Source organism: Ruegeria sp. CF4, from assembly GCF_056537345.1.
The window spans coordinates 1-56035 of the sequence record NZ_JBQFRJ010000012.1 but is presented as its reverse complement, the minus strand read 5'-3'; the positions used below and the strand labels follow the sequence as shown (position 1 = coordinate 56035).

The window sequence follows — 56035 nt, the reverse complement described above, 5'->3', positions numbered from 1 at the left end:
TCCCGGTAAACGCCATCTAAAGGAGATACCACCATGGCAATGAAAATTCGTCTCGCCCGCGGCGGCTCGAAAAAGCGTCCCTTCTATCGCATTGTTGCGGCTGACAGCCGTATGCCGCGCGATGGCCGTTTCATCGAAAAGCTGGGCACCTACAATCCGCTGCTGCCGAAAGACAGCGAAGAGCGCGTGAAAATGAACATGGAGCGCATCCAGTACTGGCTGGATCAGGGCGCTCAACCCACCGACCGTATCGCACGCATGCTGGAAGCAGCTGGCGCACGCGACAAGGCCGAGCGCAACAACCCCAACAAGGGTACCCCGGGCAAGAAAGCTCAGGAGCGCGCGGAAGAGAAAGCTGCTAAGGCTGCTGAGGCTGCCGAAGCTGCAGCTGCCCCGGCCGAAGAAGCTGCTGCAGAAGAATAAGCAGGCGGACGCGTGCAGGATCAGGCTTTTACCGACGATTTTCGCACGCAGTTCGATCTGTTGATGCGGCTCCGGCGTGATGTGCGCCGGTTCCGCACCGATGCGGTAGACGAGGCAGTGCTGACGCGCTGCCTCGACGCGTTTCGGCTGGCCCCCTCGGTGGGGCTGAGCGAACCCTGGCGCGTGATCCGCGTCAAAAGTGACGCCGCGCGGGACGCGGCATTGAAGAATTTCCAAAGCGCGAATGCTGAGGCGTTGGAGGGCTATTCCGGCGAAAAGGCTCGGCTCTACAGCCAGTTGAAACTGTCGGGCATGCAAGAGGCCCCGGTGCAACTGGCGGTATTCTGCGACGATGCCACCGACAAGGGGCAAGGACTGGGCGCGGGCACCATGCCCGAGATGCGGCGTTATTCCGTTGTTTCGGCCATCACCCTGTTCTGGCTCGCACTGCGCGCCGAAGGGCTGGGGCTGGGCTGGGTGTCGATCCTTGAACCCGACCGCATGGCCCGAGATCTGAATGTGCCCGAAACCTGGCGTCTGATCGGCTACTTCTGCGTGGGCGTGCCCGAGACCGTATCGGACACGCCGGAACTGGAACAGGTCGGCTGGGAAGACCGCACCGACACCCTGCCCGTCGAGGTACGCTAGACATGTTCGGATTGTTACGGCTTCCCATCCTGCTGATGATCGCCTTTATTGTGGGCGTGTTCTTTGAACGCTCGAACCAGCGCGAGGCCTGCGAAGGGGTCGGGCAATGGCGGGGCGGACTATGTGTAACGGAAGGCTCAAATGAGTGATCTGATCTGCGTCGGCAGCATTGCGGGATCCTATGGCGTGCGCGGCGAGGTGCGGCTGAAAAGCTTCTGCGCTGTGCCCGAAGATATCGAGGCTTATTCGCCGTTGACCGACGAAGAGGGAAAAGAACGCTATCCGGTCGTTCTGACCCGCCCGATCAAGAACGGTTTCTCCGCCCGGCTGGGTGGGGTCGAGACCAAGGAGGAGGCGGATGCGCTCAACGGCCTGCGTCTTTACGCGCGGCGTGATCAGCTGCCGTCTCTGCCGGATGATGAGTTCTATCACACCGACCTGATCGGGCTGGAGGTCTATGATACCGGCGGCACCCTGCTGGGGCGGGTCAAGTCCGTTCAGAACCACGGTGCCGCGGATTTGCTGGAGTTGCACGGCCCTGGCCTGAAAGCCACGGTCCTGCTGCCCTTCACGCTGGAGGCAGTGCCCACGGTTGATCTGGACAGGGGCCGTATCATCGCCGATCCGCCCGAAGGCCTGCTGTAATGCGCCGCGTGCTGCTGCATCTGGGTCTGCACAAGACCGGGACGACGGCGGCACAATCCTTTCTGTTTGAGAACCGAGCGCTGATCTGGCCGCATCATGCACTGGTCCTGCCCTATCGCACGCGGAATTCCGGCTTGTCCGAGGCTGCAACGCGCTACTCGCTCTATGGCACGCCCGGCGCGCTGAGCGATTTCAGCGATCAGATGCGGCAGTTTCTGAAATCGCTGACTTTCGGCCACAAGCGCGGGCTGGTGCTGAGCGAAGAGAATTTCTCGGGCCTGCGACCCAGCCGCAATCTGGCCGTCGGGTATGAGGCAGCGCCGGAGCTGGCCACCTGTCTGATCGATCTGGTCCGCGAACGGTTCGCACAGGAAGAGCTTCAGATCACGCTCTACCTGTCACTGCGCCAGCGTGAGAGCTGGCTACGTAGCCTCTGGGCTCATGACCTGCATCGCACGCGCATGGTTCTGGATTTCGACACGTTCCGCGATCGCATGGCACCTGTCGCGTCCCCGCTATCCGTCGCGGAAGAGATCAGGGGCCGGTTGCCCTCGGTTCAGGTGCGCAGCCAATGGCTTGAGGATCTGCGCACGCGTCCCTTTGGCCCCGGAACACCCTTTGCCGATTTTCTGGACCTGCCCGCAGCAGAGGCCGCGCAACTGGTTGGCCCAACCCGCGCGAATACCGGCTTGCCCGAAGACGTGCTGGCACGGATGCTGGAAATGAACCGATCCGCTCTGGACGATACGGCGCTGATCGATCAAAAGGCGGCTTTGGTTGAACGCGTTCAAACGGATCTGATCGGCACATCATGACAGACACGCCCGCAAAATCTCATGGCCGCAAAGCCATCCGCCCGACCCTGAAGCCGCGCGAACTGATGAACCCCAGCCCAGACCTGCATGGGGTGTGGAAAGCCAAGATCATCACGCTGTTCCCATCTGCCTTTCCCGGCGTTCTGGGTGAAAGCCTGACGGGCAAGGCGCTGCAGGAAGGATTGTGGCAGCTGGAAACCGTCGATCTGCGTCAGTTCGGCGTCGGCAAGCACCGCAATGTCGATGACACCCCCGCGGGCGGAGGCGCGGGCATGGTCTTGCGGGCCGATGTACTGGGCGAGGCCATCGAGCACACGATGGCGGGTATCCAGGGTAACTGGCCGCTGATCTACCTCAGCCCACGTGGCCGCCGGATGGACCAGCGGATGATGCAGAACCTGGCGCGCTGCGATGGCATGACGCTGCTTTGCGGTCGGTTCGAGGGCGTCGATGAGCGCGTGCTGGAACACTACGGCGTGCAGGAAGTCAGCTTGGGCGATTTTGTCATGACCGGGGGCGAGATCGCCGCGCAGGCCCTGATCGACGCCACGGTACGGCTGATCCCCGGCGTTCTAGGCAATCAGGCGTCAGCAGAGGAGGAAAGTTTTTCCTCGGGCCTGCTGGAGCATCCGCAATACACCCGTCCCGCCGAATGGAAAGGCCGCGCGATACCGGATATCCTGATGTCCGGCCACCATGGCCGTATCGCCGAATGGCGCCACGACATGTCCGAACAGATCACCCGCGAGCGGCGGCCTGATTTGTGGGAGAACTATCGCAAGACGCAGAACGAAACGTCCGATTGACGAACAAAGTGTGGCCCGCAGGTCGCAGCTTTGGGGTTTCTTTGAACACATCTTATGGCTGATGTAATTGAAAAATACTCATCTAAAAGATGTTGCTTAAAGCAATTCCCAACCCACGTATCACGGATTGTTAGATGAAAAAAGTCATTTGTCTGGCTGTGCTTGGCGTTTCGGCCTGCACAACCAAACCTTTTGAAATGTCGGTACCCACGCAGGCGGGGCATAACCTGCATTCGGCCCGGGTAGCGGTTGAGTATTGTGCCTCAGAAGCGGATATCGGCGGCAATGCTGCTGTGATTGGTGCATATCCGGCCTTCATTCTGATGTCATCGGTTTTGGTCGGTTCAGTTACCGCCTATACCGGTCGGCATGAATTGCGCCGTCAGGGTGAAATTGATCAGGTCGATCGCTGCATGACCGAACGTGGGTTCGCGCGCCGCGACCTGACTGCTGGTGAGCGTTTCTGGCTGCGAGATTCGGTCGGAGAGGAGCGTGCGCGTCGGCTTGACCACCTTGTGAGTGGTGGCACAATCGAAACCTATGGCGTGCCGACAACTTAAGGTGTCCCCGCCTTCCACCGCGCCCAGATTTCAGGCGCGCCGTTGAAGGTGTTGATGTCCACCTTGCCCTGCACACCCGGCACCAGCCCGGTGCCGGTGTACTGCCAGAACCGCCAGATTGCGCGCGGATAGACGTTGCGGGGATGGCCCGCGACCGAGCGCAACCAGAACTCGGTTTTGGGCAGGCGACCGATATCGGTGTCTTGATAGAAATCCACGGTCGTATAGACGATCGGGCGGCGGCCATAGTGACGTTCGAGGATATCGAGGAACTTTTGCGCCTCGGACCGCACCGTGCGGCCATCGGGGCGCAGGGTGCAGGTTTTGGAATGAGGCGTCCACTCCATATCGAGGACATGCGGCAGGTCGGCCCCTCTGGGCACGTTGCGGATGAACCACCGGGCTTGTTCCGCCGCGGGACGGCAGAAATAGTAATAGTGATAGGCGCCCCACGGCACACCTGCCGCCTGTGCCCCGCGCCGATGCTCTTCAAACATCGGATCGGTGAAGTCCCCGCCTTCAGTCGCCTTGATAAACACAAAGCTGACGCCCGAAGCACGGGCGGTGCGCCAGTCGATCGGACCCTGCCAGCGCGACACGTCCAGACCATGCACCGGATAATGCCCCGGGTGCCGCCCTTCCCAGGGGTGCGGGTCGGCATCCCCGAACGCAGGGAAGATCACAGCAGGAGGCGTCGCGTCCGCAAAGGCCTGAGGCTCGACGGTCTGGGGGGCGGGACCGCGGCGACCGCAGGAGAGAACGGCAAGGGCTATGGCGGCCAGCAGGAGGGCATTGCGCATCATCTGGAATATCTCAAATCTGCTCTTGTAATTGCCTCCAGAATGCCTGATCGGGCGGACAAGGCAACGACACTTTTGCGCGACGGCAAAAACCCACCGCCACAGAGCGTGAATTATAGCAGTTTAGGCTTGATCCCTGCCCTCAAAGCCCGTAAAGCAGCGCAATCCGGTGTGGCTTTGCGCGACTCCGGTGTTTTGGTTTGCATCATGGCGTGACGCCCGGCTTTCTTCAGCCAAGGCGCGTCAGGGCGGACCGGACCAAAGGAACATTCGATCTGATCTCTGGCGGGCTGTACGCAGGACCCGGTGAAGACCAAGAGCTCTCAGGCCGTGCCCAAACTTCGTGGACCAACCACGAGCAGATAGGAGTTAATGCGATGGACCTGATCGCACAGCTTGAGGCGGAACAAATTGCCGCCCTGGGGAAAGACATCCCCGACTTCAAAGCCGGTGACACCATCCGTGTCGGCTATAAGGTGACCGAAGGGTCGCGTACCCGTGTGCAGAACTACGAAGGCGTCTGCATCGCGCGCAAGAACGGCGAAGGCATCGCCGGATCGTTCACCGTCCGCAAGATTTCGTTTGGCGAAGGCGTGGAGCGTGTGTTCCCGCTGTATTCGACCAACATCGACAGCATCACCGTTGTCCGCCGTGGCCGCGTCCGTCGCGCCAAACTGTACTACCTGCGCACCCGTCGTGGTAAATCCGCACGTATCGCAGAGGTCACCAACTACAAGCCCAAGGCTGGCGCCGAGGCGTAAGGAGCGGAAAGATGAAAAAAGACATCCATCCCGATTATCACGTCATCGACGTCAAACTGACCGATGGCACCGTGGTTCAGATGAAATCCACCTGGGGCGCCGAGGGCGACCAGCTGGCTTTGGAAATCGACCCCTCCGTGCACCCCGCATGGACCGGGGGCGGCGCGCGTCTGATGGACGCCGGCGGCCGTGTGTCGAAGTTCAAGAAGAAATACGAAGGTCTGGGTTTCTAAGCCTAAGCCGTTTGACATGCGAAAGGCCGTCCCTTTGGGCGGCCTTTTTGTTTTAGCCTGCCGCGTTTTACATCAGGCTCAGAAATCAAACCCGGTCTGTACAGGGGGTGTGTACGGCTCGATCATATCCTCGCCCTCGGCACCGCGCTTGATGGGTTTTACGGTGTGATATTCAAACCGGCCCTCGTAATGTGTGCCCAACGATTGCTGCGCCTCTTGCGCCGTCGTAACGCCGGAAAGCCAGTTTTCGATCTCATCCGGGGTCAGGATCACCGGCATTCGGTTGTGAATATGCGCGATCTGCGGGCTGGGTGTGCGGGTCAGGATCGTGCAGCTGTGGCTGCCGTCAACGGTTCGATAGAACCCGGCAAAGAACATCGCTGGGGCGTTGCGCTGAACCGTGATGTAGACCGGGCAATCATGGCCTTGATCCTTGGGCCATTCATAATAGCCCAGCGCTGGGATAAGGCAGCGCCCCTTGTTCCAATATTCCTGCCAGAAGCTAACATTTTCGATCTTCGAATTGATCATCGGCTTCTTGCTGCGCGGGTCCTTGATCTGCCAGCGCGCCGTGGCCAACTCAGCCCTCTCACCGTCCCAACGGACAATACCAACCCGATTGGTGGGAGACACATTGTACCCGCCCGAAGGCAGTTGTTCGGGCAGATGAGGCGAGACCTTGCCGTAGAGAAAATATTCGATAATCGCCAGCATTTCCCGCTGCGTCAGATGACCGGCTGCAAATTTTCCACACATGGCAAAAGCCTAGGCCGATTGGTCGGTCGTCACAAGGGAACCATTGGGCCGTCAGTCCCTGGTCAGATCCACCGCGCTGTGAACAGGTGGGACGGGTCCCTTCAGCAACATCAGCGCAAGCAGCATCGCCACGAATGCCGCGATTGCAGCGACCAGCATTGCGCTGTCAAAGGCGTTATCCTGAAGATCGCGCAATGCTTTGGCCAGCTGTGCGCCGCTATCCGGGTCCAGCCCCGTGATCAGTTGCTGAACCTGACTGGGAGTGCCATGCGTCAGAGCATGGGCTAGGTCGGCACGTTGGGTGGACCCTGCGGGCAATGCATCGATGACCTCGGACAGCCCTCGGCGGATGGTGATGGATTCGGCCAGTCCTCCGACAACCGCGCCCAGGGTCGCTCCGAAATACAGGAATGCGTTGATCACGCCTGATCCCTGGCCGACATGTTCTTCGGGCAGCAGGCGCAGACCGAGGCGGGGCAGCAGCGAAAAGCCGATCCCCAGACCGATCCCGACGATGACCAGTTTCCACCATATCCCCGAATAGCTGGTGGTGTTCGTGGTCGTCATCAACAGCAGAAATCCACAGGCCATGAACCCCATGCCCAGCGCGACCGGCCATTGAAAGCTGTAGGGCGCCAGGAATCGCGGCGCGGTGACGGATATGATGAACATGCTGATACTGAGCGGCAGGATCGCACTGCCTGCGCCAATCGCGGAGTATCCGAATGCATCGGGCGATTGGACGAAGACATTGAAGTAGACAAAGAAGGCAAAAAGCGTGAAGCCGGTGAAGAACATTCCGGCCGCCGCCATGAAGTAGCGAGGATGAAGGAAGTATCGCAGCTCGATCAGCGGGTCCCGGCTGCGTCGGGACGTCAGGACGAGCGCCACCACCGCGCAGGCCGAAACAGCCAGCGGAACCAATGTCAGGGCCGTCCCCCACCCCCTGCTTTCCCCATTGCTGAGTGCAAAAGACAGCGGGCCGAGAAGCAGGATCATGGCAATAGCCCCGGCATAGTCGAATCTGGCATCGGCCTGACGCATGTCCGGGACATATTTGTGTTTGCTGACTTGCAGCCCGATCACAAAGGCAATGGCGAGCAGCACCAGATCCGTGGCGAACACGGCTCTCCAACTGACATAATGCGCAAAGGCGCCGCCAACGATGGGGCCGACGCCGATGGCAAGGCCGACAATCGCGCCCCAGGCCCCGGTGACGCTTGCACGCTGGTCCTCGGGCGTGGCGGCGGTCAGGATGGACAGGGACGTACCGAACAGCGCCGCAGCCCCTGCCCCTTGCGCACCGCGCCCAATCAGGATCATCGTCGCATCCTGCGAAATCAGGGCAAGGGTCGATCCGACGGCAAAGACGATCATACCGAAGAAAAACACGCCCATCTTGCCGGTGATATCCCCCAACCGGCTGACGATGGTCACAAGCGTCGCGCTGGCCACAGTATAGGCCGCCATCACCCATTGCAGGCCCGAAGGGGTCAGATCGAACTCGGCCTTGAGGTTGGGCAGGATGGTTGCAACGGCCGTGGTATTGAACCCGACAACCATCATGCAAATGGCCGTCATCAGCAGCACCATGCGCGCGCCACCCGCAACAGATTCGCCATCGGGTTGATTGGTCGACATTGCTCCCCCCTGCAGAAAGCCGCGCGCCATCGCCGCGCGCCGCCAATTTAACACACGGGCATTAAAGCATTTTTCTGCGTTCAGGCATAGGGCGTCAAATCCAGTAGGACAACGCCAGCGGCAGCACCAGGATCGTCGCCAGTGTCGACACCAGTATAAAGCCGGCCACATCGGGCGCATATTCGGGCACGTGTTGGTCGATGAACAGATAGGTCGCGACGGATGATGGCATCAGGCAACAGAGAATAACCGCCCCACGTTCCGCCCCGGTAAATCCGAACGTCCAAACCAATATGCTGGCGATGACAATGGCCAGCCCTAGGTGCAAAACCGTCAGCAGAACGGCACGGCCAAGGCTTTTGATGCGCAGTGTCGCAAGGGTATGGCCAAGCGTCAGCAACATCAGCGGAATTGAAAGCCCGCCCAGAATGTCAAAGGACTTGGAAATCGGCTGCGGCAAGCTGTGACCCGTCGCCATCAGCACCAGAGACAAGGCCACCGCGTAGATGATCGGAGAGGTCGCAAGCTTCCTGGGTGAAAACTCCCCGGCCGGTATCCACATGCCAATCGTGAAGATGCTGATCAGGACCACCACCACAAAGGCCATTGTGTAGGCCATCCCCGCGTCACCCAGCGCCAACAGGGTGATCGGTAAGCCTATGTTGCCCACATTGCCGTGCATCAACGGGGTCAAAAAAGCGCGGACCGGCAGCCGCAGCAGCTTGAGCAGCACAAACCCCATCACGCCGAAGCCTGCGATGGCCAGAGCAGCCGCCGTCATGACGTCCAGAAAAGTCCCGACGGCGATCTTTGTGGTCGAAAGATGAGAGATGATCAGCGTCGGATATCCCACCTTCGAGACGATCCCGCCAATGACCTTGTTGTCGAACGGAGCCTTGATCAGGGCCAGCCCATAACCGATTCCAGCGCAGATCAGCACCGGCAGAACCACGTTCAGGACGTTCAGAAACAGGTGATCCAAAGACAGTCCTCGATCGCGGTTGCCATGTCCGGACAGTGAAACAGAGGGGGCAGTTTGACAAGTGTTCGCGCTAAGCCCCGCCCGCTGCTTGGTTTTCCAAAATCGTCTCTGATATTGTCCCTCAGAGACGCCCGAGGTCCTTTCCTTCGCCGTTCACACAACATATAGTGGCAGGCAACAACGTGTGGGCAAACACGGCGGGACTTGGGAATACAGGCATGGCACATATCATTGTGGTCGGGAACGAAAAGGGCGGCGCAGGTAAATCGACCGTGTCGATGCATGTGGCCACCGCTCTGGCACGGCTGGGGCACAAGGTCAGCACGCTGGATCTGGACCTGCGGCAGCGCAGCCTGGGGCGCTATTTTGAAAACCGCCTGAACTTCCTAAATGGCTCGGAGTTGTCCCTGCCCAGCCCGCGCCATCACGATCTACCCGAGATCGACGCCAGCATGTTGAAACCGGGCGAGAACATCTATGACCATCGCCTCTCAGCCGCTGTGGCGGAACTGGAAAGCGACAGCGATTTTATCCTGATCGACTGCCCCGGCTCGCATACGCGACTGAGTCAGGTGGCGCACTCGCTGGCCGATACGCTGATCACGCCGCTGAACGACAGTTTCATCGATTTCGATCTGCTGGCGCGGATCGATTCCAAGGGCGAGAAAATCCTTGGACCATCTGTCTATTCCGAGATGGTCTGGAATGCTCGCCAGTTGCGCGCGCAGGCGGGGCTGAAGCCGATTGACTGGGTGGTCGTGCGCAACCGGGTCGGCACCCAGCGCATGGTCAACAAGGAGAAGATGCAACGCGCGATCGAGATGCTGTCACAGCGCATCGGTTTCCGCATCGCCTCGGGCTTTTCCGAGCGGGTCATCTTCCGAGAGTTGTTCCCACGTGGCCTGACCTTGCTGGATCTCAAGGATATCGGGGTCAAACAGCTCAACATCTCGAACATTGCCGCGCGGCAGGAATTGCGCGACATGATGAAAGAGCTGAACCTGCCGGGTGTTGAGATCGATTTCTAGATCATTTTGGCACGCACTGCGTCCCGATTGCCCGATCATGAGATAGCGAAAACTCGGCAGTTCCAACTTCTCCGGATACAGCTCGCGCTATCTCTCACCGCCGCCTGCGCCATACACCGTAAACAGCTCTTTCGGCTCTGCCACTCCGCGCAGCATGTAACGCCCGACCGAAATCAGTTCCTGTTCGCAGGGCTGCGCCGCGCGTGCGACGTCGTCCGAGATCAGGATGCGCTGCCCCAGTGAGCGATGCATCCCCGCGATCCGTGCTGTCTGGTTGACTGCAGGACCGATTACAGTGAAATCCAGCCGGGTGTCAGAGCCGATATTGCCATAGAGGATCTCACCCGAATGCAGGGCCAATGTGTAGTTCGACACGGGTTGACCATGGGATGTTCGCTGCGCGTTCAATTCGGCCATCCGGTCCTGCAACAGGGTCACCGCGCCCAGCGCCGCGCGGGCATCGGCGTCAATTTCACCCACATCAAACATCGCCATCACGCCGTCGCCCATAAATTTCAGGATGTTGCCATCGCATTGATGCACCACCTCCACCACCACGGCGAGATAGTCGTTCAGCATGTCGATGACCTCGGTGCCCGGCAAATCCTCGGACAGGCTGGTGAAGCCCTCAAGATCAAAGTTCCAGATCACCGCATCGATCTGCTGCAATGATCCCCGGCGGATCTCGCCAGACAAGACCCGCTGCCCGGCATCACGCCCCAGATAGACACGCATCAGATCCTTCGATACGCGCGCATTCGAAGCTGACTTCAGCGCCAATCCTAAATGAGGCAGTGCGCTATTGATCAGCTCCAGATCATCGTCGCGGAATCCCTCGGGCGCATTGCTGGCCCAAGACATAAGCACACCGTTTATGGCCCTTTTTGCATCTCGCGCACCGCGATGGGTTGGCACATCAAAACTGACGCCGGTGGCGTAGTAATCCGTCGCGCCGTGTTCCCGCAGTTCGTTCAGCAGGGGAAAACGGCTGGGTTCATTCTGGTCGACCAATCGTTCACGGACGGAGTCGACATCATCGTTGAGGATGACGAAGAGCGGGCTGCTCTTCCAGACCTCGCTGGGCTCTTCGGTGTATTCAAAGGTCTGAAAATCCCCGCCGCGTCCTTGATACCAGCTGTAGCCGGTGCCGCCATAGACGGGATGCAACGCCGGTTGGGCCGCGTGAAACCGCATCAGCGGAACGCCTAGCTCGACCAGTTGATTGCAATAGCCATCCAGCAGCGCTTCTTTGTCCGCCCCTTCCAGGCCGCGTGTCACAAGCCAGTCGATCAAAGCATGGGATTTCGCCGCGTTGGGGTCCGTGGCTGTCATTTCACCTTCCTGTGTCCGTTCTGCTGTTGATCTGGGCGCGGCGGCCTCAAATTACCAGTGCGTCAATCCATCTCGGCCAAGCGGCGCAGCATCATCCGCAAAAGCGCCGCCTCGCCGGTGGCGAAGCGCGCCGCCAGCTTTGCGTCATAGTCGCGTGCTATGTCGCGCAGCTCACGATACACGGCCTGGCCCGAATGTGTCAGCGACAGCTGCTCGGACCGCCGGTCGTTCTCATCCCGCAAACGTTGCAGATAACGGCGCTGTTCCAATCTGCGCACCGCGCGGCTGATCTTGGTCTTGTGGATTTTGGCCCGCAGCCCGATCTCCTTTGCGGTCATCTCGCCATAATTGCCAAGGTGAAACAGCACCCGCCATTCGGTGCGCAGCATACCATAGCGGTTCTTATAGACGCGCTGGAACTCGAGCGAGCTTTCCTCGGCCGCCTGATTCAACAGGAATGGCAGGAAATTTCGCAGATCAAACTCATCTTTTTCGTCATTATTCTGCTGGGTCATTCTTGTTAGTTACAAAATCAACTATTATCCGACAAGCAGCAACTTGAAGGAGCGTCCGATGAATCGCCCCACCGATCCGCATAAGATGACCCAGGCCAGTACGCCTGTTGGCACCCATCCCGGCTATATGCCCGGCTTTGGCAATGACTTTGAGACCGAAGCCCTGCCCGGCGCGCTGCCGCAAGGGATGAACAGCCCGCAAAAATGTAACTACGGCCTTTACGGCGAACAGCTGAGCGGCACAGCCTTCACCGCCAATCCTCCCGAACGTACATGGTGCTATCGCATCCGGCCTTCGGTGAAGCATTCGCATCGGTATGAGAAAATCGACCTGCCCTATTGGAAATCGGCCCCTTGCGTTGATCTGGACGTGATTTCGCTGGGACAATACCGCTGGGATCCGGTGCCACATTCGGATGAGGGTCTGACCTGGCTGACCGGTATGCGCACCATGACCACCGCCGGAGACGTGAATACGCAGGTCGGCATGGCCAGCCATATCTATCTGGTTACCGAGTCGATGGTGGATGACTATTTCTTCTCGGCTGACAGCGAGTTGCTGGTGGTGCCGCAGGAGGGCCGTCTGCGCTTTGCCACGGAAATGGGCATCATCGATCTGGAGCCCAAGGAAATCGCCATCATCCCGCGTGGGCTGCTCTATCGGGTGGAGGTGCTGGAAGGCCCGGCGCGCGGCTTTGTCTGTGAGAATTACGGGCAGAAATTCGAACTGCCCGGGCGCGGGCCGATCGGGGCCAACTGCATGGCCAACCCGCGTGATTTCAAGGCCCCGGTGGCAGCGTTTGAAGACCGCGAGGTGCCCTCGACGGTAACGATAAAATGGTGCGGGCAGTTCCACACGACGAAGATCGGTCATAGCCCGTTGGATGTTGTGGCATGGCATGGCAACTACACACCCTATAAATACGACCTGCGCACTTATTGTCCGGTCGGCGCGATCCTGTTCGACCATCCTGATCCGTCGATCTTTACCGTGCTGACCGCGCCTTCAGGCCAGCCGGGGACGGCAAATATCGACTTTGTCCTGTTCCGCGAACGCTGGATGGTGATGGAGGACACGTTCCGCCCGCCCTGGTACCACAAGAACATCATGTCCGAGCTGATGGGCAACATCTACGGCCAGTACGATGCCAAACCGCAGGGCTTTATCCCCGGTGGCATGAGCCTGCACAACATGATGATTCCGCACGGACCGGATAAGGAAGCCTTTGAGAAAGCGGCAAATTCGAACCTCGGGCCGGATAAGCTGGAGAACACCATGTCCTTCATGTTCGAAACCCGCTTCCCGCAGCACCTGACCGCCTTTGCCGCGACCGAGGCCCCACTGCAGGATGACTACATCGACTGCTGGAGCGACATTGAGAAGAAATTCGACGGGACGCCGGGCAAAAAATGAGCATTGAGACCTGGATAACCTATGTGCTGACCGTCCTGCTGCTGATGAGCACACCCGGACCCAGCCAATTGCTGATGCTGTCGAACTCGGCAACCAACGGGTTGCGAAGGGGAGTGTTCACGGCTGCCGGAGATCTGACGGCCAATTTCCTGCAGATGCTGGCTGCAGGGCTGGGTCTGGCCGCCCTGATCGCCACATCGGGGACCGCGTTGGCAGTGATCAAGTGGCTGGGCGTGGCCTATCTGGTGTTTCTCGGCGTCAAGCAAATCCTGAAAGCCCGCACCGCCGCCACCGGCGAAGCCCCGCGCACCAGCCGCAAGACGCTGTGGATGCAAGGGTTTATCACCTCTGCCGCAAACCCCAAGGCGGTGGTCTTCTTTGCTGCTCTGTTTCCGCTATTCATTGATGGCGCGCTGCCCTTCTGGCCGCAATTTGCCATCCTCTCGGCCACCTACCTGATCATGGACGGGTTGTTCCTGATGGCCTATGGCGCCAGCGCCAGTTGGCTGGCGCGGCGGCTGCAGGGGCCTGCACGGCTCTGGCTCGACCGGATCGGGGGCAGCTTCATGATTTTGGCGGCGGTTCTGCTGGGCATCAAATCCCTGCGCGCTGCCTCGTAACTGAAAGACATAAGGACGTCACATGCCTTTGATGAAATCCTGGGTCGCATCGGCCAACTCCGCCGACCACCCGTTTCCGCTAAACAACCTGCCTTATGGCGTGTTCTCGACCGAAACCACCGAAGCCCGTTGCGGCGTCGCCATCGGCGACATGATTTTCGACGTGACTGCTGCCGAGGCCGACGGGCTCATCACATTGTCCGACGAGCCACTGTTCGACCTGCCCTTCTGGAACCCGCTGATGGAGGAAGGCCCCGCCGTCTGGGCCGCCCTGCGCGAGCGCCTCACGGCGCTTCTGGCCGACGGCTCGGACGAGCAACATAAGATCGAGGCGCTGCTGATCCCGCAGAGCGATGCCGAGATGCACATGCCTTTTGCCGTCAGCGAATATACCGACTTCTACGCGGGTCGGAACCACGCCTTCAATGTCGGCACAATGTTCCGCGGCCCCGAAAATGCGCTGCCCCCCAACTGGCTGCACATCCCCATCGGCTATAACGGGCGCGCGTCTTCCGTTGTCGTTTCGGGCACCGATATCCGCCGCCCGTGGGGTCAGCTAAAATCCCCCGATCAGGAGCTGCCTGCTTTCCTGCCCTCCCGCCGCTTTGATATCGAGCTGGAGATGGGCGCAATCGTGGGCACGCCCTCGGATGGCCCGATTTCAGTGCAGGAGGCGGATGACAACATCTTCGGCTATGTACTGCTGAACGACTGGTCGGCACGCGATATTCAGGCCTGGGAATACCAGCCGCTTGGACCGTTTCAGGCCAAGGCGACGGCAACCTCGATCAGCCCATGGATCGTGACCAAAGCGGCGCTCGAACCCTTCCGCTGCGATACGCCCGCGCGCGAGTTTGAGTTGCTGGATCACCTGAAAGACTGCGGTCCGATGCTCTATGACATTGACCTATCGATCACCATGGCCCCCGAAGGTCAGGGGCCGACGACCATCGCAAGCACCAACTACAACCAGATGTATTACTCGGCGGCACAACAACTGGCGCATCATACGACTTCGGGTTGTCCGATGAATACTGGCGATCTGTTGGGGTCAGGCACCATCTCGGGCCCGACCAAACCGGAGCGCGGCTCATTGCTGGAACTGAGCTGGGGCGGCAAGGAGCCATTGACGCTCGACACTGGCGAAACCCGCAACTTCATCGAGGACGGGGATACTCTGACCCTGACCGCTGCCGCCAAAGGCGATGGCTATACCATCGGCTTCGGTGACTGTACGGGCACCGTTCTGCCCGCGCTCGAAAATCCGTTCGCCAGAGATTGATGCAGGTTCGGCCCACATATTCAGAGCGCGCTCTGCCAGTCCTTAACGGCCTCGATCGGATAGAGCAGCATCAGCACGTTCAGCGTCAGGCCATCGCGGATCAGCGTGGTGGTCAGGATCTCGAACCCCAGCGCGATGGTGACGGTCATCCAGATCGGCAGGCGACGGGCCAACCAGAAGCCCAGCATCATCGCGCCAATATCGGCGATCGAGTTGACGACACTGTCGCCGTAATAGTCCAGCGAGATCGTGACCGCGCGGTAATGTTCGATCACGGCATTGGTGTTCTCGGAAATCTCCCACGCGACTTCTATCAAGGTGGCGATGAACAACCGCCAGCCAACGGCAAGGCGGCGCGCCACCAGCCACAAAAGACCGTAAAACAGAAAACCATGAATGATATGGCTGGGCGTGTACCAATCGGTCAGGTGCTGCGAGCTTTCGGAACTGAAGGTTTCACCATGCCACAGCTTGACATAACCACATTTGCAAATCGGTTCGCGCCCCATCCACAGCAGGATGATGGCGCAGGCAATGACAACACAAGCGGTTGCCCAATAAGGCAAAAATCGACGTTCAAACATATGGCGACAACATCATCAAAGCCAGTCGCTGTCTAGAAGGGAAATCACTGATATGGCCAAGGCATTTGCGTCCCAGGGGGACATGTCGGAAAAGAAAATCTCGTTCACCCAGGTGGGCGAAGGGCTTTATGCCTTCACCGCTGAAGGCGACCCCAATTCGGGCGTGATCATCGGCGACGACAGCGTGATGATTGTCGAGGCACAGGCAACACCGCGTCTGGCCAACAAGGTGATCGAATGCGTGCGCTCGGTGACCGACAAACCGATCACCCACGTGGCGCTGACCCATTACCACGCCGTCCGCGTGCTGGGCGCCAGCGCTTTTGGCGCACAACAGATCCTGATGTCCGACATGGCCCGTTCCATGGTGGTCGAGCGTGGTCAGGAGGACTGGGACAGTGAATTCCAACGCTTCCCGCGCCTGTTCGAGGGGCATGAGAGCATCCCCGGCCTGACATGGCCCACCACCACCTTCAGCGACACGATGACGGTTTATCTGGGCAACCGCCGGATCGACCTGATGCATCTGGGTCGCGCCCATACGGCGGGCGATATCGTGATCCATGTGCCCGATCAGAACGTCATGTTCACCGGCGATATCGTCGAATACCACTCGGCCTGCTATTGCGGCGACGGACATTTCAGCGACTGGGGCGATACGCTGGATGAGATCAAGTGGTTTGACGTGGACGCCATCGCTCCGGGACGTGGCGACGCTCTGGTCGGTAAAGACATGGTCAATGCGGCGATCGAAAACACCCGCGATTTTGTCGAAAGCACCTATCGGCCGGCAGCCAAAGTTGCGGCACGCGGTGGTTCCCTGAAAGAAGCCTGGGACGCCGTGCGTGCCGAATGCGATCCAAAGTTCGCCGACTACGCGATCTACGAACATTGTCTGCCCTTTAACGTCGCCCGCGCCTATGACGAGGCGCGCGGCATCGACACACCCCGCATCTGGACCGCCCAACGCGATCTCGAGATGTGGGAGGCCCTGCAGGGCTAAGAATTCCGGGCCGGATTTGATCCAGATCGTGGCGGCCCGGATTTGACAGTGAAACGCTAAGACCAACCCTCCGGCGCTATCCCGCCGGAGAACAGATGAGGTGTGCCCGCTGCACCAGAACTGGGAGAGAGACCGTGAACAAGATTTTCGAAGTTCCACTTTACGCCTACGAGGCCAGCCCGGACCAATCCGCGCCCGCGCCCGTGCGCCACAAGGTCATCGTTGTCGGGGCCGGTCCGGTGGGTCTGGCCGCCGCGATCGATCTGGCCCAGCAAGGGGTAGAGGTGCTGGTGCTGGACGATAATGACAAGGTCAGCTTCGGCAGCCGCGCCATCTGTTTCGCCAAACGACCGCTGGAAATTCTCGACCGTCTGGGCTGTGGCCAGCCGATGGTCGACAAGGGTGTGCTGTGGAACAAGGGCAAGGTGTTCTTCGACGAACGCCAGGTCTATGAGTTCGACCTGCAACCCGACAGCGGCGATCAGCGACCCGCCTTCATCAACCTGCAGCAATACTATTTCGAGCAGTTCCTCGTCGACCGCGTGCGCGAATTGCAAGCGCAAGGCGCGCCCATCGAAATCCGCGGCCGCAACAAGGTCGAGGCAGTGGGTACCCATCCCGATCACGTCAAGCTTGAGGTGGAAACCCCGGAAGGCTCCTACACCATCGAGGCCGATTGGGTCATCGCCTGCGATGGCGCGGGCTCACCCATGCGGGCGATGCTGGGAAAGGATTTCGTCGGTCGCGTGTTCGAAGACAACTTCCTGATCGCCGATGTGATCATGGAGGCCGACTTCCCCTCGGAGCGTTGGTTCTGGTTCGACCCTCCGTTCAACAAGGGCCAGTCCGCGCTGCTGCACAAGCAACCCGATGGCGTCTGGCGCATCGATCTTCAGCTGGGCTGGGATATTGACAAGGAGCGCGAAAAGCGCCCCGAAAACGTGATCCCGCGTCTCAAGGCGATGCTGGGCGAGGATGTCCAGTTCGAACTGGAATGGGTCAGTATCTACACATTCCAATGCCGCCGGATGGAACAATTCCGCCATGGCCGCGTGATCTTTGCAGGTGACAGCGCGCATCAGGTCAGCCCATTCGGCGCGCGTGGTGCCAATTCGGGCCTACAGGATACGGACAACCTGTGCTGGAAGCTAAAATTGGTGATTGACGGCGAGGCCCCTGAAACACTACTCGACAGCTATGATTCCGAACGTATTCAGGGCGCGGATGAGAACATCCTGAACTCGACCCGGTCCACCGATTTCATTACGCCGAAATCACAGATGTCCCGGATTTTCCGCGACGCCGTGCTGGACTTGAGCGAACATTACGATTTCGCGCGGCCCCTGGTGAATTCCGGCCGCCTGAGCGTGCCTTGTGTCTATGACGGGTCACCTCTGAACTCTGCCGACGCACTGAACGGACCAGCACAGACCCGACCGGGTGCCCCCTGCCCCGATGCGCCTTTGGGCGATGGCTTCCTGCTGCCCAAGCTGGCCGGAGAGTTCACTCTGCTGACCATCGACGCGGACGCCCCGGATGAGATCGAGGTAGATGGGATCACCGTCAAACGTCTGGCTCTGTCGATCAAGGATGATCCCACTCTGACGTTGAAACATCGCTATCTGGGCGATGCCACCAGCGCGGTCTATCTGATCCGGCCCGATCAGCATGTGGCTGCGCGCCGCGACACCTACGAAGAAAACGCATTCCGGCACGCGGTCCGCCGCGCCACAGGCAAGGAGTAAGCGATATGGCCGATCTGATCCTCTCACCCAACCTGACCCGTGCGGATGATTTCTATGCCGACCTGCTGGCGGCGCATGAAGGGCTGGACCAAGCCGACAGCGACGCGCTGAATGCGCGGCTGGTGCTGGTGCTGGCAAACCATATTGGCGACAACGCCGTGCTTAAGCAGGCGCTGGACGCCGCTGCGTTGAAACAGGAGTAAGCGTCATGAAAATCGAACAGATCCACCACGTCGCCTATCGCTGCAAGGACGCGAAAGAGACCGTAGAATGGTACGGCAAGATGCTGAACATGGATTTCATTCTGGCGATTGCCGAAGACCATGTGCCCTCCACCCATGAACCCGACCCTTACATGCACCTGTTTCTGGACGCCGGGAACGGCAATGTGCTGGCGTTTTTCGAACTGCCCACCAAACCCGAAATGGGCCGCGATCCGAATACGCCGGAATGGGTACAGCATATCGCGTTCAAGGTGAAAGACCGCGATGAACTGATCGCCTTCAGGGACCATCTTGAGGCCAATGGGGTTGAAGTTCTGGGCGTCACCGACCATTCGATCTTTCATTCGATCTATTTCTTCGATCCCAACGGGCACCGCGTCGAACTGGCTTGCCCCGACCCCGAGGAAGAGGCGATGCTGGCCCGGCTGGATTCGGTGAAATGGGACATGCTGGAAGAATGGTCGCGCACCAAGAAGGCGCCTCAGCACGCCGACTGGCTGCACGCCAAGGAACTGAGCAAGGACTGATCGGAGAATGACCGAAGTTGTTCTTTATGACTACTGGCGTTCCTCTGCCAGTTACCGGCTGCGGATCGCGCTGAATCTGGCGGGCATCGCCTATCGCCCGGTGGTGATAGATCTGGTTGGTGGTGCGCATCGCGCGCCGGATCATCTGGCGCGCAATCCGCAAGGCTTGGTCCCCGTGTTGGACATCGACGGGGTGCGCCTGACGCAGTCTCTGGCGATCCTCGACTATCTGGACGAGACCCGGCAGCTGGGTCTGCTGCCGCAGGATCCAGCCCGGCGGGCGGCGGCGCGGGCGCTAGCACATAGCATCGCGGTGGATATCCACCCGGTCTGCAACCTGTCAGTTGCGCGCCACGCCACACAGTTGAGCGATGGTACAGGTGATATGCCCGGCGACTGGATGCGCCATTTCATTCGCCCCGGCCTGCTGGCGTTCGAGGCGTTGCTGGGTAAATTCGATCAGAGCCCATTCTGCACTGGCGACACACCCGGTCTGGCCGATATCTGCCTAATCCCGCAGCTCTACAATGCCCGCCGTTGGGAGGTCGATCTGTCCGATATGCCGCGCCTGTTGGCGGTCGAGGCTGTTTGCTCGGATCACCCGGCCTTTGCCGCCGCGCATCCGGACTTGCACGCCCCCATCTGACCGGTGCACAGGGTCTGTGTGGCAATGCAGGTGCCAAAGGGTTTAGCTGATCCTTAGGTTGCCCTGTAACGACATACGGAGACCACCATGCCCGAGATCACCGGCTATCACGCCCATGTCTATTTCGACGCCGGCACGCAAGACACCGCGCAGCAGGTCTGCGAAGAGGCCGCGCGCCTGTTCCCTGCCGTGCAGATGGGCCGCATGCATGCGCGTAATGTCGGGCCACATCCGCGCTGGAGTTGCCAGCTGGGCTTTCCAGCCGAGGCCTTCGATCAGGTCTTTCCCTGGCTGATCCTGAACCGTCAGGGCCTGACCATCTTCACCCACCCCGAGACCGGTGACCACCTGGCAGATCACCGGGATCGCGCCATTTGGATGGGCGAGATGCTGGAGCTTGATCTGTCGATCTTTGACTAACTTAACGCGCGTGCGTGATCGCGCAGGATGAACTTCTGAATCTTCCCGGTCGAGGTTTTTGGCAGCGCCCCGAAGACAACAGTCTTGGGGGCTTTGAAATGGGCCATGTGGTCACGGCAGAAGGCGATGATGTCAGCCTCACTCGCCTCTGCCTGTGGTTTCAGCTCGACAAAGGCACAGGGTGTTTCGCCCCATTTTTCGTCCGGACGGGCCACAACCGCAGCCTCCATCACAGCCGGGTGCTTGTAGAGTACATCCTCAACCTCGACAGATGAGATATTCTCGCCACCTGAGATGATGATGTCCTTGGACCGATCCTTCAGCGCGATATAGCCATCCGGGTGCATCACACCCAGATCGCCCGAGGCAAACCATCCCCCGTTGAAGGCCTTATCGGTGGCATCGGCGTTCTTGAGGTAGCCCTTCATGACGATGTTGCCCTGCATGAAGATCTCGCCCATGGTCTCACCATCCGAGGGCACGGGCTCAAGCGTCTCGGGATCGGCGACCATAAGACCCGAGAGCGCCACGTACTTGACGCCCTGACGAACCTTCAGCGCGGCGCGATCCTTGGCCTCCTTGTCGTTCCATTCGTCTTTCCAGGCGCAGACAACAGAAGGCCCGTAGGTCTCGGTCAGGCCATAGACATGGGTGACTTCGACCCCCATCCCCTCCATCGCCTCGATCACCTTGGCGGGCGGTGGGGCACCTGCGGTCATCACCTTGATCTGCTGGCTGAAATCCTTGAGATGATCCGGCGCGTTGGCCAGCATGTTCAGCACGATTGGCGCGCCGCAGAAATGGGTCACTCCTTCTTCACGGAAGGCGCGATAGATAGGCTCATCCCGCACCGCGCGCAGACAGATGGACGTGCCCGCATTGGCCGCCATCGTCCAGGGGAAGCACCAGCCGTTGCAATGGAACATCGGCAGGGTCCACAGATAGACCGAATGCTGCGGCATGCCCCAAGTCAGGATGTTCGAGGTCGCGTTCAGCGCCGCGCCGCGATGGTGATAGACCACGCCCTTGGGGTTGCCGGTGGTGCCCGAGGTATAGTTCAACGTGATCGCGTCCCATTCGTCTGAGGGCAGAGACCATTTGAATTCAGGATCGCCCTCAGCCAGCAGTCCCTCATAGGTCAGATCACCCAGCCGCTCACCGCTGTCAAAGCTGGAGTCTTCGATGTCGATGACAAGCACGTCATGGTCGACCTCCGTCAGCGCCTGTTTCACAACACCCGAAAACTCGGGGTCGACCAGCAGAACCTTGGCCTCGGCATGGTTCAGGATGAAAGCGATGATCGGTGCATCCAGCCGCGTGTTGATCGCGTTGAGGACGGCACCTGCCATGGGCACACCAAAATGCGCCTCGTAAAGTTCGGGGATATTGGCGGCGATGATCGAAACCGTGTCGCCCTGCCCGACCCCTCGGGCTGCCAGTGCGCTGGCCATCTGGCGACAGCGGGCATAGGTCTGTGCCCAAGTATACCTCCGGTCCCCGTAAACAACGGCTGGATAATCCGGATAAACCGCCGCTGTCCTCTCGATATAGCTCAGCGGAGACAGCGGAGTGAAATTCGCCGGACCTTTGTCCAGATGCTGTTCATAGATGTTGGCTGCGCTCATCCGGTGCTCCTCCCAAACGCGACAGATTTGGCGTATTGAGCACAAAGCTTACGCCAAAACAAACCCGTAAAAATACGCGATTTTGGTACACTGGCGCTATTCTATGAGTTAATCTGGCCCTACTGTGCGGGTCTCATTCGCGCTGATCTGCAGCATCACGTCATCGCGCGCCCGTCCGGGAGTTTGATTCCTGCGCGCCTCACCCTGAAAGGACATGTCATGGACGGCACGTTCAACGAAAACGATCTCTCTCGCGTCGTCGAAGCTGACCGCGCGCATATCTGGCACCACCTGATCCAGCACAAACCCTTTGAAACCAACGATCCGCGCATCATTGTCGAAGGCAAAGGCATGCGCGTCTGGGATCAGAACGGCAAAGAACATCTGGACGCAGTCTCGGGCGGGGTCTGGACGGTGAATGTCGGCTACGGCCGCGAATCCATCTGCAAGGCCGTTTATGACCAGTTGATGAAGCTGTGCTATTTCGCCAATTCCGCGGGCTCGATCCCCGGGTCGATCTTTGCTGAAAAGCTGATCAGCAAGATGCCAGGCATGAGCCGCGTCTACTATACGAACTCCGGCTCGGAAGCGAATGAGAAGGCGTTCAAGATGATCCGTCAGATCGCGCATAAGCGCTATGGCGGCAAGAAGACCAAGATCCTGTATCGTGACCGTGACTATCATGGCTCGACCCTCGCAGCGATGTCTGCTGGTGGTCAGGACGAGCGCAACGCGCAATACGGCCCCTTCGCGCCCGATTTCGTACGCGTGCCGCATTGCATGGAATACCGCAAGCATGAGCTGAACGGCGCACCCGAAGAGAATTTCGGTGAATGGGCTGCCGATCAGATCGAAGAAGTCATCCTGCGCGAAGGCCCCGACACCGTGGGCGCACTGTGCCTTGAGCCGGTAACCGCAGGCGGCGGTGTCATCGAAGCGCCCGAGGGTTACTGGCAGCGTGTGCAGGAAATCTGCAAGAAATATGACATCCTGCTGCATATCGACGAGGTCGTGTGCGGCGTGGGCCGGACCGGCACTTGGTTCGGCTATCAGCAATATGGCGTGAAACCCGATTTCGTCACGATGGCAAAAGGCGTGGCTTCGGGCTATGCGGCGATTGCCTGCCTGGTGACAACCGAAGACGTCTTCGAGATGTTCAAGGACGATGCAGCGGACCCGATGAACTATTTCCGCGACATCTCGACCTTCGGTGGCTGCACCGCGGGACCGGCAGCGGCGATCGAGAACATGCGCATCATCGAAGACGAAAACCTGCTGGGCAATTGCTCGGCCATGGGTGATCGCATGATGGGCAATCTTCAGGCGCTGATGGAAAAGCACAAGGTCGTCGGCGACGTGCGCGGCAAGGGTCTGTTCCTTGGGGCCGAACTGGTTTCAGATCGTGCGTCCCGCGAACCGGTGGATGAGAAACTGGCTCAGGCGGTTGTTGCTGACTGCATGGCGCAGGGTGTGATCATCGGAGTCACCAACCGCTCGGTCCCCGGCAAGAACAACACGCTGTGCTTCTCGCCCGCACTGATCGCGACACCGGACGATATTGATCAGATCACTGATGCTGTGGACGGTGCGCTAGGGCGGGTCTTCGGCTAAGCCAAACCTTTGACGCAGACACGAAAAACCCGCCGGTCAACGGCGGGTTTTTTTATTGTACCTGCAGCGGGTTTAAGCCGTCACCAATCTGGTACAGATCAGAAATTCCACCTTATTCCGGCCAGGAAATTCGGACCTTGTGCTTCATTACCGATCTCATGCTCTGCCGTGACCTCAAGGCGCATGTTTTCTTGCAGATCATGTTCATACCCAACAAGAACACTTGCGCCGGTGAAATCAGTCGCAGCAAAGGACAGGGTCTGTGTGTCGGAAAAGACGGTCACATCGGCATCAGTATCCCCAAGATCGCGCCGCACAACGCCGCTGAGTTTACCGATCAGAAGACCACCGTCTGCCAGAGTTTTCTCGACCTCAACGCCCAGGCGCGCTTCAATTACTTCGGTGGTCGTCTCACCGACTGAAGCATTCGCGATCGATCCGGTTTCGGAGTAGCTGTCATCCTTCTGACGCGTATAGCGGACGTCGCCGAACCCAAACAGACCGAACGTATCACTGACGTCAAAGCTGCGCTTGGCACCAATATGCGCGGTGAACAAGGTGCTGTCAAAATCAGCTTCGGCATCGGAACTACCCGAGACCTGACGCGATCGATCAGTGGACAACCATCCAAACCCCAGACCGCCTTCCACAGTGAATGCCCCGAACTGGCGGCCAAATGCAGCGTCCAGGTAGATACCGGTGGTATCGAAATCGGTGGTATCGGTGTCGCCATCTGATCGGAATACACCCAGTCCAAATGCCATCGACAAACCGTTCTCGGCCTGACCGGAATACCCCGCCACACCGTTGAAAACCTCCAGATCGGTATTGATGCCGGGAGTGCTCTCAAACCGTCGGAGTTCGGCGTCAATCATCGCGAAGGGGCGGAAGCCACTGGCGCTGCTCGCGAATGCGAGACCGCGTGCGGGCTGTTCGGGCAGGTCATAGCGTAACGCTTCTGCCGTGCGTCCCACGACCGAACCATAATAGGCGATGATGTCGCCCGAAGTCACGATATCTGCGCCGTCGACTACCGCGTAGACAGGAGCGGAACCGCCTTCATCTTCGACGAACCAGGCCGACCGCCCGTCCGAAACGGTGGTGACAAATGCACCTGACCCCGGCGCTGCGTCTTCGAAGAAGAACACAGTGCTTCCGCCTTGCGCATCCAGATTGACGTTATGATCCTGAACCCGGATCAGGCCGGTTACATCGTCTCGGCTGTCGACGTTCAGCGTACCGGTACCGGTACCGAGGAAAATCGCATAGGCTTGGCCATTCTCGGAGGTCGCTGAGATCCGGCCCACATCAGCAATCACCCCATCAAAATTGTCAAAGCGCAGTCCGAAAGCATCAGCCGAACCTGTACCCAAAGCCGTTGCCGAGATTTCGCCGCCGTTCGAGAAATGGCCCTGCATGTCGCCAACCTGAATGCCTGAGGCCCTGTTGGTGGCAGCACCGGATCCGACCACAACCGTAGCTGTCACCGAACCAGTGTTTTGAATGTCTCCATCCACGCGGCCCGATATGTCAACGCCCAAAGCGTTCGCACCAGAAGCGCCTTCTGCACGGGCGTTGATTTCGCCACTGTTGACAAAGTCGCCATCCAGATCAGCAGTCAGGTTGTAGCCAATGGCCGTCGCTGACGCGGCCCCCTGAGCCTCGGCAATCGCCTGACCGCTGTTATTGAAATCTCCCGTCATCAAGCCCTGAACGATCGCACCAATGGCCGAGGCGTCCTCTGCATTTTCGATCGTCGCTTGGATGAGCCCTGAATTGTTGATGTCACCAGTCAGAGGCACGCCCAGTAAGATCTGAATGCCGCGGGCGTTGCCTATACCGCCATTTGTTCCTTCGGCGCGAATTGTGCCGCTGTTGGTGAGGTTTGTCGCAACATCACCGTCGAAAGCCAGCCCCAACACATTCAGTTCTACTGTTGAGGAACCGTTTGCGATCGAAATCACTTCTCCAGAGTTCTCGATGGCCGCACCGGAAAGGATCATTCCATCGAATTGTATTCCAGAAACCAAGGCTGCCCCGGTCCCCGTGGCAACCGTCGAACTGGCTGCAATGCGGCCTGTATTCAGAACGCGCCCACCAACATTCTGAGTGAACTGGATACCGCGTGCAAGCGCATTGTCCGGAGTATCTACAGCGACATCAATCTCGCCATTGTTGATAACCTGACCAGTCGACAAAAGCTGACCAAGAACCCGCACACCATTTCCGATCGCGGCAAGCGGTGCCGGCCCCCGAACCAACCCGTTGTTGGTGAATGTGCTGGAATAGTCAGGATTCAAGATTACAGCGTCCCCGCCGATGGAAAGATTCACAGATCCAGTTTCAGTAATCGTGTTGTCTTCGTCCAAGTTAAAAACAATCGGGATATCGACGGCTGTCGAGACCTCTTCAGCCTTCAACGGTGAAACCGATAGCGCAACGCCCGCAACAAATGCAAATGCCGATGATGGCGCAACACTTACGATCTGGCCTTTCAATCTGACCAAACGACCACCACGCGCTGCCCGCGTGCGCTTTGATGCGCATCGACCCATATTCCCATACCTCTACAAAATCACTGATTAATACTTTGTTCAGATTTCTACCCATAGTCGAAGTAAGGCGCAATTAAGGCAGCGCTTTGGATGCACTTCGCAGCCGTTATATTGCACATTGATCACACCGCAGGGCGATTGTTTCCAAAAAAGCTCTGTCGAACCGATGCGGAGCACCGCAACACGTTCTGGACAGCGTGCGCGGGCAGAATTACCGTAGCGGCAAAGCAATCCAGCAGGAGTTTCCACTGATGTCCAAGATGCTCTCAATCGCGGCAGGTTCGGTCCTGTGCCTCTCAACCGCGGCCTTCGCGGATGGGCACTGCGCCGCTGGCAAGACCCTGACAGAAGGTAAGTTCACCATCGCAACGGGCAACCCGGCCTATTACCCATGGGTGATCGACGACGCCCCTGAATCCGGCCAAGGCTTTGAAGCGGCCGTTGCCTATGCCGTTGCCGAAGAGATGGGGTTCGCCGCCGAGGATGTCGTGTGGGTCAGGTCTTCGTTTGACGAGGCCATTCAGCCGGGCGCCAAGGAATTTGACGTCAACATGCAGCAATACTCGATCACACCCGAACGGGATCAGGTTGTCGATTTTTCGGCCCCCTACTACACCGCGCCGATGGCGGTTTTGGTGAGCCCGAACGCGACAGACACGGCCCCAACAATCGACGCGCTGAAGGGTTTGCAATGGGGGGCCGTTGGATCGACCACTGCGGTTCCCAAGCTGGCCAGTATCATTCAGCCGGATAGCGACCCGCTGCTTTACGGGGACAACGCTGATGTCAATGCAGCAATGTCGGCCAACCAGATCGACGCAGCGCTGTTTGACCTGCCAACGGCGCTGTTCCTCAGCGCAGTGATGATTGAGGGTTCGAAGGTCATCGGGCAGTTTCCAGCGGACGAAAGCGACAATCCCGATCAGTTCGGGATGCTGATGGAGGAAGGTAACCTCTTGAAAACATGTGTTGATCAAGCTCTGTCAGCGCTGACCGAAAGCGGTAAACTGGCCGCGATCGAGGCCGAATGGCTGCAGGATTCAACCGGTGTTCCGCTGATCAAGTAACATGAGCAACCAAAAGGCGGGCGGGATGACCCGCCGCGAACGCTATGAGGCGCAACAGCGACGCCGGTCGTTGGTGATCGCCACGATAAGCACGGTCACGGTTGTGGCCGCGATATATTTTCTGGTGCCGCTGGCGCCGGGCTGGTCGAAGGTTCAGCAGAGCTTTTTTAACGGAGAGACGCTGGTCAAAACCTTCCCGAAACTGCTTAAGGCGTTTCGGATCAACGTGATGATCTTTGCCTGGTCCGCGCCCGCTATTGCAGTGCTGGGCTTGCTGATCGCATTGGCGCGGGATGCCAAATCCCCCGCCCTGTTTCCGCTGCGCATCTTTGGCGCGGCGTTTACCGACATTTTCCGCGGCGTGCCTGTCATCTTAACAGTCTATCTGATCGGCTTCGGCATTCCGGGGCTGGGCCTGCCGCGCCCGTGGAATTCGCCTTACATCTGGGGCTCGCTGGCGCTGATCCTGACCTATTCAGCCTATGTGGCCGAGATCTTCCGCTCTGGTATCGATAGCGTCCATCACAGCCAGCGCGCAGCCGCCCTTTCGCTGGGCTTGTCAGAACGGCAGGTGATGCGCGATGTGGTGTTGCCGCAGGCCATCCGTAACGTGGTGCCCTCGCAGATGAACATGCTGATCGCGCTGCAAAAAGACGTCTCGTTGCTCAGTTTCATCGGCCCGGTCGAGATTTTTCGTCAGGCCGGCGTATTCAAATCCCTGCTGGCCAATTTCACCCCCTATGTTGGAGCGGCGATCATCTTTCTGATCGTGACAATCCCGGCCACACGCTATGCCGATCATCTGATGGCCCGCCAGATGCGAGAGAGACGCTGATGCCCAAACTGGAACTGAGCGGCGTGGTCAAACGCTTCGGCGACCGCACGGTGTGTGACGGGATCGATCTGACTGTTGAAGAGGGCCAGATGGTCTGCCTGATCGGCGCGTCCGGGTCCGGCAAATCGACCCTGCTGCGCTGCATCAATCTGCTTGAGCCGATCGAGGATGGAGCGATCTTTCTGGACGGCGAGGACATCTCGATCCCCGGCCTGAACCCGCAATCCGTCCGCTCCCGGATCGGCATCGTGTTCCAGAGCTTCAACCTCTTCCCCCATATGACGGCGCTGGAAAACGTCCTGCTCGCACCGCGCCGGGTTCGCAGCCTCTCACGCGCCGAGCTGCTGCCGGAGGTCGAAGCGCTTTTTACACGGTTTGGGCTGGCCGACCGCATGCACAACTATCCCGATCAGCTGTCAGGCGGACAACAACAGCGTGTCGCCATCGTCCGAGCGCTGGCCATGAAACCCGAGGTCATGCTGTTCGATGAGATCACCTCGGCCCTTGATCCCCAGCTTGTAGGTGAAGTGCTGGATGTTTTGCTGATGCTGAAGCGTCAGGGCATGACGATGGTCATGGCCACTCATGAAATGGGTTTCGCCCGCGAAGCGGCGGACAAAGTCTGTTTCCTGGATGGCGGGCAGATCATCGAAGAAGGTCCTCCGGCGGTTCTGTTCGACAACCCGGCGCATGCGACGACCAAAGCCTTTTTGGCGCGCGCGTTAAAATAACCGCACAGCAGCGACAATCGTCAACTCTGCGACGCTCACCGAAGTGTCAGCCCAGCGGACGCTGGATCAGAACGGAACATGTTGCCCGGCGAGATACACGTGAGGCTGTCGAACCCAGAAAATAGTCCAGCGCCGAAGGATGATGCGCGCCGACAATAATCAGGTCGGCGCCGATTTCACGCGCGACCTCAGTGATACGGATACCGGGTTTCCCGGTCTCGACCTGGCAATCGATATCAACGGCATCTGTGGCGAGGGATCTGAGTTTCCTCATGATTTTGTTGGTCAGATGATTTTCGGACTTCACAGTCACGAACTCCGCCGTAAATCCGGGAATTTGTTCCAGCACGGTCAGTAGCGTGATCTTTCCACCCGGGGCCAGCATATTGCGGGCGGTGGCAATCTTCTCGGCGACCAGTTCTTCATGGTCGATCGCCACGGGGATCAAGATGGATTTGTACATGTAACGCACTCCTTATCAGGTTGATGTGGCGTCCAGGGGTGAAGCGCTCAGTTCTATTGTGACCGTTGAAAAGCTCAATTTCGGACCTCTAACGGTGGCGTGTTGCCCGAGCCGGCGAATTGACAGACCTGCCCATAGAGATGTGAGGGAATGCTCAAACCATCTTTCGTTGCCGAAGCGATGGCTTGGCGACGGCGCTCTCCCGGAAGACGCGCGCCTTCCAACGAGGCTATTTGATCAAGCAAAGCTGCTACACGCACCCCGAAATCAGAGCGGATACCCGGGTTGATGGCGATGAGAGTTTGACCGACATCCGGCGCATCGCCTTCCGCTTGAAAGAACGAGCCTGCATTTTGACTAAAGGCGCTGCCCGTCAACGCCGCTGCAAGTATCTCGACCATAAGCGCCAGCGCCGTACCCTTGGCATCGCCGATGGGCAGCATCGTACCGCCCAATGCGGCCTCAGGATCGGTCGTCGAGTGCCCTGAAGAATCCAGCGCCCAGCCTTCCGGTATCGGTTTTCCCGCTTTCCTTGCAGCCATGACCTTTCCGCGTGCAACGACGGACAGCGACAGGTCGATAACCAGCGGCGGACCATCGGCAACGGGTGTCGCGAAGGCAATCGGGTTAGTGCCGAAGATGGCCTCTTTGGCTCCCCAAGGCGCGATAGCCTTGGGTGTATTGGCAAACATCAGGCCGATCAGACCAGCATCGGCAATCCGCTCGACCTGTACCGACAAGGCTCCGCAGTGATGCGAGTTGCCGATGGTCATGACTGCAATGCCCATCTCACGCGCTATGGGAACACCTGCCTTCAGCGCAGCCTCTAACGCAGGATAAGCAAACCCATGGTCGGCTTTCACGTGCAGCGCAGCAGGTGCGTACTGCTTCACAACCGGTGCAGCATCCGCTTTGATTTTTCCGCTGTTTACCTGCGCCACATAGTCTGCCACGCGACTGAAACCGTGCCCAACCTGCCCCTCGCTTTCCGCGGCCACAAGGGCCCGCGAAACGCTGGAGGCGACAGCGCTGGATACGCCGGCTCTTTCGAAGACAGTGGTCAGCAGAGCGACCGCCTCCGCGAGCGTCAGGTGGATCGTGTCAGCCATTTAAGCCCCGGTTCAAACGAGAGGCGGCCATTGCAAATGCAACTGGCCGCCTCGGAGTTTTTACGCACTACGGTACAGCTTGGTCATCGAGAATTCCCGATGCCCCAGTGCTTCTGCCGCTGTGTTGCGACCATTCGCGGTCCGGCGGATCATATCGATCAGCGCGTCTCCGGCCTCATCAATGGTTTGCTCACGGCGCAGGATGCCCGAGACATCGACATCCACGTGCTCACCCATGGTGCGCACAGTGCGTGGGTTCGCAGTGATCTTTATGACCGGTACGATCGGATTGCCCACCACGTTGCCTTGCCCGGTTGGGAAAGTATGGATCACCGCACCGCCTGCGGCCATCAGCGTCACGCATTCCGCCGCCGCTGAAGAGCTGTCCATGAAGTAAAGCCCTTTGCCCGAATTTGGCTGCTCGGCGGGTTCCAAGATGTCGATATACTGCGAGGTCCGGCCGATCTTTTCGAGGTTACCAAGCGCCTTTTCCTCGATGGTGGTCAGGCCACCTTCGATGTTGCCCTTGGTTGGCTGACTGTCGCTGAGATCATCGGTTTGATGTGCAAAGATCACATCGTCCTGATAAGCTTTCCACATCTTGTACCAGCGCTCGCCGACCTCTTCGTTGATGGCCCGTTTCTGGCAGATATGTTCCGCTCCGGTGATTTCCGAGGTTTCACCAAAGAACCCGGTGATCCCTTCGGGCAGCAACTTGTCATACATGTTGCCGACGGTCGGGCAGGATCCCAAACCTGTTGTCGTGTCGCTTTCACCGCATTTGGTCGAGATCCACAGCTCGTTGATCGAGCATTCCTCGCGCTGAACCTCGGTGGCCTTGTGGACAAAGTCCTTGGCCGCCCATGAAGCGCGCCGGATGGTTTCGAAGTCACCATTCTGTTCGATCGAAAACTCAGCCACTTCTTTGCCCGTCTCGCGGATGCCATCAGCGATGCGCTTGGTCCAGCCCGGCTCAATGCCGATCACCACCACCGAATGCACATTTGGGTTGGCCCCGGTGCCGATCATGGTGCGGAAATGCAGCTCGAGGTCTTCGCCAAACTGAAGTCGGCCATAAGCATGCGGGATTGCCAGCGTGCCTTTGACGTTGTTGGCCACCGCCTCGCAAGCGGCGTTGGAAATGTCATCGACGGGCAGGATCAGCACGTGGTTGCGCACGCCGACGCGGCCATTTTCGCGCCGGTAGCCCATGACAGTCATGTTCGAATATTTGCTCATGATATTAGCCCCTTACCAGCGCTTGGTCTTGCAGTTTTGCGTGTGGACATGCCCACCTCGGGGGATGTCAGCGATGATCTTGCCGATATCCTCACCATACTTGATCGCCGTATCTCCGTTCTTGAGGTCCGTGAGCGCGATCTTGTGGCCAATCGGTACATCCGCACCTGCAGTCAGGCGAAAGGTCGAATTGTCGTGGGTGATACAACACAGCATGTCAGTGCCTGCGGTCAGGCCTTCGACGACCACAACACCAACATTGTCTTCCTCTTCATGCACCAGAAGGTGCGGTATTTCATTTGGGGCTGGATTTGACATCAACGTCTCCGGTTTTCGCTATGGTTTAAGGATGGTTTTCGGCGCAAGCGTCTTGCCTGCGCGAATGTCTGCAAAGGCGGCGGCGCCGTCGGACAGGTCGCGGGTTTCAACCCAATCAAGCGCCCCGAGGCGGCCATCGAACATGGCGCTGCAAGTGTCGCGGAAATCCTGTGCGGTATAGGTATAGGTGCCGATCAGCGTGATTTCCTGCAGCGTGATGCGCCGGATATCCAGGCCACCTTCGGAACTGCCGAGGCCGATGTGAAGGATCACACCGCCAGGGCTGACGAGCGCCGACGCGACCGCGCGGGTCGCTGCAAACCCCACCGCGTCAATCACCAGTGGGATGTCCTGATCCGGGGTGTCTACCACGTCGATCCCGCAAACATTGCGCAGATAGTCAGCGCGCACCGCATTGGGTTCGGATAAGGTGACGCGTTCGATGCCCATCGCGGTGAGCGCCAGCGCCGCCGCGAGCCCGATGGCTCCGCCACCAATCACATGGGCGCGCCGTTCATCTGCCGGGTGCAGGGCCGCAAGCCCAAGCCGCACCGCATGCCAGCTGACTGCAATCGGTTCGGCCAGTGCTGCCTGCTCGAGCGTGATATGCGCGGGCACCTCGATCAGATTGCGATCCGGTATGGCGACGTATTCCGCAAAAGCGCCCTCACGCGGCGGCATCGAGATGATCTGTCGCGCGGGGCAAAGGTTCTCGCGTCCGGACCGGCTGGCCGCGCTGTCGGGGTCGTTGACCAGCGGATTGATGGTTACGCGGCGACCATCAGCAGTCACTCCAGCCCCTTCATGGCCGAGGATCAGCGGTGCCGGGCGGCGGTCATCATGGCCCAGATAGGCGTGCATGTCAGACCCGCAAATGCCGACGCTATCGATGCGGACGAGAACCTCATCGGTGCCGGGCTCCGGGTCCGCGAAATTGCGGTATTCCAGCGTTTCGACATCGGTGTAGACCAGAGCTTTCATTTCGCTGTGAACCCTCCATCGACCATCAGAACCTGTCCGGTCACGTAGGCGCATGCATCAGAGCAAAAGAATAGCAACGGGCCGTCGAGGTCTTCAGGCTCACCGTTGCGCCCGATACAGGTTTGCGCTGCGTTTCGGGCGGCGCGTTCAGGATCATCAAAAACCGCAGCGGTCAGTTCGGTCCGAAAGAACCCCGGGCCAATGGCGTTTACGCATATCCCGCTTGAAGACCAGGCCTCGGCCATCGCCCGTGTCAGTTGCGCTATACCACCCTTCGACGCGCCATAGCTAAGCCCTCCGGGAAAGGCTCTGCTGGATTGAAGCGAAGCGAAATTGACGATCCGCCCCCAACCCTTGGTCTTCATTTCAGGCACAAGGTGCTGCGACAAAAAGAAAGGAACGGCAAGGTTCAACCCGATCGTGATGTCCCACCCTTTGGGTGAGACATCATCCGCAGTCTCACGCGTGTTGATCCCAGCGGCATGTACCAGAATATCCGGGGGCCCGAAGGGTTGTGACGCGGCATCGGCCAACTCGGCCAACCGATCACGATCAGAAAGATCCCATGGCAGCGCATGAACCTGATCCAGTTCGGCCAACGCTTCTGCACGCCGAGCCACGCCCACGACCTTTGCACCAGCGCGCGCCAGCACGTCTGCAGCTCTGCGCCCAAGGCCGGAACTGGCCCCGGTCACAAGCGCGGTATGTCCAGTGAGATCAGGATGATAGGTCACGGGAGGCGTCAGTCTTCGGCTGTCAGGTCAAAGTTCTCATCGGGGAAGAACTTGGCCAATCGAATATCCGCAGTCCGCGCATGCCCCTCCATACCTTCAAGGCGTGAGATACGGGCGGTCGCCTGCGCGATCGGTTTCATCGCATCAACGGTCGATCGCTGCCACGTTACGATCTTCATGTATTTGTGCACGCTGAGACCGCCTGTGTAAGTGGCCGCTCGGCTTGTTGGCAGCACGTGATTGGTGCCCGAGGCCTTGTCGCCAAAGGCAACCGTGGTCTCTTCGCCCAAAAAGAGCGACCCGTAGCAGGTCAGTCGATCCAGCCACCAATCAAGATCATCTGCCATCACCGTCAGATGTTCCGGTGCGTATTGATCCGATGTCGCGGCCATTTCTTCACGATCCGCGCACAGGATGACTTCGGCATAATCACGCCATGCAGCGGTTGCGTTTTCCCGGTTCACCTCGGGCAGGTCCTCAATCAGGACGGGCACCAGACGCATGACCTCTTCGGCGAGGTCGCGATTGTCTGTGACCAGCCAGACCGGCGAGTTATACCCGTGTTCGGCCTGCCCAACGAGGTCGGTTGCGACAACCATCGGATCAGCGGTGGCATCCGAAAGGACAAGACTGTCGGTCGGACCCGCGATCATGTCGATGCCGACACGCCCGAATAGGATACGCTTTGCCTCGGCCACGAACTGGTTGCCGGGACCCACGAGGATATTGGCCTTGGGAAGCCCGAACAACCCGAAGGTCATCGCCGCAACCCCCTGCACGCCACCCATGGCCATGATCTTGTCAGCACCACAGATATGCGCGGCGTAGACGATCGCAGGCGCGATGCCGACATCCGGGCGCGGCGGTGAGCACGCAACGATGTGCTTACATCCCGCCACCTTTGCCGTGGTCACCGTCATGATCGCACTAGCGATATGGCTATAGCGACCGCCCGGCACATAACAGCCAGCGGCATCGACCGGGATCATCTTCTGGCCCGCGGTCAGCCCCGGCACGACTTCAACTGCGATGTCGGTCATGGACGCCTTTTGCGCCTCGGCAAAGCGTTTGACGTTGCTGTGGCTGAATTCAATGTCGCGTTTCAGCTTTTCCGGGACAGCATCGATGGCGGCCTGAATTTCGGCATCGCTGAGAATGACATTGCCGTCGTAGTTGTCGAATTTGGCGGCGTATTCCAACGCCTTGGCATCGCCACCTGCTTCAATGTCACTCAGGATTCCCTGAACGATTTCACTGACATCCGACGCTCCGCTGCGCGCGGTCAGCGTGGCTTTCTTCAGGTATTCACGGGTCATGTATCGAGTCCTTTTCCTACCGCGTCTTTCGGCGGCTTATCGATAGACATCAGGCAAAAGTGAGGTGGAGAACGCCGGGATGTAGGCGATCATCAACGTCACGATCAGCATGAAGAAAACAAAGGGGATAGCGCGGTAAGCGATCTTGAGGATCGATTCCCCCGTGATCCCCGACACCACAAACAGGTTCAGCCCCAATGGCGGAGTAATGAACCCAACCCCCAGAGCCGTGATCATCATGATGCAGAACTGGATCTGATTCATCTCGATCTCTTGCGCCAGCGGGTAGAGGATCGGAGCCAGGATCACGATGTTGGGCGTTGTTTCCATAACGCAGCCCGCGATGATCAGGATGAGAACCATCATGGCGATCAGCACATACTCGTTGGAGCTGACGGAGGTCAGAGCCCCGACAAATCCCTGCGGTACGCCAATGATCGCAAGCGCTTCGGCTAGAGGGATCGAGAAGGCGATGATCGGAAGGATCACGCCGTTGACCTTGGCCGAGCTGACCAGCATGGCCGGGAAATCGGACAGTTTCAGCGTGCCCAGGATGAACCCGATGACAATGGTCACAACAACCGCCACGGCGCCAGCTTCGGTCGGGGTCAGTTTTCCCGAAAAGATGCCATAGAAGATGATCCCGGGGACGAGGAAGGCGTACCAACCGGACTTGACCGTCCTCCACAGATTCGCGCGCCATTCGGCTGCGGTCATCATGCCGCCACCTTCCCAGAGATTGAACCGGTTCATCACGACGTTGGTGAGCAGGATGGACGTCAGGATCAAAAGGCCCGGGATCAGTGCTGCAAGGAATAAGGTCGAGACGGCTATGCCCAGCACAAGGCCGATGATGATATAGGCGATGGAGGGTGGGATAAGAATCCCAGTACATGCCCCCGCCGCGACCAAGGCGCAGGCATAGGGACGGGGGTAACCACTCTCCACCAACCGGTCGATAGTCATGCGCCCAACGGCTGCCGCACCCGCTGCATCCGATCCGGAAATCGCCGCGAACATGCCGCAGACCAGAACGGTGGCCGAACCGAACCCGCCCTTGGCCCAGCAGGTCAGCGCCTCGGCCACGTCCAGAAACTTGCGACTGAGCCCCGTTCGGACCAGAACATCCCCGGTCAGGATAAACAGCGGCACGGCTGTCAGCGCAAAAGCATCAATGCCCGAGAACAGCTTCTCACCCACAAGGCTGAGCGGTAGCGCACCGGACATGAGCAGCATGGTGATCGATGCTGCGCCAATCGCAGCCCAGACCGGTACAGCAAGCGCGACAAGGACGACAAAGAGAATAACGGAGGCGTAGAAATCCCACCCAAGTTCAAGTGTTTGACCACCGAGTTGTTGCCACATCATGGATCAGGCCCTCCCTTAATCGAACAGCTTGTCGCCTTCGTAGACGGGACGGCCCGCTCGAAGGTCGGCAATATCGCGGAGGAAGGATTGCACCAGCCGGAAGATGACCAGCGCGAAACCAAACGGCACCGCCATGAGGAAAAAGACCTGGCTGATCCGCAGACCATGCGTGACAGACCCGAATTTCCAGGACACGTGGACGGTCTCCCACGACCAGTAGATCGCGACGAGCGCCACGATGAACATGACAATGTCGCCGAAGATGTAGAGCAGCGTTTTGACCGTGCGCGGGACGTAATGCATCAGAACGTCAATGCGGATGTGACCGCGTTCCTTCACCGCTGCAGCGGCACCGATCCATGCGAGATAGATAAACGCATACCGGACGATTTCTTCGCCCCAGATGGACGAGTAGGCAAAGACCTCGCGCCGGACCACTTCTATGAACATCGTGCCGACAAGCATGACGTAGAAGACAAGAAGCAGCCAACGTTCGGCATTTTTATCAATCGCTCGAAAGAGCTGAGACATGGCATCCTCACTACCGTCGCGCGGGGGCGACGTTTTCTAGTGGGTTTTTCGGTGAGCAAACATTAGGTGAGCCGACGCCAGAAGCGCCGGCCCGGGGAGAGACGCGATCAGGCGTCGTGCACGTAGTATTTCGCACGCGTGTTTGCGGCTTCTTCCAGCTTGGCGAACGCATCCATCGATCCGGCCAGCTCGGTCTTGAAGCTGTCCCATTCACTGCGCTGATAGCCGCCGGCCTCTTTCCATTCGCCCAATTGATCTTCGCTGAGCGAGTGGAACTCCACGCCGTTCGCGATCAATTGAGACATGGCATAGGCACGGGCCGAAGGCACTTTCGACAGGTTCTGTTGCTGGGTGACTTCGCCCGCAAACTCAATGCCTTCCTTGACGTCCATCGGCAGGCTGTCGAACCATTCGAGGTTGATCGAATAGACCTGACTATCCGGCACCGCCTGAGTGAAGGTCACATGGCTGAGGATCTCACCAAAACCAAAGACGTGCAGTGCGCCCACCGAGGGGTCAAGTGCATCTGCAACACCTTGCCGGATGGCCGATGGAGTTTCACCCCAGGCCACAGGCGTCGGGTTTGCGCCGACCATGCCGTAATACTGCTGCAGCATTTTCGATCCGGGCACGCGGAATTTGACACCGGACATATCTCCCGGCGTGATGATCGCGTTGCCACCCTTGCGAACCGCGACGACGCGCGGGTCGATCACGATATACATCAGAGCTTTGAAACCAGATGCCGCAATCTTGGGGTCAACTTCCGCCTTCCACGCTTCGGATGAGGTCAGGTTCGTGAACCGCTGGTTCGAACCGCAGAAATACGGAAGGTTGATCAGATCAACCACGCTCGCGAAGGGTGCGAAGTTCGACAGCGAGTGCTGCGCGGCCTGGATTGTGCCTCCCTGCACCGCCTGCGCCAGTGCGCCACCGGCGCCGAGCTGACCACCGGGGGCCAGTTTCACATAGACCTTGCCATTGGTCATGTTCTGGATGTTTTCTTTCAGGTCCAGCTGCATGATCGGATAGCTACGAGACGCGCCCAGCACATAGGCGGTCGCCAGCGTCATCTTGAATTCTGCCGCGTTTTCCCGATCTCGTTCCTCAGCGGCTGTCTGAGCTGCGGCCTCGCTGGACCACAGTGTACCGGCTGCGCCTGCAACCATAGCCGCCGTGAATGAGCCAGTGCCTGCAAGTTTTAGAAAATTCCGACGCTCGGCCGAGGCCAGCTCCTGTTTGGTCTTGTCCATGTGTTCTCCTCCCGTTTGGACTTTTTCGGATTTATTCCTTTGGTTTTTCCTCCGAAATTTCTTTTGCTTCGCTGCGGAGAATGCCGACGGAAAAGGCGATGGCCGCCGCAAACAAAATCAGCATCTCCCAGACATTATTGACCAGAGGCGCCTTCGTGACCGCCCCGATCACCACGTTCGCAACAAACGCGAGCAGCAATATCCCTGCTATCAAATATGGCATGCGTCCTCCCCAACCCATGCAGTTTTTCGCACTGAGTCGCCTCGAATGTAAGCGCTTACATTTTTCTATGCAAGCGCTTACATCAAACATGTGCTAAGCTTGGCGTTAACTTCGTCCTTTTGCTCGAACTCGACTTACGCTAACTGCCGCCCTGAATGACCAGAAAAGCCATGCCTCAATCCGGGAACGAAAACACAGTTCCGACTCTTGCCGATGTTGCACGACTTGCGGATGTGTCCACCGCAACGGTGTCGCGTTGTCTGAACACCCCCGAACGGGTTGGCAAAAACACCCGCGAACGAGTTCTGGCGGCGGTTCGCGAGCTTGGATACGCGCCGAATTTCGGAGCGCAGGCCCTTGCGGCACGGCAGACGAATACAATCGCCGCTGTGATACCGACAATGGAAAACGCCGTGTTTGCACGCGGGCTGCAGGCGTTTCAGGAAGAACTAGTGCGGCACGGAAAAACTCTGCTGGTCGCGTCGTCTGCTTATGATGCGGAGCTCGAAGAAAAACAGGTGCGTGCGTTGGTTGCGCGGGGCGCTGACGGGCTTTTGCTGATCGGATATGATCGCGAGCCCGAGATTTATTCCTTTCTGGAAAAGCGACGCGTTCCAACCCTGATCGCGTGGTCTTTCAATCCAGATGAGACACGCCCGGCCATCGGCTTTGACAACCGCAAGGCCATGTCTGCCCTTGCACGGCAGGTCATCGCACAGGGTCACCAACATATTGCCTGCATCTCGGCACCGATCGGCTCGAACGATCGTGCCCGAGGACGCGTGGACGGAATCCGAGACGCCAAGCTTGAAGCTGGACAGGACCCAGACGCATTGTTCCTTGTTGAAACGCCTTATGGAATCGAAACGGGCGAAATCGCGTTTCGCGAGGTCATGACAGCTGTTCCACACACAACTGCCGTGATGTGCGTCAATGATGTTCTTGCCGTAGGAGCGCTGCGCGCGGCCCGGGAAATGGGTCTGGAGGTGCCAAAAGATATCTCGATCACCGGCTTTGACGACATCGAAATCGCGATGCTTGCCGAGCCTGCCCTCACGACCGTCCACGTTCCGCATCGAGAAATGGGCCGTCGCGCCGCTGGAATGCTCATTCAGGTCCTGCGGGACGGGTTGAGCAGTCAAAGCGTCGAACTGCCAACAGAAATCCGGCTACGCCAATCACTGGGCCCCGTCCGTCAGGTCTGAGGCCGAGCACCACCAAAGCCCTATCCGGATCAGCTTTGTCAAAGACTGGGCGGGCGCGTGGTGCATTCCGCGTGACTGGGCAATCAAACCAGCCTTCAAGCCCATCGCTTTGGCTGCGTCGCAGCTCAATTGTCTTCGGTTTGATCTTATGCCCTTTGCCAGCATGCATCATGTTCACAACAAACGCAAAAGTGGCATCTGTCAGCGCGTAAGGTTAAGGTCCAGAATGGCAATGGGCTGCGATTGTTGGTGACACCATCATCTCGGGACCACTTCGGTTCGCAGATTCATCGGTACGCTTTGCGCTGGAATCCGATCCAGAAAAGGTCATCACAACCCAAATATAGTTGCTTGGCCAGCTGGCCGACAACCAGACTGTCTTCTCGGCGACCCATCTGAGTTACCCTGGGACCGGACGTGTCACACGCGGCGGCGATGCACTCGCCTCTTTTTCGCTGGTACGACGTGAGCATTAGGGATGAAAGTACAGCGCCGTGCTTTAGCCTGCTGTCAATTCGACATACATTTCAAGCCCGCACCAGATGCCTACCGTTTACGTCCAGTAACCTGCTTCACCACTTCTGTTTCGTGAACCAGTGAGATTTGAACGAGTCAAACGCCCCGAGCCGTCAGGGGGAAAGCGCTGCCTTCTCCCTCGGGCAAATCTATTAAGCAAAACCGCGTCCTCGGCCGCACCAATATTGTCGAATGGCATTGCCTCTCCCCCAACCACCTCCGCCACGTGGCAGATCAGCAGGCACAGGCACCCCGGGTGCCTGACCTGCAAATCAACCCCGATCTTCCAAAAGGAAGTAAGGATCAATGAAATCAGTTTGGACGATGGAAATGAGGCGAAAATAGAAAAGCTCTGTCGCTGGTGGCAGAGCTATATGTCGCCTTACAACGGTCGTCGAGCGATACATAGCCTTGTCAATCACCAACAACTAAGAATTTGATTTCAAATAGCTACATAAGAACACGACGCGCAAGTTTTACCATTTGCGACTCAAAGGCTCCATCAAACTGGATCCATCGCGTAGCGGCAATTGCCCTTCTGTTTCACAGATGTAGGCAAAAGCCGTTTGCGCATACGGATCACACTCTCTCCATCGCCTTATGTTGCAACGTGCGAAACATCGCGGTCTGGCGAATAGATGTCGAGAATGTTCCAATGCCCAGTCGTTGGTGTCGGGTTGTTGATCATTGGCACATCGAGCACGGTTGGCTTGCCGCTTGCGATTGCCGCCTCCAATGCGGGTAACAGCTCGTCGGCAGCGCTGAGTCTGTGCCCTTCCGCGCCGTAGGCACGCGCGATCTCAGCATAGCCCGGTCCGTTTGCCGGCGCTGCGGCTGATCCGGGGAATGTAGTCCCGTAGGTCAGACCGTAGTGTGCCTTTTGCAGACCTGCGATAGTGCCGAAGGCGTTGTTGTTCATGACCAGCCAGATAATGCCCAGATCAAGTTCGACCGCCGTTGCCAACATCGACGGGTTTTGACCGAAGCCACCATCGCCGACCAAGCTGAGTACAACGCGATCAGGTGCTGCCAGCTTCGCGCCTATCGCGCCCGGAGGGCCAAAGCCCATCGTCGCGAACCCGCCCGGAGTCAGGATCGAACCCGGCGTCAGGATATCGAATTGCTGTCCGACGCCGTTCTTGTTCCACCCTACGTCCGTGGTGATGATGGCGTCCTCGGGCAGAGCCTTCCGGGTATCTGCCAGAATACGCTCGGGCATCATTGGAAAGGCTGATGAAGTCGCCATTTCCACGTTGCGCGCTTTGAAGTCTGTCCGGAAGTCAGAAATCTTCTGCTCCAGCGTGGGGCGTTTAAAGCCCTCTGGATACATCTCGCGGGCAACCCGATTGAGAACGCGCAAGGCAACTTTGGCGTCCGCGACGACGCCGATCTCGGTGGGATAGTTCCGACCGATCTCCTGCGGTTCAATGTCGATATGAATGACCTTGGACCCGGGGATGTTGAACGTATAGCCAGGATACCAGCTGGAACAATCGGCCTCTTTGAACCGCGTTCCCACGGCAAAGATATAGTCCGCATTCAGACAGGACTGATTGACCAGTTCTGTACCCCAAAAGCCAGTCATTCCCAGCACAAGCGGATGGTCGTCCCGCAACGCGCCCTTGCCCATCAGAGAATGAGCAACGGGCAGCCCCATATGTTCAACGAACGCGCGCAACTCCTCGCTGGCTTGAGCTAGAAGGATACCACCGCCGACATAGGCGACCGGGTTTTCGGCCTGCGCCAGGGCCTCAATGATTTCACGCGCTGTTTCATCGTCAATCGACGGTTTCTTGAGCGCGCGCGTGTTGTCGCGGATACGGTCGAAGCTGTCCGCGGGGATCACTTCAGAGAAGATATCCATGGGGACATTGACCAGAACCGGCCCGGGCTGTCCGCTTTCAGCGAGATGAAACGCCTTTTCCAGAATTTCGGCCATCAGGTCTGCGCGGTCGACCCGCCAAGCGCGTTTTACGAAGGGTCGATAGATCTCCCACTGGGCGGCGTCTGCATGAAGGTTCACTTCCTGATGCGGGTGTTTGCCATAATAATGCGTAGGTATGTCCCCAGCGATCACGACCATGGGGATACAGTCCAACGCAGCATTAGCGACCCCGGTGGCGCAATTGGTCAGTCCCGGGGAGAGATGGGACAGCACCACCGAGGCCTTGCCCGTCACGCGGGCATATGCATCCGCCGCGTGGCTAGCGATTTGTTCGTGTCGTACTGTGACGAAATCGATGGGGCTTTCGGCAAGCGCAGCCAGAACCGCGATGTTCGTGTGGCCGCATAGACCGAACACATGCTTGACCTTACGGCGTTCGAGAAAGTCAACGATATGTTCGGCAACGGTTTTGCCTTCCAGTTTCGCTCCGTCCATTACGCGACCTCCTGTCCGTAGAACTCACCGAACAGGTCCGGCTCCGAGGGACGGTCCTCGGGGATCGGACGACTGACCCAGGTGTAGTTCATCATGTGTTTCATGGTGACGTTTTCATTGGTGATGTTGCCGCCCCAGATGCCGCAACCAAGGCTGCTGGTCATGGGCATGCCATTTGTCCAGGCACCTGCGTTGGCTTTGGACTGAGGCTGTCGCACCATCATTCGGCTGACCGGAGCCAGACGCGCGAGCCGATCGATATGATCGTCATTGTGGCTGTAGATGCCGCAGGAATGGCCCTTGCCCCCGGTGCTATAAATCTGGCTGACCGTTTCTAGCGCGTCATCGAACGTGTCGAAGTGGTAAAGCGCCATCAATGTGGTCAGTTTTTCCTTGGAGAACTTGTGCTGCGGCCCGATTTGTCCCTGATTTTCAACCATCAGAAACTTGCGATCTTCGGGAATGCTAAAACCGGCGACCTTGGCCGTTTGCTGCGGCGGGCAAGCGATGGTCGGGAACGTGCGGCTGCCCTTTTCATCCCACATGGCGGCTTCGAGCATGGCCTTTTCTTCATCAGAACACAGGTACCCACCTTCGGCCTCAAGCGCTTTGACCATATCGTCGTAAATCGAACGCTGGATAATGATGTTACCGTCGGCCGAACATCCCGAGCCAAAGTCAGAGGTCTTAGAGATGCGAGTGTTCTGCGCGGCGATGTCCAGATCGGCGGTCTCATCGATGACAATGGACGAATTGCCCGCGCCGACGCCATAGGCCGGACGCCCTGAACTATAGGCCGCTTTGACCATCGGCTTTCCACCCGTTGCCAAAGTCAGATCACAAATCTCCATCAGATGCTGCGTCAACGGGATCGATGGTTTGCGGATCGACTGGAACAGGTCTTCGGGGGCACCGGCGGCGCGGCAGGCCGCGCGCATGACCTCGACCATCTCAAAGGTGGTATGGGCGGTTCGCGGGTGCGGGCTAAAGATGACGGCATTCCTGGCGTTCGCGGCGGACACGCCGGTCACCGGTGGTGTCATCGCAGGATTGGTCATCGGGATCAGGGATGCGATGACGCCAGCAGGCTTGGCATATTTCACCAGTCCTTTTTCCTCATCCACCTCGACAATACCGGTCGATGGCGTGCGCAGGACATCGCGCAGCACCATGTGAATCTTGAACCGCTTTGCTGGACGTCCCGCACGATCTCCGATACCGCTTTCGTCCACGCCTTGCTGGGCCAGGCGGGTGAAGGTTTTCTCGTTTCCTGCGTACCACGCAATGGCCTGAGACAGGCGGTCCAGCCTGTCCTGATCCCAATCCTCGATCTCGGCCATGGCAGCGCGGGCGCGTGCCAGCATATCGGCCGCCATATTGCGGTCGTTTTCAGTGAGCTCTTTGCCCATGATAATCCTCTTGGTGTTTTGGAATTGCTGCATCGGGCATACGGCGCTGTGACCGCGCCTCGCCGAATGTTCGCTTGGCGTGGCTGAGACAGCGACGCGCGTGTTCTTCATACCCCAACTCGGCAACGCGACTTTGGTTGGGCAGTTCAATAGAATAATCGACGGGTGGCATCCGTTCGATGATGCCGGTGAAGTCAATCCAGCCTTCGCCAGGATAGAGCCGCGCATCGCGGGCAAGTTGGATCATGCCCTCGCGCGTATCAGCGATGCCGGGCAGGCAATCAGAGATGTGCAGGAAGTGAAACAGGTCCGAAGGGACGTGCAAAAGCTCCCCGAGATCCACTCGGCTGAGGTGCAGATAGAGCGTGTCGACCAGAATACCACCATTCGGCTGATCAGAGGCGCGGACAATATCCAGCGCCTCATCCAGAGTTCGAAGGCGGGAAAAGCTTGGGAACTCCAAATCCACCGTCAGTCCATAGGGTGCTGCCAGTTCGCAGGTCTCAGAATAGACGTCGATCAGAAAGTCACGATCATCGCGGGTGTTGGTCCACGCGCTCATGATCATGCGTTTGGCGCCGAGTTCCCCTCCTATCTCCAACGAGGGCTCAAAGCTGCGCGGATCGACATCTTCGGTGATGCGCGCAAGTTCGACATCAAGGACCTTCAAACCGGTAGTAGACAGAGCCGTTTTGGTCGCCTGTACCTGGGTCCTGTCGATCGGGGATTGGGTGAATTCGCCGGGCACATGCATCGGAATGAACCGAGGGCTGACGGCATCGTAACCGGCCCGCGCGGCGATATAGACCAGCTCGGGCGGCGTACAGCCAATCAGCGTCAGATGCGCCAAGGAATAGAGAGAGGGGCTTGTGCCAGCCTCTTCGGGTTTCACCATGAACGACAGCTCCACGTGTCTGCGAATCTAAAATTCATCACACGTAGTAAAAAATATCTGATATTTTTTAAAATATCAACTTTTAATACTGGGCAGGAAATGAAAATGCCCGGGCAATAGCCCGGGCGTGCTTAACCTTCGTATTGGCAAAGCTTTAGATAGTGACCCAGTCGCCTCCGGACTGGTGAGAGCGAACTGAGGCATCAATGAATCGAACACCGTCTGCGCCTTGATCGACACTGGGATAAGAGAGCCAATCGGCCGGAACGGCAACGCCATCCCGACGCGCGGCGACGGCCATGGCAAATTCCGTATAGAGATTGGCCCAGGCTTCAATAATCCCTTCGGGGAAGCCGCGCGCGGTCCGGATCAGGCGTTCCGCGTCGGGGCCGACGCCGTGCCCGTGACCTCGGCTGATGATACGATCCGGCTCACTAAACCGATTGAACTTCAGCTGTTCCGAATTCTCCAAGTCCCACTCGAGGCCTCCTTCGCTACCGAATATCCGCAACCGCAACCCACCCCGATTTCCGGGGGCAAGGCGCGTCGCCATCAGGGTTCCCGGAACTTCATTTTGGTAACGGGTGAACATGAAAACTGTGTCTTCCAAAGGCTTTGGCGCTCCGCAAACATGGAATTCAGCCCGCAGATCGGTCATCGGCAGACCCGAGACAAAACTGGCGAGATGCGCGGCATGGGTGCCGATATCGCCGACACAACTAGTCGGGCCTGAAATCTCTGGGTCCAGCCGCCACTTTACATGAGGCGCATCAGCCACATCGTCGGGTGTCATCCAGTCTTGCATGAACTCAACATGGATTTGGTTGATCTTGCCGATGCCGCCTTCTGCAACGATCTGCCTGGCCTGACGGATCACAGGAAAACACGACATCGCATAGCCGACAGCAAAGACCTGCCCCGTACGCGCAGTGATCTCCTCAAGCCCATCGGCCTCGGCGACCTCATTGGTCAAAGGCTTGTCGCACAACACGTCAATGCCCGCCTCCAGAAACGCTTTGGCCGCGCCGAAATGAACGTGGTTTGGGGTCGTGATCATGACGGCATCCACGCCATCAGGGCGCGCCGCCTCGGCCTGTGCCATCTCCTCGAACGACGCATAGCACCGGTCGGCCGGCAAGAACCATTCAGCCCCGCGCACCTTGCTGCGCTCGGCGTCAGAACTGAGCGCGCCTGCGGCGACTTCCCATCGGTCAGTCATCCGCGCAGCCGTTGCTTGCGTGACGGAGATACGTCCACCACCGACAACGCCCAGCCGCAAACGGCGGGACAAGCGGGGGAAAGGGCCGTCTAAGCTCAGGTCTTCGAGTAAAAGTCTCTCAGCCATTCTGAACCTCCATTTCCGGGACCCGTACGCCTTCCGGCAGCATTTCCACCGCCATGAAAATGCTGGGGGTAATTGTCTCGTATTGATGCCAGGGATAGTTGCCTTCGGCGTCATACATCGGCTTGTGCGTGGTGCCCGGGGCCATGAATTCTTCGAGATAAAGGGTCTCTACATCCCGCTCGCGGCATTGCTGCATTTTTCCAAAGCCTACGATTTGCGTGTGCACTTCGCGAAACCCCGGTACCGGGCAGAACGGATGATCTTTGTGCAAACCGACATTCAGCGGCACCGAGCCCGAGTGGTACATGGTCAGTCCAACGTTACCAACGAAGACCTTTGGCGACATGTAGTGGCTGACACCGCGCAATCGCTCCTCTTGGCGGACATCAAAAGCAGATGGCCACGTATCTTTCACCATTGCGAACAGTTCGTTGTCATCGGCATGGGCGTCGAAATCGTGAACAACCACAGCACGTTCCACGCCTTTGAGAGAGTTATCTTGCACAATGACAGACGAAAGCGGCGCAACGGCCTGATCCTCGACCGAGATATCCCGCTCCCCTAGGTTCAGAACAATTGCGCGACCTTCGACAGATATTCTGTCTTCATCGGTGATATGTTGGACGCGAAAGAATGGCTGGGCAAAGTCGAGTGTCTCAATCGGCACGCGCCAACTCCTTCCTCTCATCTCTCAGGAAATCGGTCGGCAAAGGCTCGGGTGCTTCGCAACGGCTTTCTATTGTCTGGTAGGCACCGAATCTCGGAGCCCGTTCAATTGCGTCCATGACCTCGAACACATGATAAGCCAGCGCTCCACTTGCACGGGGCTGGCGTCCTCCCTGTGCCGCCAGGGCCAGATCCAATAGGCCGAGGCCGCGGCTATCTTCGTTGAACCCGTGTTTGTTTTCGACCACCTGCCACGCGTCGCGACCGATTGGGCGGGGCTGATGAGACCAGCGCGAGGTTTCGCGCGTTTTAAGCCAGACATCGCCCTGAAAGATGTTGGCTCCGTGAACCGGGTCAGGGTCAGGGATGCTGATGGTGCCGTTTTCACCGTAGATCTCGAACCGCGGAGTTTCGCTGTCCCAAATGTCGAAGCTCATGGTCATTGACCCTATAGCTCCGGAAGAGAACTGAAGCAGGCTTAGGGAGTGCGTGTCGACTTCGACATCCATCCATTCGCCGTTGCGAGGGCCGTTTTCGATCATTCGTTTGTCGAATGTGCGTCGCGCCATTCCGGCGACCCGGTCAACAGGACCAAGGCAGCAGATCATGGCGGTCAGGTAGTACGGCCCAAGGTCCAGCAATGGCCCACCACCCGCCTTATAGTAGAAATCCGGGTTGGGATGGTGACGTTCCGTCCCGTGGGTGCCGACATGGGCAAAAACCCCTGTCGGTTTGCCAATGGCACCATCGTCGATCAAGCGCCGAACGGTCTGCCAGCGACCGCCCAGAAATGTGTCGGGTGCGCAGCCGACCAGTAGGCCCTTTTCAGCGGCTATGTGCAGGATCGCCTTGCCATCCGTTCGATTCATAACCAGCGGCTTTTCGGAATAGACGTGCTTGCCTGCGTTTAAGGCGCGCAGGCTGATTTCCGCATGCGCCGCTGGAATTGTCAGATTCAAAGCGCAGTCAATTGTCGGATCATCAAATACTTCATCTGGCGTGCAGGCCTTGGCGATGCCGTATTGATCTGCTTTGGCGCGGCTTTCCGAAGGATCAAGGCTTGCGCAAGCCACGACCTCGACGTTTGAGAATTTGGATAGTGTTTTTAGATAGATATCGCTGATACGACCACAGCCGATAAGGCCGACCCGGAAGGATTTCGATGTCTCACGTGTCATCATTCCTGTCTTCGTAGAGGGGTAAGTAATTCGGGGGCATGGGCCCTTTGTTCCGACCGCCCTGCCCCATCTGCTCCCAGGCATGGGCGAGAATTCCAACCGAGCGGGACAGGCAGAACAGCCCTCGCGACAAGGGGGCGGGAAAGCCGAGTTCGCAGAAGATCACAGCTGTCGCGCCATCGATATTCATGGTGATCGGCCGACCGCCGCGTTGACGGCCAAGCTCGGCCTGAACCTCTTCTCCGATATCGGCAAACCGGCCAGAAACTGTGCCTTCTGTCGCCGCATCTCGAACAAGTTGCATCAACCGGGGCGCGCGCGGATCAACAGGCTTGTGAAACCTGTGACCAAAGCCCGAGACGATCTTGCCGTAGGTCTCGCGCCAGCTGTCCAAGCCATCCCGAACAGCGTCATTCAGCGAAGCTCCCGCATCCATGCGGACCGCGATATCATAGTACAACTCTGCGCACTGCTCTCCAGCCCCGCCATGCACGTCGCCCAGCATGTTCACCGCAGTCGCCATCGCATTGTTCAGCCCGACCCCGCAGGTCGCAGCCATACGCGCCGCCGTGATCGAGGGGGCCTGCGGGCCGTGATCCACGCCTGCGACCAAAGCGGCCTCGAACAGGCGCGCTTGCGCGTCGCTGGGCAGATCGCCCCGCACCATAAGCCAGATCATCTGCGGGAAGGTTACATTCCCTATCAGGTCCTCTATGGCGTTGCCGCGAAATGCGATCTGTCCGGGTTTCATGTCGATGATGGAGGTACGCCACCATTGGCGAATGGCGCGCTCATCCATTGTCATGTTTTCATCCAACACGGTCATTGAGTCTGCACCTCTTTCACCGGCTGGGTTTTGCTTTGCGCGGCAAGGCGAATGGGTGCATTGCGCGCGCCATAACCGGCATAGCCCATGCGGCGTTCAACAATTTCGAAGAAGAAGCCGTTGAAGATGGGGCGGCTGTATATCTGAAAATACTCGGAACCCGCTGCCCGATCGTAGAGAATGTTGCCTCCGCGCAGTTGGGCAACCAAATCGTCATCCAATCCAAAAGCCGCTTGCAGATCAGCGTAGTAGTTTTCAGGGATGGACAGGCTGGGAAAGCCGGACTTGAGCAACTGGGCTGAGGTTTCAAAAATATCATCCGACTGGAAGGCAATGTGCTGAACACCAGCTCCAAAGCCATCTTCGAGGAATGACGCCGCCAGTGTTCGACGCCCAACGGCCCCGTTCAGGTTCAGGCGCACTTCGCCCTCAGGGCTTTCAATGGCTTGGCTTTGCACGACACCGGACGGGTCGGAAACGTTCACAATAGGAGACTTTGCCATCTCGAAAGTCGAAATGTAGTAGAGCAGCCAGCTTTGCATCTCATCATGGCGCATCGTCTGGGCCAGATGGTCGATACGGCGCAGTCCGGCAGGCTGGGTCGCTTTGGTTTTCGCGACAGGCTCGAACTCGATGTCCCACACCCGATGCAGATCGGATTTCTCATCGATGAAATGAACAACATTGCCGCCAACACCGCGAATGGCCGGGATATCCAGCTCTCCCGTTCCCACTGGCTGTGAGAAATTCGGCGCGCCCAACGCGGTCGCCCGCTGAACCGTCTGATCCGCATCTTTGACACGCAACCCCATGTCACAAACGGAGGGGCCGTGACCCAGGAACGCCGAATGGGCAAAACCTTCCTTTTCGGTATTCACAACGATGTTTATCGCGCCCTGCCGCCACAGCTCGACGGACTTGGTGACGTGTTTTCGCTCCATTCGAAAACACATTGCTGACAGCATGTCTGCCAGTTGAGCGCCGCTTACCTCATCAGCCGTAAATTCGACAAACTCAAAGCCCGACGCATAGACACGCTCCGGCAGGTCCGGGATGCCGAAATCGGCTCCCGGCTCGGTGCGGGCTACCTCATCCAGGAGGTTCACCAGCGACCTGTAGCTGTCTCGGGCCAGTGTTCGGCCACCGGGTTGAGGAGCTGCTTCATTGACGCGCGCAATGGACCAAGCCCCTTTGTACCCGGCGCGGGCCAACACCCGCACGAAGCCCGCAAGGTTCAGCGATCCGAGCCCGGGCAAAAGCCCGAAATGCCGCTTGAGCCTGCGGATATCCATCTCAAGCCGGGGTGCATCGGACAGTTGCACATGGAACAGCCGCTCTCCGGGATTGTCCCGAAGGCGGGCTGGTTTGGACCCATCGGCAAGCGAGAAGAAGGAATTCAGAGCCAGCCCGAAATGAGGGCTGTCGACAGCTTCAACGACGCCTAACGCCTGTTCATCCGAGTGAATAAGACCCGACCACGGCAAGCCCATATAGGCCAGACGCATCCCCATTTCTTTCGCGATCTCGGCCGCCTCGCCAAGATCTGCAATTACCTGTTCTTCGGTCGCAGCGACATCGACCTCGAAGGCAGACCCGATAAGCAGCAATTCCGTTCCCAGCTCGCTCATCAGGTCGAGTTTGCGTTTCAGCCGATCAAAGGCGCGCTCTCGTCCACCGCCGGACTGGCCTTCAAGGTTATGGAAGGGTTGCAGCAGGCAAATCTTAAGGCCGAGATCTGATGCAATGTTCCGAATTTGCGATGGCGGTCCGTCAAAAGCGGTCAAATCCGGTTCGTGTAATTCGACACCCCCGAATCCCGCGTCAGCGATAGCACTCAGCTTTTCAGCCAGATCACCGGGGATCGACGTTGTCGAAACCGACAGGCACATTATCCCTGATATCCAAACATACGCGGCAACCACAGGACCAGATCCGGCATCAGCATCATTATCACCAAGGCGAAGATGAGAACCGCGAGGAAGGCCCAGATTTCGGAGATGATTTCGCGCAGCGGAATGTCCGTCACGGCGTTGATCACAAAGAGTAGAATGCCATAGGGCGGCGTGATCAAACCGATCATTGAGTTCACGACGACCAGCACTCCGAAATGCACCAGATCAATCCCGAGCGCTTCGCAAGTTGGAATGAACAGGGGCACGATCACCAGGATGATCGTTGTTGCGTCTAACACGCATCCCAGCGCGAGGATCAGCAGGTTTACGAGGATCAGGAATACAATCGGGCTAACATCCGAACCCTCCAGCAGTGCCGAGATCGACTGTGGAATCTGTTCCTGAATGACGATGAAGTTCAGAATGAACGCGCCACCAATGACCACCCCGACGGCGGCGGAGGAGCGCGCGCTGTCGACGAACACTTGATAAAGGCCACGGAAGGTCAGCGCGCGGTAGAACAACGCTGCCAGTAGCAGAGCGTAGAATGCAGCAACTGCGGCGGCTTCGGTCGGAGTGGTGACGCCGCCATATATACCGTACAGCAGGATTGCGGGCATCAGCAGTGCCGGAAACGCGTTGGCGGTTTTAGCCGGCAATTCGCGCAGAGGAACAGGTTCTTCCAATGCAAAGTTCCGCTTTCCGGCCAGGTAATAGTTCATTGCCATGAGGACGACGCCCATGATCAGGCCCGGCAGAATACCGGCTAAGAACAGAGATCCGATGGAGGCCTTGGAAACGAGCGCGTACAAAACCATTGGGATCGAGGGCGGAATGATCGGGCCAATCGTCGCCGACGCCGCGGTAATAGCAGCAGCATAACCTCGGCTGTAGCGGCCATCCTTGGTCATCATCTCAATGATGATCTTGCCGATCCCCGCGGCATCCGCGACAGCCGAGCCGGACATACCGGAAAAGATCAGGGACGCTACCACGTTGACGTGCCCGAGGCCGCCCTTGAAACGACCGACAGCGGCTACGCAGAAGTTCAGCAAGCGGTCGGTGATCGACCCCGCGTTCATGATATTGGCGGCGACGATGAACAAAGGCACGGCAAGCAGGATCGTGCTTTTGTAGAAGCCTTGCAGGATTTTCTCGCCCGCGAGTGCGACGTCCAATCCGGCCGTGCCCAGATAAACCAATGAGGCCAAAAGGATGGAATAGCCGATAGGTGTCCCGATGCCTGCCAGAAGAAAGAGCGCGAGCAGGCAGGAAAGAAGTTCAAAGCTCATTTGCCTGCTTCCTCGTCGTCTTCACCGTCGACACGGGGATGATCGTCAACCACGTTGTACCCAACGACCAGTTCCAGCTCGGTTTTTGGTGGGCCATTTCGCAGGATGTCAAAGAACAACCACCCATACCGCGCAGCTACGACCAGCATGAACACCGCATAGATTGAGAACACGGTGCGCAGTGGTATCTTCTCACCCGAGAACGGATTGCGCACAGTCGAGGTTTTGCGGATTTTCATCCAGTCGATGTAGTCCCACGTCGGCAGGAAACTGTAGAGCATCCCGACTACGATCGCTGCAGCCGCCAGCATCGCAAAGACCTGACGCACGCGCATCGGCACAGACAGATAGATGATGTCAAACTTCACATGATCCCGCTCGCGCACGATGAAGGCGCAGCTGAAGAAGATTACCCAGACCCAAAGAATGCCGATGAGTTCAAGCGTCCAACCGGCGGGGGTGAAGAAATACCGCAGAAGAATTTGGAGAAGGAAGATTAGGAAGATTGCCGCCAGCATCCCGCCGGCAATCGCTTCGGTCAGTCGGGAGAACCCCTTTATGAAGCGTTTCATCGTGGTTCTCCTTCCCTTCTTCAGACGACCTTAGTTGCCCAGAGCATTGATCTGCTCAAGCACACCGTCGGGCCATGATCCGGCGAATTCACTTTCCAGATACATCGACTGTACCTGATCGCGGAACGCCGCGAGGTCGGGCTCGTAGACCTCCATGCCCTGCTCTTTCAGGAAGCTGACAAGGTCCTCTTCTTTCTGAAGCTGCTTCTGACGACCAGCTTCAGCCGCTGCGTCGGCAGCTTCCTGAACCTTGGCTTGCTGTTCCGGTGTCAGACCGTCCCAAACCTCTTTGCCGATGGCGATATAGTTCAGGTCAACCAGATGCGATGTCAGGACGATCTGATTGGTCACTTCGTAGAATTTGGCATCGACCACAGTCGGCAACGGGTTGTCCTGACCGTCAACGGCACCGGTCGACAGAGCTGTGTAAACCTCTGAGAACGCCATTGGTGTCGGGGCGGCACCCAGCGCTTTGCCAAGGAATTGCCACGCATCTGTGCCCGGCATCCGCAGGTTCACACCCTCCAGATCAGCCGGAGTGCTGACGGTCAGTTCATCCTTGGGCTGGCGCAGGTTCACCTGACGACGGCCCAGATACATGACCGACAGAAGTTTGACACCCAGTTCTTCTTCGGCTTTTTGCTTGAAGGCATCCATCAAGGGATCGTTGAAGACTGCCACCTGATGGGCGGCGTCCTGGTGGACATAGCCTGCGGTAAAGATCGAAAACTCGGGGAAGAACTGTGCCAGTTCCTGCGCCGAGGTGATCGACATTTCCAGGTTACCCCGGCTGATGGCGTCCAACTCCGTACCTTGGGCGAAGATGGTGCCGTTATAGCTGGGCTCATAACTTGCGAAATCGGCGACCATCGGCGCGAAAACCTCGGCCATAGCGACCGAACGCTGGTCGGTCTCCGATCCTGATGTTGCGAGGCGAAGTTGCACTTTGTCTTCCGCTAGCGCACCACTTGTCGCGCTAAACAGAACACCGGTTGCAACCAGGGCTGATACAGCAGCCCGGCGGGTAAGTTTGGTAATCACTTTGCTCCTCCCTGAGACATCATGATGCATATTTCCGATTCTGAGTTTTGACCTATTTTGGACATTTTGCAAGATTTTTTACAAAATATCAGATATTTTTTGTTACCTGCAATCTCTGCTGCTGTGTTTCCTGAAGGCTTCTTATCCTGACAGTCTCGCCAGTCCTGCAGGAATTCTGAATAGCTTCAATAACTTGAAGCGTTCTAAAACCTTCCCATCCAGACACAGTTGGATCTGCTTCGCGCCGAGCAACTTCAACAAAGTGCCTGAGTTGATTGACCAGAGGGTCAGATGCACCTTTCTTCAGCGCGGTTGATGAGATTGGCGTCCACCAATCCCTTTGCTCGCTTTGGTAGCTCCACAGTCGAAGATCGGGGACAGACAAAGATCCATGAGATCCACCTATCATGTAGCTGCTCTCAGTGGTCGACGGATAGATCGGATATTCCTGAGATGTCATCTCCCAGCTCCATGGAGCAACGATGCTGTCGGACACACTTATGGTCCCAATCGCCCCGCTTTCGAACGTCAAAAGCGCACCTGCAACATCTTCGTTGTCATAACCGCGTTGCGATGCAGCCGACTGAGCCTGTACGGTCGCGACTTCTCCGGCCAGGTACCGCAGCAGATCCACATCATGGACGAGATTGACCGAGATGGGACCTGCACCGGGTTTCTTCCGCCAAGGCGCAGCGTCAAAATACTCGTCTGGCTTATAGAACCAGCAACTCGCATGGACAGCGCGCACATCTCCAATCTTCCCATCAACAATGGCTTCCTTAGCCGACCTGATCAGAGGATTGTGTCGACGATGATGTCCGACCATCAGTGGCACATTGGCCTTCTCCGCTGCTTGAACAAGCTCCAGTGCAGCGGCGGCTTCCACGGCAATCGGTTTTTCGACAAGAACGGGACAGTCATGTCGAACACAGGTTAGGCCCTGATCAACATGAAGCGTCGTGGGCGTCGCAAGCACAGCTCCGTCCGGAGTTTGATTTGCAAACATTTCTTCGAGGGTCTCGTAACATGCGACCCCGTGCTCAACGGCGTAAGCACGGCCTTCGTCACTGGGATCAACGACCGCGACAAGATCAACATGGCGCAACGCTCGGATAGCATCTGCGTGGCGGCGTCCAACAAGGCCAATGCCGACAATGGCAATGCGAAAGTTCTTAGACACTTTGCTTCCTTCCGGAGGGTCTGGAATTCCCGAACCCGATGTATACGACTGAGCGGCATCGCCCAACTTGGCCACGACCGTATTGGGGTTTTCGCGATTCCGCAATAATGTATGATATTTTTATTTTTACCATACAGCAGTTTGGATTGCTGATGTCTCTAAAAAATGTTAATTGAACGAGGAAACGGAGAATATCGGGTGAAACGCATGGCGAAACAGCCGTCCACGATAGGTGCAAGCACGTATCAGCGCATCAAGCGGGACATCATCTTCGGGGAGCTGCAGCCCGGCTCCAAACTGAAGCTGGACGCCTTGAAGGAACGCTACTCGGCAAGCCTTTCGACACTTCGTGAAACGCTGAACAGGCTCGCTAGCGACGGATTTGTCGAAGCTCCCGAGCAACGGGGTTTCCTGGTCACGCCGGTTTCACGAGAAGATCTGACCGAGATTTCAGAGTTGCGCGTCCTGTTGGAATGCCACGCATTGGAGTTGTCCATTGCCAACGGCGACACGGATTGGGAAGGCAATCTGGTTGCCGCACACCACAAACTGCACCTGATGGAACAGCAGCTTCTCAGAGGAGATGATTCCGAAAAGGAGACCTGGAAACGGTATGATTGGGAGTTTCATCAGGCGATGATCGCAGCCTGCAACTCCAAGAACCTTCTGTCTCTGCACTCGATCATCTACGACAAATACCTACGGTATCAGATGCTCGTGCTGACCTATCGCGGCGAAGAGGCGGTCAAGGAGCACAAGGGCATGTTCGACGCCGCGCTGGCCAGAGACGCGAGCACCGCTAAGAAGCTGTTGAAAGATCACATTCGAAACGGTCTCTCACATACGCTTGAGGCTATGTAGCTCGCTGTTGTTTCTGCCTATCACCATCACCTGGATCAGCGACGCGGGGCCTGACGCGGCGTTCGCCCGCATGCACTTCGATGGTGAAGCCATAGACTTCGAATGATTGTGGGAATTGCCCCATGCTGCCGCCTCTCGTTTTTGGCAATATGCCATGGAAGCAAATGGCTGATCAGGGGCTATTTAAGGGGTCAGATGCAACGCTTACGATACTTCGGAATATGGAAGTCATCGAAGGTCCCAAAAACGACGAAAGCGCCCCAGATTTAGCATCTATTGGCGCTTCGGAAATTAAGTTGGTTGCGGGAGTAGGATTTGAACCTACGACCTTCAGGTTATGAGCCTGACGAGCTACCGGGCTGCTCCATCCCGCGACACTTTGCGTTGGCCTATCGCTTACGCTACTTG

The 56035-nt window shown here is 58.2% G+C and carries 58 protein-coding genes and 1 tRNA gene; 26 read left to right on the top strand and 33 right to left on the bottom strand.

Translation table 11 applies throughout. The features are described from left to right. The first annotated feature begins 33 nt into the window (after positions 1 to 33). From rpsP to ACR0NF_RS18735, 7 genes are all read left to right on the top strand, one after another. Positions 34 to 423, top strand: a complete 390-nt coding sequence (gene rpsP / locus ACR0NF_RS18765; RefSeq protein ID WP_010437590.1) for a 30S ribosomal protein S16 — start codon at positions 34 to 36, stop codon at positions 421 to 423. Between the two features lie 12 nt (positions 424 to 435). After that, entirely contained in the window at positions 436 to 1071 is a 636-nt protein-coding gene (bluB, locus tag ACR0NF_RS18760; protein ID WP_480470737.1) for a 5,6-dimethylbenzimidazole synthase, read from the top strand. A 2-nt stretch (positions 1072 to 1073) separates the two neighbouring features. Further along, positions 1074 to 1220: a hypothetical protein gene (locus ACR0NF_RS18755; RefSeq protein WP_480470738.1), complete on the top strand. Its 147-nt coding sequence runs from the start codon at positions 1074 to 1076 to the stop codon at positions 1218 to 1220. Further along, positions 1213 to 1716, top strand: a complete 504-nt coding sequence (rimM, locus tag ACR0NF_RS18750; protein ID WP_480470739.1) for a ribosome maturation factor RimM — start codon at positions 1213 to 1215, stop codon at positions 1714 to 1716. Before ACR0NF_RS18755 ends, rimM begins: the two co-directional genes overlap by 8 nt. Further along, complete coding sequence (locus ACR0NF_RS18745) at positions 1716 to 2531, top strand: hypothetical protein (RefSeq protein ID WP_480660270.1); 816 nt, start codon at positions 1716 to 1718, stop codon at positions 2529 to 2531. Before rimM ends, ACR0NF_RS18745 begins: the two co-directional genes overlap by 1 nt. Beyond that, on the top strand, positions 2528 to 3337 hold the full coding sequence (gene trmD / locus ACR0NF_RS18740; protein ID WP_480470741.1) for a tRNA (guanosine(37)-N1)-methyltransferase TrmD: 810 nt from the start codon (positions 2528 to 2530) through the stop codon (positions 3335 to 3337). Before ACR0NF_RS18745 ends, trmD begins: the two co-directional genes overlap by 4 nt. Before the next feature lie 134 nt (positions 3338 to 3471). Beyond that, positions 3472 to 3897, top strand: coding sequence for a hypothetical protein (locus ACR0NF_RS18735; protein WP_480778768.1), 426 nt, complete (start codon positions 3472 to 3474; stop codon positions 3895 to 3897). On the opposite strand, the gene ACR0NF_RS18730 is transcribed toward ACR0NF_RS18735, so the two are convergent. Further along, positions 3894 to 4697 carry a glycoside hydrolase family 25 protein gene (locus ACR0NF_RS18730; RefSeq protein WP_480778789.1) on the bottom strand — a complete coding sequence of 268 codons (804 nt, stop codon included), beginning with the start codon at positions 4695 to 4697 and terminating at the stop codon, positions 3894 to 3896. The genes ACR0NF_RS18735 and ACR0NF_RS18730 overlap by 4 nt on opposite strands. Before the next feature lie 377 nt (positions 4698 to 5074). Between ACR0NF_RS18730 and rplS the strand changes: the two genes are divergently transcribed. Beyond that, complete coding sequence (rplS, locus tag ACR0NF_RS18725) at positions 5075 to 5458, top strand: 50S ribosomal protein L19 (RefSeq protein ID WP_170575547.1); 384 nt, start codon at positions 5075 to 5077, stop codon at positions 5456 to 5458. Positions 5459 to 5469: 11 nt separating this feature from the next. Next, on the top strand, positions 5470 to 5691 hold the full coding sequence (gene rpmE / locus ACR0NF_RS18720) for a 50S ribosomal protein L31 (RefSeq protein WP_420586214.1): 222 nt from the start codon (positions 5470 to 5472) through the stop codon (positions 5689 to 5691). A gap of 78 nt (positions 5692 to 5769) precedes the next feature. Here rpmE and ACR0NF_RS18715 read toward each other — a convergent pair whose 3' ends face one another. The 3 genes from ACR0NF_RS18715 to ACR0NF_RS18705 all read right to left on the bottom strand — a co-directional run bounded on the left by ACR0NF_RS18715 (position 5770) and on the right by ACR0NF_RS18705 (position 9070). Next, a complete protein-coding gene (locus ACR0NF_RS18715) occupies positions 5770 to 6447 on the bottom strand; it encodes an SOS response-associated peptidase (protein ID WP_480778767.1) in 678 nt (225 codons plus the stop codon). 51 nt (positions 6448 to 6498) lie between these two features. Continuing rightward, on the bottom strand, positions 6499 to 8088 hold the full coding sequence (locus ACR0NF_RS18710; protein ID WP_480778766.1) for an MFS transporter: 1590 nt from the start codon (positions 8086 to 8088) through the stop codon (positions 6499 to 6501). A gap of 94 nt (positions 8089 to 8182) precedes the next feature. Next, positions 8183 to 9070 carry an AEC family transporter gene (locus tag ACR0NF_RS18705; RefSeq protein ID WP_480778765.1) on the bottom strand — a complete coding sequence of 296 codons (888 nt, stop codon included), beginning with the start codon at positions 9068 to 9070 and terminating at the stop codon, positions 8183 to 8185. 218 nt (positions 9071 to 9288) lie between these two features. Between ACR0NF_RS18705 and ACR0NF_RS18700 the strand changes: the two genes are divergently transcribed. After that, the gene (locus ACR0NF_RS18700) at positions 9289 to 10098 is read left to right on the top strand and encodes a division plane positioning ATPase MipZ (RefSeq protein WP_480470747.1); all 810 of its coding nucleotides are present in this window, start codon (positions 9289 to 9291) and stop codon (positions 10096 to 10098) included. 87 nt (positions 10099 to 10185) lie between these two features. Here ACR0NF_RS18700 and ACR0NF_RS18695 read toward each other — a convergent pair whose 3' ends face one another. Next, positions 10186 to 11430, bottom strand: a complete 1245-nt coding sequence (locus tag ACR0NF_RS18695; protein WP_480470748.1) for an adenylate/guanylate cyclase domain-containing protein — start codon at positions 11428 to 11430, stop codon at positions 10186 to 10188. Positions 11431 to 11492: 62 nt separating this feature from the next. Next, positions 11493 to 11945, bottom strand: a complete 453-nt coding sequence (locus ACR0NF_RS18690; RefSeq protein WP_480470749.1) for a MarR family winged helix-turn-helix transcriptional regulator — start codon at positions 11943 to 11945, stop codon at positions 11493 to 11495. A 58-nt stretch (positions 11946 to 12003) separates the two neighbouring features. Here ACR0NF_RS18690 and hmgA point away from each other — a divergent pair, with 58 nt between their 5' ends. Genes hmgA through fahA form a run of 3 tightly spaced genes read left to right on the top strand, consistent with a single transcriptional unit; the run spans position 12004 to position 15261 of the window. Beyond that, entirely contained in the window at positions 12004 to 13359 is a 1356-nt protein-coding gene (gene hmgA, locus ACR0NF_RS18685) for a homogentisate 1,2-dioxygenase (protein ID WP_480470750.1), read from the top strand. Next, complete coding sequence (locus ACR0NF_RS18680; RefSeq protein WP_480470751.1) at positions 13356 to 13979, top strand: LysE family translocator; 624 nt, start codon at positions 13356 to 13358, stop codon at positions 13977 to 13979. Before hmgA ends, ACR0NF_RS18680 begins: the two co-directional genes overlap by 4 nt. A gap of 22 nt (positions 13980 to 14001) precedes the next feature. Beyond that, positions 14002 to 15261, top strand: a complete 1260-nt coding sequence (gene fahA / locus ACR0NF_RS18675) for a fumarylacetoacetase (protein ID WP_480668068.1) — start codon at positions 14002 to 14004, stop codon at positions 15259 to 15261. A gap of 20 nt (positions 15262 to 15281) precedes the next feature. Here the strand turns inward: fahA and ACR0NF_RS18670 are convergent, their stop codons facing one another. Further along, on the bottom strand, positions 15282 to 15845 hold the full coding sequence (locus tag ACR0NF_RS18670) for a DUF2585 domain-containing protein (protein ID WP_170402422.1): 564 nt from the start codon (positions 15843 to 15845) through the stop codon (positions 15282 to 15284). A gap of 52 nt (positions 15846 to 15897) precedes the next feature. Between ACR0NF_RS18670 and ACR0NF_RS18665 the strand changes: the two genes are divergently transcribed. From ACR0NF_RS18665 to ACR0NF_RS18640, 6 genes are all read left to right on the top strand, one after another. Continuing rightward, positions 15898 to 16848: an MBL fold metallo-hydrolase gene (locus ACR0NF_RS18665; protein ID WP_480668069.1), complete on the top strand. Its 951-nt coding sequence runs from the start codon at positions 15898 to 15900 to the stop codon at positions 16846 to 16848. Positions 16849 to 16982: 134 nt separating this feature from the next. Continuing rightward, positions 16983 to 18593 (top strand): FAD-dependent oxidoreductase, encoded by a 1611-nt coding sequence (locus ACR0NF_RS18660; RefSeq protein WP_480470755.1) that lies wholly within the window; start codon positions 16983 to 16985, stop codon positions 18591 to 18593. A 5-nt stretch (positions 18594 to 18598) separates the two neighbouring features. Then, the gene (locus tag ACR0NF_RS18655) at positions 18599 to 18796 is read left to right on the top strand and encodes a DUF2783 domain-containing protein (protein WP_480470756.1); all 198 of its coding nucleotides are present in this window, start codon (positions 18599 to 18601) and stop codon (positions 18794 to 18796) included. 5 nt (positions 18797 to 18801) lie between these two features. After that, the gene (locus tag ACR0NF_RS18650) at positions 18802 to 19344 is read left to right on the top strand and encodes a VOC family protein (protein WP_480778764.1); all 543 of its coding nucleotides are present in this window, start codon (positions 18802 to 18804) and stop codon (positions 19342 to 19344) included. A 7-nt stretch (positions 19345 to 19351) separates the two neighbouring features. Beyond that, positions 19352 to 19990, top strand: coding sequence for a maleylacetoacetate isomerase (maiA, locus tag ACR0NF_RS18645; RefSeq protein ID WP_480470758.1), 639 nt, complete (start codon positions 19352 to 19354; stop codon positions 19988 to 19990). Between the two features lie 87 nt (positions 19991 to 20077). Beyond that, entirely contained in the window at positions 20078 to 20410 is a 333-nt protein-coding gene (locus ACR0NF_RS18640) for a DOPA 4,5-dioxygenase family protein (RefSeq protein WP_480470759.1), read from the top strand. Here ACR0NF_RS18640 and ACR0NF_RS18635 read toward each other — a convergent pair. After that, positions 20407 to 22035 carry an acyl-CoA synthetase gene (locus ACR0NF_RS18635; protein WP_480778763.1) on the bottom strand — a complete coding sequence of 543 codons (1629 nt, stop codon included), beginning with the start codon at positions 22033 to 22035 and terminating at the stop codon, positions 20407 to 20409. The genes ACR0NF_RS18640 and ACR0NF_RS18635 overlap by 4 nt on opposite strands. Positions 22036 to 22254: 219 nt before the next feature. Here ACR0NF_RS18635 and ACR0NF_RS18630 point away from each other — a divergent pair, with 219 nt between their 5' ends. Continuing rightward, positions 22255 to 23646 (top strand): aminotransferase family protein, encoded by a 1392-nt coding sequence (locus ACR0NF_RS18630; protein WP_480470761.1) that lies wholly within the window; start codon positions 22255 to 22257, stop codon positions 23644 to 23646. 98 nt (positions 23647 to 23744) lie between these two features. On the opposite strand, the gene ACR0NF_RS18625 is transcribed toward ACR0NF_RS18630, so the two are convergent. Continuing rightward, the gene (locus ACR0NF_RS18625) at positions 23745 to 25979 is read right to left on the bottom strand and encodes an autotransporter domain-containing protein (RefSeq protein ID WP_480778762.1); all 2235 of its coding nucleotides are present in this window, start codon (positions 25977 to 25979) and stop codon (positions 23745 to 23747) included. On the opposite strand from ACR0NF_RS18625, the gene ACR0NF_RS18620 reads away from it, so the two are divergent. The 4 genes from ACR0NF_RS18620 to ACR0NF_RS18605 all read left to right on the top strand — a co-directional run bounded on the left by ACR0NF_RS18620 (position 25966) and on the right by ACR0NF_RS18605 (position 28834). After that, positions 25966 to 26232: a hypothetical protein gene (locus ACR0NF_RS18620; protein ID WP_480778761.1), complete on the top strand. Its 267-nt coding sequence runs from the start codon at positions 25966 to 25968 to the stop codon at positions 26230 to 26232. The two genes, ACR0NF_RS18625 and ACR0NF_RS18620, sit on opposite strands and share 14 nt — an antisense overlap. Before the next feature lie 220 nt (positions 26233 to 26452). After that, positions 26453 to 27268, top strand: coding sequence for an ABC transporter substrate-binding protein (locus tag ACR0NF_RS18615; RefSeq protein ID WP_480778760.1), 816 nt, complete (start codon positions 26453 to 26455; stop codon positions 27266 to 27268). A 1-nt stretch (position 27269) separates the two neighbouring features. Next, positions 27270 to 28103, top strand: a complete 834-nt coding sequence (locus ACR0NF_RS18610; protein WP_480778759.1) for an amino acid ABC transporter permease — start codon at positions 27270 to 27272, stop codon at positions 28101 to 28103. After that, entirely contained in the window at positions 28103 to 28834 is a 732-nt protein-coding gene (locus tag ACR0NF_RS18605) for an amino acid ABC transporter ATP-binding protein (RefSeq protein ID WP_480778758.1), read from the top strand. The genes ACR0NF_RS18610 and ACR0NF_RS18605 overlap by 1 nt, the downstream gene beginning before the upstream one ends. Positions 28835 to 28880: 46 nt before the next feature. Here the strand turns inward: ACR0NF_RS18605 and ACR0NF_RS18600 are convergent, their stop codons facing one another. The 11 genes from ACR0NF_RS18600 to ACR0NF_RS18550 form a co-directional block, all read right to left on the bottom strand. Beyond that, complete coding sequence (locus tag ACR0NF_RS18600; protein ID WP_480470766.1) at positions 28881 to 29297, bottom strand: universal stress protein; 417 nt, start codon at positions 29295 to 29297, stop codon at positions 28881 to 28883. 74 nt (positions 29298 to 29371) lie between these two features. Further along, positions 29372 to 30406 carry an Ldh family oxidoreductase gene (locus tag ACR0NF_RS18595; RefSeq protein ID WP_480668073.1) on the bottom strand — a complete coding sequence of 345 codons (1035 nt, stop codon included), beginning with the start codon at positions 30404 to 30406 and terminating at the stop codon, positions 29372 to 29374. Positions 30407 to 30466: 60 nt separating this feature from the next. Next, positions 30467 to 31645 (bottom strand): UxaA family hydrolase, encoded by a 1179-nt coding sequence (locus tag ACR0NF_RS18590; protein ID WP_480470768.1) that lies wholly within the window; start codon positions 31643 to 31645, stop codon positions 30467 to 30469. Positions 31646 to 31657: 12 nt separating this feature from the next. Further along, positions 31658 to 31963: a UxaA family hydrolase gene (locus tag ACR0NF_RS18585; protein WP_170392543.1), complete on the bottom strand. Its 306-nt coding sequence runs from the start codon at positions 31961 to 31963 to the stop codon at positions 31658 to 31660. Positions 31964 to 31981: 18 nt separating this feature from the next. Next, on the bottom strand, positions 31982 to 32944 hold the full coding sequence (locus ACR0NF_RS18580; protein ID WP_480470769.1) for an alcohol dehydrogenase catalytic domain-containing protein: 963 nt from the start codon (positions 32942 to 32944) through the stop codon (positions 31982 to 31984). Beyond that, complete coding sequence (locus tag ACR0NF_RS18575; protein WP_480470770.1) at positions 32941 to 33678, bottom strand: SDR family NAD(P)-dependent oxidoreductase; 738 nt, start codon at positions 33676 to 33678, stop codon at positions 32941 to 32943. The genes ACR0NF_RS18580 and ACR0NF_RS18575 overlap by 4 nt, the downstream gene beginning before the upstream one ends. 8 nt (positions 33679 to 33686) lie before the next feature. After that, positions 33687 to 34994 carry a histidinol dehydrogenase gene (gene hisD / locus ACR0NF_RS18570; RefSeq protein ID WP_480778757.1) on the bottom strand — a complete coding sequence of 436 codons (1308 nt, stop codon included), beginning with the start codon at positions 34992 to 34994 and terminating at the stop codon, positions 33687 to 33689. Between the two features lie 36 nt (positions 34995 to 35030). Next, positions 35031 to 36362 (bottom strand): TRAP transporter large permease, encoded by a 1332-nt coding sequence (locus ACR0NF_RS18565; protein WP_480778756.1) that lies wholly within the window; start codon positions 36360 to 36362, stop codon positions 35031 to 35033. A gap of 15 nt (positions 36363 to 36377) precedes the next feature. Beyond that, positions 36378 to 36893, bottom strand: coding sequence for a TRAP transporter small permease (locus tag ACR0NF_RS18560; RefSeq protein WP_170694801.1), 516 nt, complete (start codon positions 36891 to 36893; stop codon positions 36378 to 36380). A 107-nt stretch (positions 36894 to 37000) separates the two neighbouring features. Next, positions 37001 to 38146: a TRAP transporter substrate-binding protein gene (locus ACR0NF_RS18555; RefSeq protein ID WP_480470773.1), complete on the bottom strand. Its 1146-nt coding sequence runs from the start codon at positions 38144 to 38146 to the stop codon at positions 37001 to 37003. A 31-nt stretch (positions 38147 to 38177) separates the two neighbouring features. Next, complete coding sequence (locus ACR0NF_RS18550) at positions 38178 to 38369, bottom strand: hypothetical protein (RefSeq protein WP_480470774.1); 192 nt, start codon at positions 38367 to 38369, stop codon at positions 38178 to 38180. A gap of 155 nt (positions 38370 to 38524) precedes the next feature. Here ACR0NF_RS18550 and ACR0NF_RS18545 point away from each other — a divergent pair, with 155 nt between their 5' ends. After that, positions 38525 to 39574: a LacI family DNA-binding transcriptional regulator gene (locus ACR0NF_RS18545; protein ID WP_480470775.1), complete on the top strand. Its 1050-nt coding sequence runs from the start codon at positions 38525 to 38527 to the stop codon at positions 39572 to 39574. A 1114-nt stretch (positions 39575 to 40688) separates the two neighbouring features. Here ACR0NF_RS18545 and ACR0NF_RS18540 read toward each other — a convergent pair. The 12 genes from ACR0NF_RS18540 to ACR0NF_RS18485 all read right to left on the bottom strand — a co-directional run bounded on the left by ACR0NF_RS18540 (position 40689) and on the right by ACR0NF_RS18485 (position 54766). After that, the gene (locus ACR0NF_RS18540) at positions 40689 to 42470 is read right to left on the bottom strand and encodes a thiamine pyrophosphate-binding protein (protein ID WP_480778755.1); all 1782 of its coding nucleotides are present in this window, start codon (positions 42468 to 42470) and stop codon (positions 40689 to 40691) included. Then, positions 42470 to 43879, bottom strand: coding sequence for an aldehyde dehydrogenase family protein (locus ACR0NF_RS18535; RefSeq protein ID WP_480778754.1), 1410 nt, complete (start codon positions 43877 to 43879; stop codon positions 42470 to 42472). The genes ACR0NF_RS18540 and ACR0NF_RS18535 overlap by 1 nt, the downstream gene beginning before the upstream one ends. Then, positions 43860 to 44774 carry a sugar phosphate isomerase/epimerase family protein gene (locus ACR0NF_RS18530; protein WP_480778753.1) on the bottom strand — a complete coding sequence of 305 codons (915 nt, stop codon included), beginning with the start codon at positions 44772 to 44774 and terminating at the stop codon, positions 43860 to 43862. The genes ACR0NF_RS18535 and ACR0NF_RS18530 overlap by 20 nt, the downstream gene beginning before the upstream one ends. Before the next feature lie 154 nt (positions 44775 to 44928). Further along, positions 44929 to 46119, bottom strand: coding sequence for a Gfo/Idh/MocA family protein (locus ACR0NF_RS18525; protein ID WP_480778752.1), 1191 nt, complete (start codon positions 46117 to 46119; stop codon positions 44929 to 44931). Continuing rightward, positions 46112 to 46786, bottom strand: coding sequence for a hypothetical protein (locus tag ACR0NF_RS18520; RefSeq protein ID WP_480470780.1), 675 nt, complete (start codon positions 46784 to 46786; stop codon positions 46112 to 46114). Before ACR0NF_RS18520 ends, ACR0NF_RS18525 begins: the two co-directional genes overlap by 8 nt. Continuing rightward, a complete protein-coding gene (locus ACR0NF_RS18515) occupies positions 46776 to 47963 on the bottom strand; it encodes a Gfo/Idh/MocA family protein (RefSeq protein WP_480668074.1) in 1188 nt (395 codons plus the stop codon). Before ACR0NF_RS18515 ends, ACR0NF_RS18520 begins: the two co-directional genes overlap by 11 nt. After that, a complete protein-coding gene (locus ACR0NF_RS18510) occupies positions 47953 to 48789 on the bottom strand; it encodes a citryl-CoA lyase (protein WP_480668075.1) in 837 nt (278 codons plus the stop codon). Before ACR0NF_RS18510 ends, ACR0NF_RS18515 begins: the two co-directional genes overlap by 11 nt. Then, complete coding sequence (locus ACR0NF_RS18505) at positions 48786 to 50678, bottom strand: bifunctional sugar phosphate isomerase/epimerase/4-hydroxyphenylpyruvate dioxygenase family protein (RefSeq protein WP_480778751.1); 1893 nt, start codon at positions 50676 to 50678, stop codon at positions 48786 to 48788. Before ACR0NF_RS18505 ends, ACR0NF_RS18510 begins: the two co-directional genes overlap by 4 nt. After that, the gene (locus ACR0NF_RS18500; RefSeq protein ID WP_170328647.1) at positions 50678 to 51973 is read right to left on the bottom strand and encodes a TRAP transporter large permease; all 1296 of its coding nucleotides are present in this window, start codon (positions 51971 to 51973) and stop codon (positions 50678 to 50680) included. Before ACR0NF_RS18500 ends, ACR0NF_RS18505 begins: the two co-directional genes overlap by 1 nt. Beyond that, positions 51970 to 52545, bottom strand: a complete 576-nt coding sequence (locus ACR0NF_RS18495) for a TRAP transporter small permease (protein ID WP_480778750.1) — start codon at positions 52543 to 52545, stop codon at positions 51970 to 51972. Before ACR0NF_RS18495 ends, ACR0NF_RS18500 begins: the two co-directional genes overlap by 4 nt. 30 nt (positions 52546 to 52575) lie before the next feature. Next, positions 52576 to 53586 carry a TRAP transporter substrate-binding protein DctP gene (dctP, locus tag ACR0NF_RS18490; RefSeq protein ID WP_480593875.1) on the bottom strand — a complete coding sequence of 337 codons (1011 nt, stop codon included), beginning with the start codon at positions 53584 to 53586 and terminating at the stop codon, positions 52576 to 52578. A gap of 88 nt (positions 53587 to 53674) precedes the next feature. After that, positions 53675 to 54766, bottom strand: coding sequence for a Gfo/Idh/MocA family protein (locus ACR0NF_RS18485; protein WP_480778749.1), 1092 nt, complete (start codon positions 54764 to 54766; stop codon positions 53675 to 53677). Positions 54767 to 54973: 207 nt separating this feature from the next. Here ACR0NF_RS18485 and ACR0NF_RS18480 point away from each other — a divergent pair, with 207 nt between their 5' ends. Continuing rightward, positions 54974 to 55627, top strand: a complete 654-nt coding sequence (locus tag ACR0NF_RS18480) for a GntR family transcriptional regulator (protein WP_480470787.1) — start codon at positions 54974 to 54976, stop codon at positions 55625 to 55627. Positions 55628 to 55924: 297 nt separating this feature from the next. On the opposite strand, the gene ACR0NF_RS18475 is transcribed toward ACR0NF_RS18480, so the two are convergent. Next, positions 55925 to 56001: transfer RNA gene (locus ACR0NF_RS18475), tRNA-Met, on the bottom strand. Between the last annotated feature and the right edge of the window lie 34 nt (positions 56002 to 56035).

Excerpts from the sequence above, each read along its gene's own strand:
- rpsP (WP_010437590.1), top strand. The coding sequence starts at position 34 with ATGGCAATGAAAATTCGTCTCGCCCGCGGCGGCTCGAAAAAGCGTCCC.
- ACR0NF_RS18755 (WP_480470738.1), top strand. The coding sequence starts at position 1,074 with ATGTTCGGATTGTTACGGCTTCCCATCCTGCTGATGATCGCCTTTATT.
- rimM (WP_480470739.1), top strand. The coding sequence starts at position 1,213 with ATGAGTGATCTGATCTGCGTCGGCAGCATTGCGGGATCCTATGGCGTG.
- ACR0NF_RS18745 (WP_480660270.1), top strand. The coding sequence starts at position 1,716 with ATGCGCCGCGTGCTGCTGCATCTGGGTCTGCACAAGACCGGGACGACG.
- trmD (WP_480470741.1), top strand. The coding sequence starts at position 2,528 with ATGACAGACACGCCCGCAAAATCTCATGGCCGCAAAGCCATCCGCCCG.
- ACR0NF_RS18735 (WP_480778768.1), top strand. The coding sequence starts at position 3,472 with ATGAAAAAAGTCATTTGTCTGGCTGTGCTTGGCGTTTCGGCCTGCACA.
- ACR0NF_RS18730 (WP_480778789.1), bottom strand. The coding sequence starts at position 4,697 with ATGCGCAATGCCCTCCTGCTGGCCGCCATAGCCCTTGCCGTTCTCTCC.
- rplS (WP_170575547.1), top strand. The coding sequence starts at position 5,075 with ATGGACCTGATCGCACAGCTTGAGGCGGAACAAATTGCCGCCCTGGGG.
- rpmE (WP_420586214.1), top strand. The coding sequence starts at position 5,470 with ATGAAAAAAGACATCCATCCCGATTATCACGTCATCGACGTCAAACTG.
- ACR0NF_RS18715 (WP_480778767.1), bottom strand. The coding sequence starts at position 6,447 with ATGTGTGGAAAATTTGCAGCCGGTCATCTGACGCAGCGGGAAATGCTG.
- ACR0NF_RS18710 (WP_480778766.1), bottom strand. The coding sequence starts at position 8,088 with ATGTCGACCAATCAACCCGATGGCGAATCTGTTGCGGGTGGCGCGCGC.
- ACR0NF_RS18700 (WP_480470747.1), top strand. The coding sequence starts at position 9,289 with ATGGCACATATCATTGTGGTCGGGAACGAAAAGGGCGGCGCAGGTAAA.
- ACR0NF_RS18695 (WP_480470748.1), bottom strand. The coding sequence starts at position 11,430 with ATGACAGCCACGGACCCCAACGCGGCGAAATCCCATGCTTTGATCGAC.
- ACR0NF_RS18690 (WP_480470749.1), bottom strand. The coding sequence starts at position 11,945 with ATGACCCAGCAGAATAATGACGAAAAAGATGAGTTTGATCTGCGAAAT.
- hmgA (WP_480470750.1), top strand. The coding sequence starts at position 12,004 with ATGAATCGCCCCACCGATCCGCATAAGATGACCCAGGCCAGTACGCCT.
- ACR0NF_RS18680 (WP_480470751.1), top strand. The coding sequence starts at position 13,356 with ATGAGCATTGAGACCTGGATAACCTATGTGCTGACCGTCCTGCTGCTG.
- fahA (WP_480668068.1), top strand. The coding sequence starts at position 14,002 with ATGCCTTTGATGAAATCCTGGGTCGCATCGGCCAACTCCGCCGACCAC.
- ACR0NF_RS18670 (WP_170402422.1), bottom strand. The coding sequence starts at position 15,845 with ATGTTTGAACGTCGATTTTTGCCTTATTGGGCAACCGCTTGTGTTGTC.
- ACR0NF_RS18665 (WP_480668069.1), top strand. The coding sequence starts at position 15,898 with ATGGCCAAGGCATTTGCGTCCCAGGGGGACATGTCGGAAAAGAAAATC.
- ACR0NF_RS18655 (WP_480470756.1), top strand. The coding sequence starts at position 18,599 with ATGGCCGATCTGATCCTCTCACCCAACCTGACCCGTGCGGATGATTTC.
- ACR0NF_RS18650 (WP_480778764.1), top strand. The coding sequence starts at position 18,802 with ATGAAAATCGAACAGATCCACCACGTCGCCTATCGCTGCAAGGACGCG.
- maiA (WP_480470758.1), top strand. The coding sequence starts at position 19,352 with ATGACCGAAGTTGTTCTTTATGACTACTGGCGTTCCTCTGCCAGTTAC.
- ACR0NF_RS18640 (WP_480470759.1), top strand. The coding sequence starts at position 20,078 with ATGCCCGAGATCACCGGCTATCACGCCCATGTCTATTTCGACGCCGGC.
- ACR0NF_RS18635 (WP_480778763.1), bottom strand. The coding sequence starts at position 22,035 with ATGAGCGCAGCCAACATCTATGAACAGCATCTGGACAAAGGTCCGGCG.
- ACR0NF_RS18630 (WP_480470761.1), top strand. The coding sequence starts at position 22,255 with ATGGACGGCACGTTCAACGAAAACGATCTCTCTCGCGTCGTCGAAGCT.
- ACR0NF_RS18620 (WP_480778761.1), top strand. The coding sequence starts at position 25,966 with ATGGAAAGATTCACAGATCCAGTTTCAGTAATCGTGTTGTCTTCGTCC.
- ACR0NF_RS18615 (WP_480778760.1), top strand. The coding sequence starts at position 26,453 with ATGTCCAAGATGCTCTCAATCGCGGCAGGTTCGGTCCTGTGCCTCTCA.
- ACR0NF_RS18610 (WP_480778759.1), top strand. The coding sequence starts at position 27,270 with ATGAGCAACCAAAAGGCGGGCGGGATGACCCGCCGCGAACGCTATGAG.
- ACR0NF_RS18605 (WP_480778758.1), top strand. The coding sequence starts at position 28,103 with ATGCCCAAACTGGAACTGAGCGGCGTGGTCAAACGCTTCGGCGACCGC.
- ACR0NF_RS18600 (WP_480470766.1), bottom strand. The coding sequence starts at position 29,297 with ATGTACAAATCCATCTTGATCCCCGTGGCGATCGACCATGAAGAACTG.
- ACR0NF_RS18595 (WP_480668073.1), bottom strand. The coding sequence starts at position 30,406 with ATGGCTGACACGATCCACCTGACGCTCGCGGAGGCGGTCGCTCTGCTG.
- ACR0NF_RS18590 (WP_480470768.1), bottom strand. The coding sequence starts at position 31,645 with ATGAGCAAATATTCGAACATGACTGTCATGGGCTACCGGCGCGAAAAT.
- ACR0NF_RS18585 (WP_170392543.1), bottom strand. The coding sequence starts at position 31,963 with ATGTCAAATCCAGCCCCAAATGAAATACCGCACCTTCTGGTGCATGAA.
- ACR0NF_RS18580 (WP_480470769.1), bottom strand. The coding sequence starts at position 32,944 with ATGAAAGCTCTGGTCTACACCGATGTCGAAACGCTGGAATACCGCAAT.
- hisD (WP_480778757.1), bottom strand. The coding sequence starts at position 34,994 with ATGACCCGTGAATACCTGAAGAAAGCCACGCTGACCGCGCGCAGCGGA.
- ACR0NF_RS18565 (WP_480778756.1), bottom strand. The coding sequence starts at position 36,362 with ATGATGTGGCAACAACTCGGTGGTCAAACACTTGAACTTGGGTGGGAT.
- ACR0NF_RS18560 (WP_170694801.1), bottom strand. The coding sequence starts at position 36,893 with ATGTCTCAGCTCTTTCGAGCGATTGATAAAAATGCCGAACGTTGGCTG.
- ACR0NF_RS18555 (WP_480470773.1), bottom strand. The coding sequence starts at position 38,146 with ATGGACAAGACCAAACAGGAGCTGGCCTCGGCCGAGCGTCGGAATTTT.
- ACR0NF_RS18550 (WP_480470774.1), bottom strand. The coding sequence starts at position 38,369 with ATGCCATATTTGATAGCAGGGATATTGCTGCTCGCGTTTGTTGCGAAC.
- ACR0NF_RS18545 (WP_480470775.1), top strand. The coding sequence starts at position 38,525 with ATGACCAGAAAAGCCATGCCTCAATCCGGGAACGAAAACACAGTTCCG.
- ACR0NF_RS18540 (WP_480778755.1), bottom strand. The coding sequence starts at position 42,470 with ATGGACGGAGCGAAACTGGAAGGCAAAACCGTTGCCGAACATATCGTT.
- ACR0NF_RS18535 (WP_480778754.1), bottom strand. The coding sequence starts at position 43,879 with ATGGGCAAAGAGCTCACTGAAAACGACCGCAATATGGCGGCCGATATG.
- ACR0NF_RS18530 (WP_480778753.1), bottom strand. The coding sequence starts at position 44,774 with ATGGTGAAACCCGAAGAGGCTGGCACAAGCCCCTCTCTCTATTCCTTG.
- ACR0NF_RS18525 (WP_480778752.1), bottom strand. The coding sequence starts at position 46,119 with ATGGCTGAGAGACTTTTACTCGAAGACCTGAGCTTAGACGGCCCTTTC.
- ACR0NF_RS18515 (WP_480668074.1), bottom strand. The coding sequence starts at position 47,963 with ATGACACGTGAGACATCGAAATCCTTCCGGGTCGGCCTTATCGGCTGT.
- ACR0NF_RS18510 (WP_480668075.1), bottom strand. The coding sequence starts at position 48,789 with ATGACCGTGTTGGATGAAAACATGACAATGGATGAGCGCGCCATTCGC.
- ACR0NF_RS18505 (WP_480778751.1), bottom strand. The coding sequence starts at position 50,678 with ATGTGCCTGTCGGTTTCGACAACGTCGATCCCCGGTGATCTGGCTGAA.
- ACR0NF_RS18500 (WP_170328647.1), bottom strand. The coding sequence starts at position 51,973 with ATGAGCTTTGAACTTCTTTCCTGCCTGCTCGCGCTCTTTCTTCTGGCA.
- ACR0NF_RS18495 (WP_480778750.1), bottom strand. The coding sequence starts at position 52,545 with ATGAAACGCTTCATAAAGGGGTTCTCCCGACTGACCGAAGCGATTGCC.
- ACR0NF_RS18480 (WP_480470787.1), top strand. The coding sequence starts at position 54,974 with ATGGCGAAACAGCCGTCCACGATAGGTGCAAGCACGTATCAGCGCATC.